The sequence below is a fragment of the Pseudomonas lactucae genome (assembly GCF_036688725.1).
Classification (GTDB): Bacteria; Pseudomonadota; Gammaproteobacteria; order Pseudomonadales; family Pseudomonadaceae; genus Aquipseudomonas; species Aquipseudomonas lactucae.
In genome coordinates this window covers 115,344-172,533 of record NZ_JAQQPT010000008.1, presented here as the reverse complement: position 1 = coordinate 172,533, position 57,190 = coordinate 115,344, and the positions used below count along the sequence as shown (strand labels likewise).

The following is a 57,190-nucleotide window of genomic DNA, read 5'->3' as shown; positions in this document are numbered from 1 at the left end:
CGCGCCGCCGGTGATGGTTTCCAGGCCGGCGATGCAGTTCATCAGCGTGGATTTACCACAGCCCGACGGGCCGACCAGGATCAGGAATTCGCCTTCCTTGATCGACAGTTCGATGTTCTTCAAGGTGTCGGGCAGGCCGGCGCCATAGGTCTTGTTTACATTGCGAAGTTCAAGCGTAGCCATGATTACCCCTTGACCGCGCCGGCCGTGAGGCCGCGCACGAAATACTTGCCTGCGATCACATAGACCAGCAGGGTCGGCAGCCCGGCGATCATCGCCGCCGCCATATCCACGTTATATTCCTTGGCCCCGGTGCTGGTATTGACCAGGTTGTTCAGCGCCACCGTGATGGGCTGGGAGTCGCCGCTGGAGAACACCACGCCGAAGAGGAAGTCGTTCCAGATTTGAGTGAACTGCCAGATCAGGCAGACCATGATGATCGGGGTCGACATCGGCAGAATGATCTGACGGAAGATGGTGAAGAAACCCGCACCGTCCAGGCGTGCCGCCTTGATCAGCGCATCCGGGATGCTCACGTAGTAGTTACGGAAGAACAGCGTGGTAAACGCCAGGCCGTAGACGACGTGCACAAACACCAGGCCCGTGGTGGTGCTGGCCAGGCCCATCTTGCCGAGGGTGAACGACGCCGGCAGCAGTACGGTCTGGAACGGCAGGAAGCAGCCGAACAGCAGCAAGCCGAAGAACAACTGCGAACCGCGGAAGCGCCAGAACGACAGCACGTAGCCATTCAGCGCACCGATGGCGGTGGAGATGAGCACGGCCGGAACGGTGATCTTGATCGAGTTCCAGAAGTAACCATCCACCGTATCCCAGGCCTTGATCCAGCCAATGCCGGTGACTACGGTCGGCCAGCTCAGCAGGTTGCCGGTGGTGATGTCTTCCGGGGTCTTGAAGCTGGTGAGCAACATCACCACCAGCGGCACCAGGTACAGCAGCACCGCGAGAATCAGCACCGCGTAGATCGCGATGCGACTCAGGCTGATGGCGGGTTTGGAGGCGAGACTAGTCATTACGTTTGGTCCTCAGCTCGGAGTAGAGGTAAGGCACGATGATCGCGAGGATCGCACCGAGCATCAGGATTGCACTGGCCGAACCCATGCCCATCTGGCCACGGCTGAAGGTGAACGAGTACATGAACATTGCAGGCAGGTCGGACGAGTAGCCCGGGCCACCGGCGGTCATCGCCGCCACCAGGTCGAAGCTCTTGATCGCAATGTGCGCCAGGATCATCACCGCACTGAAGAACACCGGACGCAGGCTGGGCAGCACCACGCTCCAGTAGATGCGCGGCAGGCTCGCGCCATCGATCTGGGCCGCACGGATGATCGATTGGTCAACACCGCGCAGGCCGGCGAGGAACATCGCCATGATAAAGCCCGAGGCTTGCCAGACAGCAGCGATCACCAGGCAGTAAACGACGCGGTCCGGATCGATCAGCCAGTCCAGGCGGAAACCTTCCCAGCCCCAGTCACGCAGGAGTTTGTCCAGGCCCATGCCCGGGTTGAGCAGCCATTTCCAGGCGGTACCGGTGACGATCATCGAGAGCGCCATCGGGTACAGGTAGATGGTGCGGATAAAGCCTTCGCGACGGATTTTCTGGTCGAGGAAAATCGCCAGCGTCACGCCGATCACCAAGGTGATGCCGATGAACATGCCGCCAAACAGCGCCAGGTTCTTGCTCGCTACCCACCAGCGATCGTTGTCGAACAACCGCTCGTATTGCGCAAGGCCCGCCCATTTGTAACTGGGCAGGAAGGTGGACGTGGTGAACGACAGCACAAACGTCCACAGGATGTAGCCGTAGAAGCCCACCAACACGATGAACATGCTGGGCGCCAGCACCAGTTTGGGTAGCCAGCGCTGCAGTGCATCGAACGGCGAGGCTTTGCTGAACACAGCAACAGAACTCATGGGGAAATCCAATACAAGGAAAAAGGACTACAGCCTGTAGGAACCCGCTTTTTGTGGCGAGGGAGCTTGCTCCCGTTCGGCTGCGCGGCAGCGCCGCCTTTGGGGGCGCTACGCACCCCTGCGGGAGCAAGCTCCCTCGCCACAGCAATCGGGTTCCTACATAGGGTGTTACTTGGCAGACTTGATCGCAGCGCCAAGTTTCTTGGCGGTGTCGGCCGGGTCGGCTTTCGGGTCATTGATGTAGTTGGTCACGACGTCAAAGAACGCACCTTGCACGGCCAGGGTGGTGGCCATGTTGTGCGCCATGCTTGGCTGCAGGCCGCCGGTCTTGGCGTCAGCCAGGAAGTCCTTGGCAGCGGTCTGGGCGCAGGAGTCGAAGCCATACGAGTCCATTTTGTTCAGCATGTCGTTGCGCACAGGGATCGAACCCTTGTTGATGCTGAACACCTTCTGGAAGTTTTCACCCAGGACGACTTTGGCGATGTCCTGCTGACCAGCAGCAGTGCCTTTGTCTTTCTGCTTGAACACCGCCAGGGAGTCGATGTTGTAGGTGAAGGCTTTGTCGGTGCCTGGGAAGGCTACGCACTCGTAGTCCTTGCCGGCGACTTTCTTGGCGGCGGTCCATTCGGACTTGGCCCAGTCACCCATGATCTGCATGCCGGCCTTGCCGTTGATGACCTTGCCCGCTTCCAGGTTCCAGTCCTGACCTTTGCCGTCGACGTCCATGTAGGTCGCGACTTTCTTCAGCTCAGTCAGCGACTTGACCATTTCCGGGCCGGTCAGCGCAGCGTTATCCAGGTCGACCAGGGCTTTCTTGTAGCCATCAGCGCCCATCACCGACAGAACCACCGCTTCGAATACGGTGCTGTCCTGCCAAGGCTGGCCACCATGGGCGAGCGGGATGAAGCCCGCGGCCTTGAGCTTGTCGCCGGCGGCGTAGAATTCTTCGAGAGTGGTGGGGTTCTTGGTGATGCCGGCTTTCTTGAAGACTTGCGGGTTGATCCACAGCCAGTTCACACGGTGAATGTTGACCGGTACGGCGACGTAGTCACCGTCGTACTTCACAGTGTCGGAGACTTTCTTGTCGAGCAGGGAGTCCCACTTTTCTTCTTTGGCCACGTCTTTGAGGACGTCGGTGTCGAGCAGGCCTGTGGACGCCCATTCCTGGATGTCGGGGCCTTTGATCTGGGCAACGCCTGGCGGGTTGCCGGCGACCGCGCGGCTTTTGAGCACGGTCATGGCCGTGGCGCCACCGCCACCGGCGACGGCACCGTCTTTCCAGGTGAAGCCGTCTTTCTCGACTTGGGCCTTCAGGACATCTACAGCCGCTTTTTCGCCGCCCGAGGTCCACCAATGCACAACTTCAACCGTCCCTTTGGAGTCGGCGGCAAATGCACTGAGAGGAAACAACGAGGCAACGGAAATAGCTACGGCGAGGCGATTAATCGCGTTCATCTGAATACCTTTTCTTGTTGTTATGCATGCAAGTCTGGAGCTTGCGCTGCACGGAGTTTAAACATGGTTTTTTTGAGCGCAGGTAACAAAGGGATGCACAAATGTCACCACTTGGTGACATAGCGCCCAGCGCCTAAAGCACTGGCCATGCTCGGCGCCAAGGGCAGTGCAGGCAGCACTACCGCTTGCCAGGCATGGTACAGGTCCGGCTTGCCACCCCAGATGGTGCTGCTGGGCTGGTTGTGCGGGCTGAGTTCGTGGTGCCAGCTGCCGTGGCGGCGGTCGATGAAATGGGTGTCGCAAAATTCCCAGAACCGCCGGTACCAGGTTTCGTAGTGAGCCTCACCGGTACGCTTGAGCAGGGCCTGGGCCGCGGCACTGGCTTCGGCGTGAGTCCAGTGCAGGCGCTCGCGCACCACCGGCTGATGCTGCCAGTCCAGCGTGTAGACGATGCCGGGGGCGCCGTCCACATTCCAGGCGAACTCACAGGCACTGGCGAACAGCCCCTTGGCGTCGCCGACCAACCCATCCGGCGTGACCAGCCCGGCGTGCAGGCGCGCGGCTTCCAGGTGCAAGACCAGCCGCGCCCACTCGAAACCGTGGCCGGGGGTGATGCCGTAGGGGCGGAAACCGTCGGCGGGGTTGTCTTCGTTGTAACCGAGCAGCGGTTGCCATTGGCTGTCGAAATGCTCGATCACCATGAATTGGTTGCCGGCCGCGTGAGTGCGGATCACGCGCTCGACGATGCGCAGTGCGCGGTCCAGCCAGCGCGTATCACCGGTCACATCGGCCAGGGCGAGAAACGCTTCGGTGGCGTGCATGTTGCTGTTGGCGCCGCGATAGGCTTCCAGGCCGCTCCAGTCGCGGGCAAAGGACTCAAGCATGGCGCCCTCCTCCTCGCTCCAGAAAAACTGGTCGATGATGTGAATGGCGTCATTGAGCAGGGTTTGCGCACCCGGCGCACCCGCCACCACCGCAGAGCTGGCGGCCAGGGCGACAAACGCATGCAGATACGCAGCCTTGCCGGTATTGCCATCCACCGCCTGCGGCGCAGCGAACCAGCCGCCATGCTCACTGTCGCGCAAAGGTCCACTGAGGGCCGCCACTCCGTGCTCAACCAGCTCGGCATACCCCGGCAAGCCCATGGCATGCGCCATGGCGAAGCTGTGGGTCATGCGCGCGGTGTTCATGGTTTCTGCGTGGGCAGCGGATGGGAGCTGGCCTTTGTCGTCGAGGTTGCCAAAGCCGTCCGGCAGGCGGGAGGCCTTGGCGAATGACAGCAGGCGCTGGCCTTCGGCGGCGAGCCAGGCGTGATGGGCAGGTGCGTTGAGCCAACTGCTGGCAGGCAGTGGTTGCGTGGTCATGGGCGGCCCTTATTGTTTTTTGTGGGGTGACAGGAGTCTAAACAAGGGCGTGAACGGGGCAAGTAACGAAGGGGATGGGAAATGTCACCGAGTGGTGACAATGCTACCAGCGAGCATTATTTAACTTGGCGCCAATTCAAAAAGTGGGAGGGGACTCGCCCTGCCAGTCAGTTAAGGCTTTGAAGAGGTAAAAAGTGACCTGTGGCGAGGGAGCTTGCTCCCGTTGGACTGCGCAGCAGTCCCATTCTGTGTAAACAAAGAGAGGGGCCGCTTCGCGGCCCAACGGGAGCAAGCTCCCTCGCCACAGATACAGTGCTGTCCCTTAACTGACTGGCATTAGGTTTTAATCATTGACCAAGCGGGGTGATCTTCGCCGGCGTGTTGAGCTGCTGTTGCAGGTTCTGCACCTGGCTCTGCAAGGTGGTGATATTGCGCGTGGTCTGGATGCGGAACACATCGAACTCTTTATTGGTCGGCGCATCGTTATTGGCCGGCTGGGCGTCCTGCGCGCTTTTGAGTACCACCAAGTCCTGTTCAAGACGGGCAATGGCGGCGCTCGGGTTGCCTTGCTTTTTCAGCGCGGCCACGTCGGCGGCCAGTTCCTTGATCTCATTGTCGCGCCTGCCGACGTCCCCTTGAGCCGCCTTGAGGGTGGCTACCGCGTCGGTCAGGGCTTGCACCTGGCCTTGCAGCTTGGCATTGGCACTCGACAGTTCGGTAGTACTGGCGGTCATTTGCGCCAGGCGTTTGTCCAGGTCGGTGGCCTGGCCGGCAACGCCGAGCTGCTGCTTACTCTGTTCCTGCAACTGGCTCTCGAGCTGCTTGATCTGCGCTTTGAGCGCCTCGCTGCCGTTATTCACACTGGCCTGGCTGGCGACCACCCTGCCGGAAATATCCTGCAGGCGCCCCGCCGCTTCTTCGCTGATGCGCGCAAAGCTTTCCTGGGTGGCGACCAACTGCTGGCCCATCAGCGAGATCTGCTGGAAGCTCCACCAGGCCAGGCCGGCAAAGGCGATCAGCAGCGCACCGATCAACGCCCACAGCGGGCCGGTGCTGGCACCCTTGACCTTGACCACGGGCGTGTTTCGCGAACGCACCGAAGTGGCCGGGGAAGGTTCGAAATCATCGTCATCCCCAAGGTCGGCCCGCAGGCTGGGAACGTTGTCGAAATCGTCGTTGGCATCGTTACGCATGTATCAACCCTGAATCGGTGAGGTGGCTGGCGGGAGAGCCGAGCGAGCGGAGTATAAACCGCAGTCGCGTCGCACTGATCGACCCGGAACCCTGAATTCGGTTCCCGATATGTTGCCTGGTGTGACCTTTACTTGAGCCCGGGATCCTGGGCTTTCCACCAGCCGCAGAATTCGTCGAGGGCGGTCCACAGGCTGACTTTGGGCTCGTAGTCCAGATAATGCCTGGCCCGGCTGATGTCGAGGGTGAAATTTTTGTTCATGACCTGCATGCCCAGGCGCGACAACGAAGGCTCCGGGCGCCCGGGCCACATCGCACAGAACGCCTCGTTCAATGCGGCCACGCTGTAGGACAAGCCGTAGGAGCGATAACGAGTGACCTGGGGCAACTCCATTTGGCGCATCACGTAGTTCACCACATCCCACACCGGCACCGGCGCGCCGTTGCTGATGTTGTAGGCCCTGCCCAGTGCCGAGCCGGGGGCCAGCAGGCTGCTGAGCAACGCTTCATTGAGGTTGTGAATACTGGTGAAGTCGACTTTGTTCAGGCCGTCGCCCACGATGGCCAGGCGGTTCTTGCGCTGCATCTTCAGCAGGCGCGCAAAGATGCTCATGTCCCCCGCCCCGGTCACAAAGCGCGGGCGCAGGGCCAATACTTCCAGGCCGAACTCCTGGGCGCCGAAGACTTTCTGCTCCGCCAGGTATTTGGTGGCGGCATAGGGGTGCTTGAAGCGCTTGGGCACTTGCTCCTCGGTCAGGCCCAGATGGTCGCGGCCATCAAAGTAGATCGACGGCGACGACAGGTGCACCAGGCGCCCGACGCGTTGCTTGAGGCAGGCTTCGACGACGTTTTCAGTGACCAGCACATTGCCCTGATGAAAGTCCTGATAACGCCCCCACAGCCCCACGGCACCGGCGCAGTGCACCACCGCTTCGACATCGCGGCACAGGTCGCGCACCAGGTCGGCATCATTCAGGTCACCCTGGATAAACTCGGCACCGCGCCGTACCAGGTGCTCCACACCCTCGGCGCGGCGCCCGTTGACCCGTACATCCAGGCCCTGCTCCAGGGCGAAACGCGCAAAGCGTCCGCCGATGAAGCCGCTTGCGCCGGTGACCAGAATCTTCATGTATTACTCCGTGTTCTTTCGTTTTTTCATCGCTGTTGCCTTGACGCACGCCATCAGTCCAACGGCACCAACCATTGACCACACGCCTGAGCCAGATGGTCGGTCAACACGCCCAACAGTTGCCCGCCACTGCGCCAATGATGCCAGTACAACGGCACGTCGATGGGCTTATCTGGCAGTAACTCCACCAGCGCGCCTCTTTCCAGTTGGTCGCGCACCTGCAATTCAGGCACCAGCCCCCAGCCGAGGCCGGCTTCCGTCAGGCGGATAAAGCCTTCGGAGGATGGGCATAAATGGTGTTCGAAACCACCGTCCACCCCAAGGGAGGCCAGATAGCGATGCTGCAGGAAATCGTCCGGGCCAAACACCAGGGCCGGTGTGCGGGCCAACTGATCGGCGCGCACGCCTTGCGGGAAATGCCGGGCGATAAAGGCCGGGCTGGCCAGCGCCCGGTAGCGCATGGCGCCGAGCAACAGGCTGCGCGCACCGGCAACCGGACGTTCGCTGGCGCAAATGCAAGCCGCCACTTCACCGGCGCGCATGCGCTTGAGGCTTACGGTCTGGTCCTCGACGACCAGGTCGAGGAGCAAATGCTGCTCGGCGCAAAAATCGCTGACCGCCTCGGCCCACCAGGTGGCGAGGCTGTCCGCGTTCAGGGCGATGCGCAGGCGTTCGGGCATGCCCTCCTCGTCCAGTGCTGGCACCTGGCTTTGCAGGTCACGCTCCAGCAAGCGTACCTGTTGCACATGGTTGAGCAGGCGCCGGCCGATATCGGTCGGCGTCGGCGGCGTGGCACGTACCAGCACCGACTGGCCGATGCGCGTTTCGAGCAACTTGATGCGTTGGGAAATTGCCGACTGCGATATGCCCAGCACTTGAGCGCCGCGCTCGAAGCCGGCCTGTTCCACCACGGCCGCCAGGGCGGAGAGCAATTTATACTCGAACATCAGTTTCCCTAATGAGCGATGAGCAAGATTTGTTTTTCTTATACAGCCTGAACCATGAGAATGACCAGCATCGTTGAGAGGATCTTATCTATGTGGCAAAGCTATATGAACGGATTGCTGGTGGCCCTCGGCCTGATCATGGCCATCGGCACGCAAAACGCCTTCGTGCTGGCGCAGAGTCTGCGCCGTGAACATCACCTGCCCGTGGCGGCGCTGTGTGTGATTTGCGACGCGTTGCTGGTCACCGCAGGCGTATTCGGCCTGGCCACGGTGCTGGCTCACAGCCCGATCCTGTTGGGCGTGGCGCGCTGGGGCGGCGCTGCGTTCCTGGTGTGGTATGGCGTGTCGGCATTGCGTCGAGCCTGTTCGACACAGAGCCTGGATCAAGGCGCCAATATCAAGATGCGCTCCCTGCGCGCGGTACTGCTCAGTGCCTTGGCGGTCACCTTGCTCAACCCCCACGTGTACCTGGACACGGTATTGCTGATTGGTTCGCTGGGCGCGCAACAAACCGACCCCGGCGCCTACGTGGCCGGCGCCGCCAGCGCTTCGTTCCTGTGGTTCATGACCCTGGCCGTGGGCGCGGCATGGCTGGCACCGTGGTTGGCACGCCCGGCGACCTGGCGCCTGCTGGACCTGTTGGTGGCGGCGATGATGTTCAGCGTGGCCTACCAATTAATAAGCGCGCCGTGAACTTATTCCAAAAGGCTCTGGAACCTCTATCCCACACAGTTGTTGCGTGGTTTTGCCGCACCCCCGGTGCTATGATCCTGCCCCTGCGCCGCAAAGAGTACAAACTCCCCGGCGCTTGTTTGGCCGCCCGTGATCGGCCTTGCGCTCACCGCAACTGACCTGATTAGGAGAATCATCATGGCTTTCGAATTGCCGCCGCTGCCCTACGCACACGATGCCCTGCAGCCGCACATCTCCAAGGAAACCTTGGAATACCACCACGACAAGCACCACAACACCTATGTCGTGAACCTGAACAACCTGGTGCCTGGCACCGAGTTCGAAGGCAAGACCCTGGAAGAGATCGTCAAATCCTCTTCGGGCGGCATCTTCAACAACGCCGCTCAGGTCTGGAACCACACTTTCTACTGGAACTGCCTGGCGCCAAACGCCGGCGGCCAACCTACCGGCGCACTGGCTGAAGCCATCAACGCGGCGTTCGGTTCGTTCGACAAGTTCAAGGAAGAGTTCACCAAGACGTCCGTCGGCACCTTCGGTTCCGGTTGGGGCTGGCTGGTGAAAAAGGCTGACGGTTCCCTGGCCCTGGCCAGCACCATCGGCGCCGGCAACCCGCTGACCAACGGCGACACTCCGCTGCTGACCTGCGACGTGTGGGAACACGCCTACTACATCGACTACCGCAACGTGCGTCCAAAGTATGTGGAAGCGTTCTGGAACCTGGTCAACTGGAAGTTCGTGGCTGAGCAGTTCGAAGGCAAGACCTTCACTGCCTAAGCAACGCTTGCAGTAAAAAGAGCCCGGCGATTGCCGGGCTTTTTTGTGCTGTCATAAATTGTCATGCCTGCGCAGGAACCCCGTCATTGTGTATTGCCACGTAGTCATCGAGACGAAATGATCTCTCTAACCTGTCGGAGAAATAACAATGGCAATCGGCGCAATGGCAGCACTTCCCGTAGTAGGCGACCTGTTAAAAACGGCACTCCCGGTGGTTGGCGATATTGTCAAAGCGGTGACGCCGCTGATCCAACCGTTCGCGGATGCCGTCGCAAAGAAGATAGGCACTGAAGAAGAGACGCAGCCAAGCAAATCCATTGAATTTGCCAAAGACGCAAAAATTGAAAAGCTGATGATCACGTTCAAACAGTAGAACAAAGGGTGGCAGAGAGCGCTCTCTTTGCCACCCTTGGCTATCAGAAGCGAATTTGCTTCTGCTGGCTCATGTTGCTATCGGCAAAATTCACCGCGCGGTCCAGCACTTGCTTTGCAGTATCCGCCGCCATCCCCGCTACTTGAGCCGCCAACGGCAATACGATGGGGGCCAGCGCTGCGATGCCGGCTGTTGCTGCTCCTGCTGCGATCATAAATACAAACTCCGAAATTGACCGAAAGGCTTATTCCTCTCGTGGCCTATGTGGCAATTTCCCAAGACTTGGTTCCTGGTTTCACACCATTTCACGCGTCTTCCAATGTCCCTTTGACGGCCCTTACCAGATTGCCAATACTCATGGCATATTGAAGGCCACCCGCGTGAGACAAGGAATGCCCCTTTGAAGCTGGAACTCAAACACAGCTTGTCGGTGAAGTTGCTACGGGTGGTGCTGCTGTCGGCATTGATCGTGGGCGTGGCGCTGAGCGTGGCCCAGATCGTGTTTGATGCCTATAAGACGCGCCAGACCGTGGCCGGTGATGCCCAGCGCATCCTCGACATGTTTCGCGACCCTTCGACCCAGGCCGTCTACAGCCTGGACCGCGAGATGGGCATGCAGGTGATCGAAGGGCTGTTCCAGGACGATGCCGTGCGCATGGCCTCCATCGGCCACCCCAACGAAACCATGCTGGCGGAAAAAAGCCGGGCGCTGCAGCAATCCTCCAGCCGCTGGCTGACCGACCTGATTCTTGGCCAGGAACGCACGTTTACCACCAGCCTGGTCGGCAAAGGCCCCTACAGCGAATATTACGGTGACCTGAGCATTACCCTCGACACCGCCACCTATGGCCAGGGATTTATTGTCAATTCGGTGATCATCTTCATTTCCGGGGTGCTGCGCGCGCTCGCCTTGGGCCTGGTGCTGTACCTGGTCTACCACTGGCTGCTGACCAAACCGCTGTCGCGAATCATCGAACACCTGACCTCAATCAATCCGGACCGCCCCAGCGAACACAAGATTCCGCAGCTCAAGGGTCATGAGCGCAACGAACTGGGGCTGTGGATCAACACCGCCAACCAATTGCTCGAATCCATCGAGCGCAACACTCACTTACGTCACGAAGCGGAAAGCAGCCTGTTGCGCATGGCCCAGTACGACTTCCTGACCGGCCTGCCGAACCGCCAGAAACTGCAGGAGCAACTGGACAAGATCCTGATCGACGCCGGCCGCCGGCAGCGCCGTGTGGCCGTGTTGTGCGTGGGGCTGGATGACTTCAAAAGCGTCAACGAGCAATTCACCTACCAGGCCGGCGACAAGTTGCTGCTGGCCCTGGCCGACCGCCTGCGCGCCCACAGCGGCCGCCTCGGCGCCCTGGCACGCCTGGGCGGCGATCAGTTTGCCCTGGTCCAGGCCAATATCGACCAACCCTACGAAGCCGCCGAACTCGCGCAAAGTATCCTCGACGACCTGGAAGCGGAGTTCGCCCTCGATCAGGAACCGATCCGCCTGCGTGCCACCATCGGCATCACCCTGTTCCCCGAAGATGGCGACAGCACCGAGAAGCTGCTGCAAAAAGCCGAGCAGACCATGACCCTGGCCAAGAGCCGCTCGCGCAACCGCTATCAGTTCTATATCGCCAGCGTCGACAGCGAAATGCGCCGGCGCCGCGAATTGGAAAAAGACCTGCGCGAGGCGTTGAGCCGCGATCAGTTTCACCTGGTGTACCAACCGCAGATCAGTTACCGCGACCAGCATGTGGTGGGCGTGGAAGCGCTGATTCGCTGGCAACATCCGGAACACGGGCTGGTGCCGCCGGACCTGTTTATTCCCTTGGCCGAACAGAACGGCACCATCATTCCCATCGGTGAGTGGGTGCTGGACCAGGCCTGCCGCCAGCTGCGCGAATGGCACGACCAGGGGTTCACCGGCCTGCGCATGGCGGTCAACCTGTCTACCGTGCAGTTGCACCACACCGAGCTGCCCCGCGTGGTGAACAACCTGATGCAGATCTACCGCCTGCCGCCGCGCAGCCTGGAGCTGGAAGTCACCGAGACCGGCCTGATGGAAGACATCAGCACCGCCGCCCAGCACCTGCTGAGCCTGCGCCGTTCCGGGGCGTTGATCGCCATCGATGACTTCGGCACCGGTTACTCGTCGCTGAGCTATCTGAAAAGCCTGCCGCTGGACAAGATCAAGATCGATAAGAGCTTCGTCCAGGACCTGCTGGACGATGACGACGATGCAACCATCGTGCGAGCGATTATCCAACTGGGCAAAAGCCTGGGCATGCAGGTGATCGCCGAAGGCGTGGAAACCGCGGAACAGGAGGCTTACATCATCTCCGAAGGCTGCCACGAAGGTCAGGGTTACTACTACAGCAAACCCTTGCAGGCTCGGGAGCTGGCGGCTTTTTTGAAGCAGGCCGAGCGGGACAACGCGATGATTCTGTAACAGGGCGAAACGATAGTTAATATTTCCCGCGTATAACCCTTTACACAAAATGCAAATCTTTCGCATTATGTCGCAGTTTTTGCGCCCCCCCGCGCGTCCTATCAACAACCGAAGCAGGATGTTCGCCATGATTCGTATGCCCCTGGCCACCGCCAGTCTGCTGGCTATTGCCATTTCTCTCGCCGGTTGCGGCGAAGGTAAAGACAAGCCCGCAGCCAACCAGGCGCCGACCCCGGCTGCCAGCACTACCGCTCCAGCGGCTGCCACCCCTGCCGGCCAGGTCGACGAAACCGCCGCCAAAGCCGTGGTCGCGCATTACGCCGACATGGTCTTCGCGGTGTACAGCGACGCCGAATCCACCGCGAAAACCCTGCAGACCGCGATCGACGCGTTCCTCGCCAAGCCGAACGACGAAACCCTGAAAGCCGCCCGCGCCGCCTGGGTTGCCGCCCGCGTGCCGTACCTGCAGAGCGAAGTATTCCGCTTCGGCAACACCATCATCGACGACTGGGAAGGCCAGGTGAACGCATGGCCGCTGGACGAAGGCCTGATCGACTACACCGACAAATCCTACGAGCATGCCCTGGGCAACCCGGGCGCTACCGCCAACATCATCGCCAACACCCAGATCCAGATCGGCGAAGACAAGATCGACGTGAAAGTCATCACCCCGGAAAAACTCGCCAGCCTCAATGAGCTGGGCGGTTCCGAAGCCAACGTCGCCACCGGCTACCACGCCATTGAATTCCTGCTGTGGGGCCAGGACCTCAACGGCACCGGCCCCGGCGCAGGCAAGCGTCCCGCATCGGACTACCTGACCGGTAGCGGTGCCACCGGCGGCCACAACGAGCGTCGTCGCGCCTACCTGAGCGCCGTGACCCAACTGCTGGTCAGCGACCTGGAAGAAATGGTCGGCAACTGGAAACCCAACGTCGAAGACAACTATCGCGCCACCCTCGAGGCAGAACCTGCCACCGACGGCCTGCGCAAAATGTTGTTCGGCATGGGCAGCCTCTCCCTCGGCGAACTGGCCGGTGAGCGTATGAAAGTGTCCCTGGAAGCCAACTCGCCGGAAGACGAGCAGGACTGCTTCAGCGACAACACTCACAATTCGCACTTCTACGACGCCAAGGGCATCCGCAACGTCTACCTGGGCGAGTACACCCGCGTCGACGGCACCAAAATGACCGGCGCCAGCCTGTCGTCCCTGGTGGCCAAGGCCGACCCGGCTGCTGATACCGCGTTGAAGGCCGACCTGGCCGCCACCGAGGCGAAGATCCAGGTCATGGTTGATCACGCCAACAAGGGTGAGCACTACGACCAATTGATCGCCGCCGGTAACGAGGCAGGCAACCAGATCGTGCGCGACGCCATCGCGGCGCTGGTCAAGCAGACCGGCTCGATCGAAGCCGCGGCCGGCAAGCTGGGCATCAGCGACCTGAACCCGGACAGCGCTGATCACGAGTTCTGAGTGGTGCTGTGTTGAATGAGGCGACCTTCGGGTCGCCTTTTTCATGCCTGCCTTTCACGGCCCAATAACCACCACAAAACGCTGTGGGAGGGTTCATACCCCCATAGCGGTGTGTCAGTGAAGGAAGTATCTGCTGAACCACCTATATCGGGAGCAAGTCGAATCGTCGCACCGACCCCTCATTTGCTCCAGATCGTCCCAAGTACGCCGGTTTACATGCCCTGCACCCCAGGTAGAATGGCGCCTCTGCCCTCTATCGAGCGAACTTCATGGCGTTGCCGACCCTACGTATCATCGGTTTCATCATCGGCATCTTCCTGATCACCCTCGCGATCGCCATGGTTGTGCCCATGGCCACCCTGGTGATTTTCGAACGCACCAGCGACCTGCCCTCGTTCCTGTGGGCCAGCATGATCACCTTTGTCGCCGGCCTGGCCCTGGTCATCCCCGGTCGCCCCGAGCATGTGCACCTGCGTCCGCGCGACATGTACCTGCTCACCGTCACCAGCTGGCTGGTGGTGTGCGTGTTCGCCGCGCTGCCGTTCCTGCTGACCCAGCACATCAGCTACACCGACTCGTTCTTCGAAAGCATGTCCGGCATCACCGCCACCGGCTCCACGGTATTGAGTGGGCTGGACAGCATGTCGCCGGGCATCCTGATGTGGCGCTCGCTGCTGCACTGGCTGGGCGGTATCGGCTTTATCGGCATGGCGGTGGCGATCCTGCCGCTGCTGCGTATCGGTGGCATGCGCCTGTTCCAGACCGAGTCCTCGGACCGCTCGGAAAAGGTCATGCCGCGCTCGCACATGGTGGCGCGCTTGATCGTGGCGGCGTATGTGGGGATTACCATCCTCGGCAGCCTGGCGTTCTGGTGGGCCGGCATGGGCCTGTTCGACGCGATCAACCACGCGATGTCGGCGATTTCCACCGGTGGGTTCTCCACCTCCGACGAATCCCTGGCCCACTGGAAACAACCGGCGGTGCACTGGGTGGCGGTGGTGGTGATGATCCTCGGCAGCCTGCCGTTCACCCTGTACGTCGCCACCTTGCGCGGCAACCGCAAGGCACTGATCAAGGACCAACAAGTGCAGGGCCTGCTCGGGCTGCTGGTGGTGACCTGGCTGGTGCTCGGCACCTGGTACTGGTGGACCACCAACCTGCATTGGCTGGAGGCCCTGCGCCACGTGGCGCTGAACGTGACCTCGGTGGTCACCACCACCGGTTTTGCGCTGGGGGACTACAGCCTCTGGGGCAACTTCTCGCTGATGCTGTTCTTCTACCTGGGCTTTATCGGTGGCTGTTCCGGCTCCACCGCGGGGGGCATCAAGATTTTCCGCTTCCAGGTCGCCTATATCCTGCTCAAGGCCAACTTGAACCAGTTGATTCACCCCCGCGCGGTGATCAAGCAGAAGTACAACGGTCATCGTCTCGACGAAGAGATCGTGCGTTCGATCCTGACCTTTTCGTTTTTCTTTGCCATCACCATCTGCGCCATCGCCCTGGCCTTGTCGCTGCTGGGTCTGGACTGGATGACCGCACTCACCGGCGCCGCCAGTACCGTGTCCGGCGTCGGCCCGGGCCTGGGCGAAACCATCGGCCCGGCCGGCAACTTCGCCAGCCTGCCGGATGCGGCCAAGTGGATTCTGTCGCTGGGCATGTTGCTGGGCCGGCTGGAAATCATCACAGTCTTTGTTCTGTGCATCCCGGCGTTCTGGCGTCACTGACCGTCGATGTCTCCTGCAACCGCGCCCGGTATTCGCCGGGCGTGGCATCGAACCAGCGGCGAAACGCGCGGAAGAAGTTACTGGGGTCGGCAAACCCCAACAGATAGGCAATTTCCAGCAGGGTCATGCTCGGCTGCGCCAGGTATTGCTCGGCCAGTTCGCGGCGGGTGTCGTCGAGCAGGGTCTGAAAACTGGTGCCCTCCTCCTGCAAACGCCGCTGCAAGGTACGCTGGGACAGGTGCAGGGTCTGGGCCACCACTTCGCGCTTGGGTTCGCCCTGGGGCAACAGGCGGCACAACACCTGGCGAGCCCTGTGGGTCACACGACTTTCGGAGAAACGCGCCAGGTATTCACCGGCAAACCGATCATGCAGCAGCGCCATGGCTTCATTGGCCGTGGGCAGCGGTGCGTCCATGTCGGCACGTTCGAAGATCAGCGCGTCGTACACCGCATTGAACTCCAGCGGGGCATGGAACGCCTGTTTGTAAGGGGCCAGGTCCACCCGAGGCTCACCCTGCAACATGACTTTGCGCGGTTGCAGGGTGCGCCCGGTCAGCCAGCCGCACAGCGCCAGAGCACAAGCCAGCGAGGCTTCGGCGCTTTGCCGGGTGGGCGGCAGATGATCGCCATGCACCGTCAGAATCAGCGCATAGCCTTCGGGCAACAGGCGAAAGCTCAAGTCGGCGCTTTCGGCGATGATCCGCTGGTAGCGCACCAGACGCATAAAGCCTTCGGCCAGTGTGTTGCTGGACATCAAAGCGTAACCGGCGACGTGAAACGACGCCGGGCGCACCACCTTGCCCATGTTCAGGCCGATCGCCGGGTTGCCCGACAGCTCGACCGCGCGCTGCCACAGGCGCGTCATGGAATCCTGCGCAAAACGGGCGTCGGGGTCGTTGAGGGCGGCGTAATCCAGGCCCAGTTGCTTGAACAGACTGCGGCAATCAAGGCCGTCCATTTCCAGTGCCTTGACTATCCCCATCGCCCAGCTTGCAGAAGTTGTTCGTTCGCTCATGGCGTCTTCTTAATAAAGCAGGCTGAAAACGGCAGCCAGGAAGCCAAGGATACTAAAGTGGCATCCAATGTCACTGGCCGTTACCACTGATCACTCTAGACTTAAATAAGCTCCCCGCCGAACATCCGTTGAGCGGTATAACAATCAAAGGGCCGGTCACTGTGGAAAACGTCAATCGATTCAACAGCTTTGCCGAGTTTTACCCGTATTACCTACGCGAACACGGCAACAGCACCTGCCGGCGCCTGCATTTTATCGGCACCACATTAGTGATCGGTATTCTGGCCTACGCCATCGGCAAAGGGTCACTGGGCTTGTTGCTGGCCGTGCCGATTGCCGGCTACGGCTTTGCCTGGATCGGGCATTTCTTCTTCGAAAGGAACCGCCCGGCGACCTTCAAGCACCCGTTCTACAGCTTGCTGGGGGATTTTGTGATGTACCGCGACATGATTCTGGGCAAGGTGCCGTTCTAGCTCCTCGTCGAGATAAAAGTCTTTTTGTCATTTACAGTGTTGTATCCTGCGAAGGCTTTTTGAGAGCGCGGACTCACCTGCGATTGAAAAAACAGACTTTGCGAGGAGCGACGACGATGCACGAGATACCTAATCTCCCCTTCCCAAGCCTGCACGAAACTGAGCAGCCAACACCGCAACAGGCCAGCCCCAAGCAGCCTGAGGCCAAAGAAGCCAAACCAGTCGACAGCGAACGCCAGGACTGACGCCGTACCAGACCGTGTGGAAAGCGCAGCTTTGAGCGCTTTCCACACTGCCTGAATCACCCGAGGTACCCGCCATGACCGATATCCTCCCCGACACCCGGGACACCGCCGTCCTCGATGCAGCCTTGCAGATGGTCGAGGTGTGGAACCGCCTCAGCGCCGACAAGCAAGCGGTGCTGCTCAAGCGCTTCGGCACCCAGGAAAACGCGTTGGCCGCATTGGTCACCACTCAACTGCTGGCCCCCGCCAAGCCCTGACCTCTGACGTTTTTGCGTTTTACCGCCCTGCTCGGGTCAAAGCACCGCTATCATTAGCAGCCTATCTTTACCTGCTGCGACAGTGGACCTCTCCCCATGCCAGATACCCAGCGCCCCATGGCGGTCACGCTGCAAGTTGTTTCCATCGTGTTGTTCACCTTTATCGGCTACCTGAATATCGGCATCCCTCTGGCCGTGTTGCCGGGCTATGTCCACAGCGAACTGGGCTATGGCGCGGTGATTGCCGGGTTGGTGATCAGCGTGCAATACCTGGCCACCCTGCTGAGCCGACCGTATGCGGGCAAACTCATCGACAACCTGGGCAGCAAGCGAGCGGTGCTGATCGGCCTGGCGGGATGCGGCCTGAGCGGTGTGTTCATGTTGATCGCGGCATGGTCCTCAAGCCTGCCGGCCTTGAGCCTGGGCAGCCTGTTGATTGGCCGCTTGGTGCTGGGCAGCGCGGAAAGCCTGGTGGGTTCGGGCGCCATCGGCTGGGGCATCGGCCGGGTGGGCGCGGCCAACACCGCCAAGGTCATCTCGTGGAATGGCATCGCCAGTTATGGCGCGCTGGCGGTCGGTGCGCCGCTGGGAGTGTTGCTGGTCAGGCAATTCGGGCTGTGGAGCATGGGCGTCAGCATTATCCTGCTGGCGGCGGTGGGCTTGCTGCTGGGGTGGAACAAGGTCGCCGCGCCGATTGTCGCCGGCGTGCGCCTGCCGTTCATGAATGTCCTCGGTCGGGTACTCCCGCACGGCTGCGCGCTGGCCTTGGGCTCGATCGGCTTTGGCACCATCGCCACCTTCATCACCCTGTATTACACCACCCAGCACTGGGATAACGCGGTGTGGGCACTGAGCCTGTTCGGCGCCAGTTTTATCGGCGCACGCCTGTTGTTCGGCAATTTTATCAACCGTATCGGCGGTTTTCGCGTGGCAATCGCCTGCCTGTCGGTGGAGATCCTCGGCCTGCTGTTGCTATGGCTGGCGCCGGATGCCAATTTGGCCCTGGCCGGCGCGGCGTTGAGCGGCTTTGGGTTTTCCCTGGTGTTTCCGGCCCTGGGGGTAGAGGCGGTCAACCTGGTGCCTGCGTCCAGCCGGGGTTCGGCGGTCGGCGCCTATTCATTGTTTATCGACCTGTCCCTGGGCATCACCGGCCCGTTGGCCGGGGCGGTAGCGGCAGGCTTCGGCTTTGCGTCGATCTTCCTGTTCGCCGCCCTCGCCGCCCTGGGTGGCCTGTTGCTGAGTGTGTACCTGTACCGGCAGGCGCCCAAGGCGCGCGAGGCACGCGACGCTTAGAAATCGACCTTGCCGCGCCCGGCCTTGATGCTCCCGCGTTTGGTCTTGGATTCGAGGCGACGCTTTTTCGAGCCCAGGGTGGGCTTGGTCGGGCGACGCTTCTTCTCCACCTTGGTGGCGCTAAGTATCAGTTCCACCAGGCGCTCCAACGCATCGGCGCGGTTCTGTTCCTGGGTCCGGTATTGCTGGGCCTTGAGGATCAACACGCCGTCGCTGGTGATGCGACTGTCACGCAGCGCCAGCAGCCGCTCTTTATAGAAATCCGGCAGCGACGACGCCGGAATATCAAAACGCAGGTGCACCGCGCTCGACACCTTGTTGACGTTCTGCCCACCGGCGCCCTGGGCACGGATGGCAGTCAGCTCGATTTCGGCATCGGGCAGGTGCACGTTGTTGGAAATGACCAGCATCACTCAAAAACCTTAGGCAACGGATAAGCCAATCGTGGATAACAACATAGGCAACAAGGTCACCCGTGGAATGAAAATACCCTTGATCGCTTTGCTCGGCACTTTAGCACTCATTCAAACTTCGCATTCCTTCGCCGATAGTGCCAACGGCAAGACTCTGTATTCACAGCGATGCGCCATGTGCCATGGAGCGGATCTCAAGGCAACGGGACCACTGGCCAGGAAAAGCAGCCCGCCTACCCCTGACCTCACAACCCCCGCGTTCAAAAAACGCCTGGCTGAGTATCCGGGCGTTATTGTGTCTTCGGTCATCCTTCGTCCCAATGGGAACCTGATTCCAAAAACATTGCAGGAGAACGGTGTGCGCGTACCGCCGCATGCGTGGAGCGTTGAGGATTTTCGCGATTTGAATCAATACATGAGTGGTGTGATTTTAAAAAGCCGGTGAATGGCTCTTAAAAAATGTATTCGAAACACCCTGAATTTTCCGTCTACTTTTCCCACGTTTCCCATCGAATATTGCCGATTCCAGCTCCTTGACCCTCCCTCGTAGGCTCACTCCCCCACACAAGGAAGTGAGCCCGTCATGTCTGAACGCTCCTATCCGAAAAACGGCAGAGCGCACAAAGGACGCCGAGCCAGGCCGAACCACGCCAAAATAATTTTGATAGGAGCCTCAGACATGCAGCATGAAATTCTTGCATTTGATAAAAAAACCGAGGAGTTGGCTTTCAGTATTGAAATTCCTGCCGACCAGTACGACAAATTATCGGAGCTAATGTCCTGGAGCGAGCCTGAAGATGCGATCTATGAGTACGACCTATCACCAGAGCAAGTCGGCCTTCTTGAAAGCATGACCGGCAAGACCTTCAATAGCCCGGACTACACTTTTCAGTTGTCTTGTAGTGAATGACGCTATATGGCCGCGCTGTGTAGACGTGAAATGTATGGCAGCAGATGAAATAAGTGGAGTGAGTGCAACTGTGCGGCTCATGGCGCCCTGCCATGGTGGAAAAAGTAGTCGTTTAAACATCAACGTCTTTGAAACAAGTGAGCACTGGAAATACCAGACGTCCAGATCTGTTTTTTTCATCCCTGAAAAGCAAATGCCCCGACAACTCAGGGCATTTGCTCAGCCGGTGCAGGCAGCGTTTTCACATAGCCTGCATATTTCGCTTACTTCAACACCGCACTCGCCGTCGCCAACGCCGCTTCGGCACTGCGCTTGTTCTTGAACCAGTAACACACCGCCATAAACGCCACCCACACCGGGATCGCGTACACCGACACCTGGATCCCCGGAATCATCAGCATGATCACCAGGATAAACACCACGAACGCCAGACAGAGGTAGTTGCCGTACGGATACCACAGCGCCTTGAACAACGGCACCTGGCCGGTGCGGTTCATGTGCTGGCGGAACTTGAAGTGCGAGAAGCTGATCATCGCCCAGTTGATCACCAACGTGGCCACCACCAGCGACATCAGCAACTCCAACGCGTGTTGTGGGACGAAGTAGTTCATCAGCACCGCCACTAGGGTCACCGCCGCCGAGGCGAGGATCGCACGCACGGGCACGCCGCGCTTGTCGATCCGGGACAGGGCCTTGGGCGCATCGCCCTGCTCGGCCATGCCCAGCAGCATGCGGCTGTTGCAGTAGGTGCCGCTGTTGTACACCGACAAGGCCGCCGTCAGGACCACGAAGTTGAGGATGTGCGCAGCCGTGTTGCTACCCAGCATCGAGAACACCTGCACGAACGGGCTGCCGCTGTAGGCATCGCCGGACGCATTGAGGGTGGCCAGCAGGCTGTCCCACGGCGTCAGCGACAACAGCACCACCAAGGCGCCGATGTAGAAGATCAGGATGCGGTAGATCACCTGGTTGATCGCCTTGGGGATCACGGTGCGCGGCTGGTCGGCTTCGGCAGCGGTAAAGCCGAGCATTTCCAGGCCGCCGAAGGAGAACATGATGATCGCCATGGCCATTACCAGGCCGCCGACGCCATGGGGGAAGAAACCGCCGTGTTCCCACAGGTTGCTCACCGAGGCTTGCGGGCCGCCGCTGCCGCTGACCAGCAGGTAGCTGCCCAGAGCGATCATGCCGACGATGGCCACCACCTTGATGATCGCGAACCAAAACTCGGCCTCGCCGAACACTTTGACGTTGGCCAGGTTGATCAGGTTGATCAGCACGAAGAACGCCGCCGCCGAGACCCAGGTCGGGATCTCCGGCCACCAATAGTGCACGTACTTGCCGACGGCCGTCAGCTCCGACATGCCCACCAGGATGTACAGGATCCAGCAGTTCCAGCCCGACAGGAACCCGGCGAAACCGCCCCAGTACTTGTGGGCAAAGTGGCTGAAGGAGCCGGCAACCGGCTCTTCGACGATCATTTCGCCGAGCTGGCGCATGATCATGAAGGCAATGAAGCCACAGATCGCATAGCCCAGGATCATCGACGGACCGGCGGATTTGAGCACCCCGGCCGAGCCCAGGAACAGGCCGGTACCGATGGCGCCACCGAGGGCGATCAACTGGATATGACGGTTTTTCAGGCCGCGTTTCAGCTCGCCTGAAGAAGAATGGGGTCCACTCATGAAAAGGGTCTCACGCAAGGTTTGATGATGTGAATGCACGTTGCTGCGTTGAATCTCGACTCAAGCAGCGCCGCTCAAACCCCAGCGCAGGCACCAGGAGTACAGCGTTTTTCCAACGTTCATGCGTCACCTGTTTGTTTTTATCTGTGACGAAATCGAACCCGCCGGGCTCGTGGCCGGGCGGAGTGATCAGGGTGGGTAAACCCTGAGGTCTTGGCCTTTTGCGTGGTTACGCAAGGGGTCACAGTAAAACGCGGCGCATTGTACACCGCTCGACCGCTTGCGAACGCCCTGCAACAGTGCACGCGACAATCTGTCAGGCATTCGTTACGACGAAAGGCGGCCCAATAATGCCGAGCGCTTCTCGTAAATTTATCGTTACACCGTGGAAAATAAGCGTTACAGCCAAGCTGTCGACCTTCGGCAAACGGAAAAATGTCGGTAAGAAATTTCCGAAACATTACCCGCGCCAGCTCATTGTTTTTACTGAATAAAAAACTCACGGTGAAAAAACAGAAGAAAAAATCCAAATGAGACCGTGTCAATAAATTTTTTGCATTAACCAACAAGCTCTCCTAGGTTCATTCCACTTGTCCAGCGAAGCCCGCTGGCAAGCCGTTCTCAAACACCGTCCTCTAGGAGATACACCATGCAAGCACTGGAAAACGACCTGGAAACCGAACTGCAACTCGACGATTGGCTTGAAGCGCCGACCCATGAGGCCGCCGTTGAAATGATGCAGGCCGACGCCGTCGTGCCGTTCGGCACCGCGATGTGGCCTTTCTAAGACGCGACAGGCATTCGGCAGGTGCTGTGCACGGCACCTGCCCCCCTTACCCAAGGCACACAAGGACACCCGTCATGGACAAGGCCCGCGCCGTCGAACACTTTCTTTACTACCTCGCCCATCACCCAGCGCTCAACGGCCTGAGTTGCCCCACTGTGCTGCTGGGCCATACCGAGCGTTACGACGCCATTGCTCACGCCATCACCCACAGCAGCGCCGCCCGCTTCAATTTCCAGGTACAGCGCCTGGACCTGGCCGCCAGCGATACCCTGGCCAAGGCCATCGAAGCCTGCGACCTGTACCTGTTTCTCTACGACGCCTCGACACTGCCCAACCCACGCGCCGAAGGCCCGGACTTTATCCGCGCCCTGCAGGGGGTGATGGCCGAACACTGGAAGAAATCCCTGCTGTTCAAGGACTACGGCGACTACTTCTACGACACCTTCAGCGTCGAGCCGCAGCGCATCGCCGACCTCAACGCCACGTTGATCCGGCGCATGGGCCAGGCCAACGTGCTGAGCTTTACCGACAAACACGGCTCACGTCTTGAAGCGCCGATGAGCAGCATCAAAAAGTGGACCAATATCAACGGCGTCGGCAACCACGACCTGGCACCCGGCGAAATCGCCACCCACAGTGAGGCCATCAATGGCCAGGTGAGATTTGTCGGCACCTTTCTCAGCACTATCCCGTTTGCACGCAAATACGGCGTGCTGGAGTCGCCGCTGGAGTTGTGGATCGAGAACTCGACCGTCTGCAGCGTGGCCAGCGAGGTGCCGGGGCTGGTGGATGACTTCAACAAATACCTGAATGCCAACCCGTCCAACCGTCGGGTGGAGGAACTGGGCATTGGCACCAATGAAGGGGTCAAGGATTTATATGCGCGCAATGCCGGGTTTGAGGAGCGCCATTGCGGCTTGCACCTGGGGCTGGGCGGCGGGCAGAAAGGCAGTCATCACCTGGATCTGATCTTTGCCAGCGGGGTGTTGGCGTTGGATGACAAGCCGGTATTCGATGGCGCCTTTGCGTTCTGAGCACCCATTTCGAATCAAATGAAGATCCAAAAAAAAACGCCAACCCTAAGGTTGGCGTTTTTGTGCAGCGTTTACATCACTGCGGTTTCTTGCGACCAAAACCCGGACGTTGACCCGAACCGGCCGGTGCGCCACGGCGCTTGCCAGACGGCTCGTCGGCGACCAGTTTCGGACCGGGGCGCTTATTCGCCGCCGGCTTGGCTGGACGTTTGGTGCTGGCGTTGTCGGCCGGGCGATCCGCTTCACCACGGTTGCTGCGACCACCGGCCGGCGCAGGGCGCGGCGTACGTGGAGCACGCTCGCCTTCCTGACGCGATGGCGCCGTTGGACGACGTTCACCCTCGATCTGCGGCTGACGCGAGATACGCCCGCCGGTGGCCGGTGCATCCAGCGCCGGGCGCAGGGTGCGGGCCACACGTTCGGTACGCGCGACAGGACGCGACGACTTACGCTGCATACGCTCAAGCTTGTCTTTGCTCTTGGCGTTCATCTGCGGCATTGCGACCGGCGTCAGGCCGACTTCGGCGCTGAGGATGTCGACTTCGTACTGGCTCATTTCGCGCCAGCGGCCCATCGGCAGGTCGGAGTTCAAGAACACCGGGCCGAAACGCACGCGTTTCAGGCGGCTGACCACCAGGCCCTGGGATTCCCACAGGCGACGTACTTCGCGGTTACGACCTTCCATCACCACGCAGTGGTACCAGTGGTTGAAACCCTCGCCACCGGGCGCCTGCTTGATGTCGGTGAACTTGGCCGGGCCGTCTTCCAGCACCACGCCGGCCTTGAGGCGTTCGATCATCTCGTCGTCGACTTCACCGCGTACACGTACGGCGTACTCACGGTCCATCTCGTAGGACGGGTGCATCAGGCGGTTGGCCAGTTCACCGTCGGTGGTGAACATCAGCAAGCCGGTGGTGTTGATGTCCAGGCGACCGATGTTGATCCAGCGGCCTTCTTTGGGCTTGGGCATCTTGTCGAATACGGTCGGACGGCCTTCGGGATCGTCACGGGTGCAGATCTCGCCATCGGGCTTGTTGTACATGATCACGCGGCGCACCGATTCGGCGGCCTCTTCACGCTTGATCACCTTGCCATCGATGGTGATCGCGTCGTGCAGGTCGACGCGCTGGCCGAGGGTGGCCTCGACGCCGTTGACCTTGATGCGCTTCTGGGTGATCCAGGCTTCGACGTCGCGGCGCGAGCCCACGCCGATACGCGCCAGCACCTTTTGCAGCTTTTCGCCTGCTGGGCCGATTTCCTGGTCTTTATGGTCTTGGTCATTCATCTTAAGCACCTCCCGGTGGGTCGATTCAGGCGTGGCCTGAAGAGTGTTGAAAGCGGGGCTTTGGCCGAATACGGCGGCAAAGGGTCGCGAATCATACGCGCATGACGCGCATTGCGCATCACAGAGTAGTCGATACAGCCCAAGTCATTTGCTTTTCCGCCGACCGGTGGCGCCCAAGGCCAGCAGGCGCAGCTCGGCTTCGGCCAGCACCGCGCGCTTGTCTACCTTGTCGAGTTTCTTCCAGGCGCGGATTTCGCGCTTGCTGCGCCCGCAGCCGACGCAGATATCGTCGCTGAACTTGCAGAGGCTGATGCAGGGGTCTTTGGTTGAACTCATGCTTTCTCCCAAACAATGGAGATCAAATGTGGGAGGGGGCTTGCTCCCGTTGGGCCGCGAAGCGGCCCCTCTCTTTGTTTACACAGAATGGGACTGCTGCGCAGTCCAACGGGAGCAAGCTCCCTCGCCACAGGTCACTTTTTACCCCTTCAAAGCCTTAACCCCTCCCACATGGGACCGCGTCAGTCTTCGAACTGGCGGCGTTCGTTTTCGATGGCCTCGGCCAGTGCCCGGGCCTCGTCTTCCTCATCGCTCAGCGGCGGTTGTTCGAGGGCGGCGACGGCGGCCAGGAGTTTCTCGCGGGCATCGGCCACGCCGAGGATGTCTTCTTCGGGCTCGACCTCAGGCTCAACTTCAACGTTCACCTCGGTTTCCGGCTCGGCCGCCCCATCACGCAGCAAATCATCAAAGTCGGTCTTGATGCCCTGCTCCATGTCATCCAGCTCCAGCAGCAAGGTATGGAAACTGGTTTCGTCCTTCGGTTCCTCCGGCTCGGCGCTGGCATCGGCCAATTCCTGCAAGCCCTGCGGCACCGGCGCGTCGTCGAAGTCGAGCACCGGCTCGGCTTCCATCTCGCGCAATTCAGCGAGCGGAGGCAGGTCGTCGAGGTTTTTCAGGTTGAAGTGGTCGAGGAACACCTTGGTGGTGGCGAACATCGCCGGCTTGCCCGGCACGTCGCGGTAACCGACGATGCGGATCCACTCGCGTTCCAGCAGCGTCTTGACGATGTGGCTGTTGACCGCCACGCCCCGCACATCCTCGATCTCGCCCCGAGTGATCGGCTGGCGATAGGCGATCAGCGCCATGGTCTCGAGCATCGCCCGTGAATAGCGTTGCGGGCGCTCTTCCCACAGGCGGCCGACCCATGGGGAAAATTTCTCACGGATCTGCAGGCGATAACCCGACGCCACTTCGCGCAGTTCAAACGCGCGGCCGTCGCAGGACTTGCGCAGGATCTCCAGCGCCTTCTTGAACACCGGCGGCTCGGGGCGTTCAGCCTCTTCAAACAGTTCGAACAGGCGCTCCAGGGATTGCGGCTTACCCGAGGCCAGGAGAAAGGCTTCCAGCAAGGGCGCCAGTTCGCGGGGTTCAGTCAGGTTCATGGTTTCAGCTCTTTATTCGGCTCGCGCCCGCACGTGGATAGCCGCAAAAGGCTCATTCTGGACCAGCTCGACCAAGGACTCCTTGACCAATTCGAGGACCGCCATAAAGGTTACCACCACCCCCAGGCGCCCTTCTTCAGCGGTGAACAGCTCGACAAACGGCACAAACCCGCCACCCTTGAGACGCTCCAGCACATCGCTCATGCGTTCGCGGGTCGACAACGCCTCGCGGCTGACCTGGTGGCTTTCGAACATGTCGCCACGGCGCAGCACCTCGGCCATGGACATCAGCAACTCTTCCAGGCTCACGTCCGGCAACAATTTGCGCGCACGGGCCTCCGGCGCGTCGAGCTTGGGCACCACCACGTCACGGCCCACCCGGCTCAAGCCGTCGATGCCTTCAGCGGCAGCCTTGAAACGCTCGTACTCCTGCAGACGGCGGATCAATTCGGCGCGCGGGTCGTCTTCCTCGGCTTCGACCGTCTCCGAGCGCGGCAGCAGCATGCGCGACTTGATCTCGGCGAGCATGGCAGCCATCACCAGGTACTCGGCGGCCAGTTCCAGGCGCACCGACTGCATCAATTCGACATAGCCCATGTACTGGCGGGTGATTTCCGCCACCGGGATGTCGAGGATGTTGATGTTCTGCTTGCGGATCAGGTACAGCAGCAAGTCGAGCGGGCCTTCGAAAGCGTCGAGGAACACCTCCAGGGCATCCGGCGGGATGTACAGGTCCAGCGGCATTTCCATGACCGCCTGGCCATATACCATGGCGAACGGCAACTCCTGCTGGGCGCCTGCCTGGGGGTCGACGGTTTCCACTGACGACATTCAGGCCTCGACCATAAACGGTGCGGGATCGCCGCAGCCGACACGCACCACTTCGGGCTCACCGTCGGCCAGGTTGATCACGGTGGACGCCTTGCCGCCACCGAAGCCGCCATCGATGATCAGGTCCACCTGCTTTTCCAGCAGTTGGCGCATTTCGTACGGGTCTTCCAGCGGCTCGGTGTCGCCGGGCATGATCAAGGACACGCTCATCAATGGCTCACCCAGTTCGGCCAGCAGCGCCAGGGCAATCGGATGCTCCGGCACGCGCAGGCCGATGGTGCGCTTCTTCGGGTGCAGCAACAGGCGCGGCACTTCGCGGGTGGCGTTGAGGATGAAGGTGTAAGGCCCCGGTGTGTGAGCCTTGAGCAGGCGGAACGTACCGGTGTCGACCTTGGCGAACAGGCCGAGTTGGGACAAATCGCTGCAGATCAGCGCAAAGTTGTGCTTGTCATCCAGTTGACGCAGGCGTCTGACCCGCTCGACCGCGCCCTTGTCGCCGATCTGGCAGCCGATGGCGTAGGACGAGTCGGTAGGGTAGATCACCACGCCGCCGGCGCGAATAATCTCCACGGCCTGTTTTATCAGGCGCGCCTGGGGGTTTTCCGGATGAATCTGGAAGAATTGACTCACGTGTTCTACCTGTTCAGACGGTGGCAATAATGGGGTCATGCTTGAATCGCCCCCACAACAGCGGCAGGTCGTCCGGGACGGCGCGATATTCGCCGATCTCGGACCAGCCGCCTGGGCCATGAAAGTCACTGCCGGCGCTGACCAGCAGACCAAATTCGCGGGCAAGAATCGCCAGGCTGCCCACCTGTTCGGCAGGTTGATGCCCGTTGACCACTTCGATAGCGTGGCCGCCGGCTCCAATATAGTCGCCTATCAGCTTGCGACGCTTGCTGCGGGTGAAATCGTAGTGCCAGGGATGCGCCAGGCTGACCCAGGCCCCGGAGGCACGCAAGGTCTCGACGGTGTCTTCGAGGGTCGGCCAATGCTGCTTCACATCGCCTAACTTGCCAGCGCCCAGCCATTTGCGAAAGGCTTCGGCGCGGTCTTTGACAAAGCCTTCACGCACCATCCAGTCGGCAAAGTGCGGCCGGGCCGGCGCGTTGCCGCTATCGCCCAGTTCCTGCTGGATGGCGCGGGCGCCGTCGAGGGCGTTGGGCATGCCTTTAAGGCTGAGCTTGCGGCTTATTTCTTCGGACCGCAGCCAGCGGCCATCGTGCAAATCGGCGATGGCCTGCACCAGCGCCGGGGCCGTTTGATCGAAACCGTAGCCAAGTATATGAATGGTGGCACCGCCCCAGGTGCAGGACAATTCCACGCCGTTGACCAACTGCATGCCCAGGGCATGGGCCGCCGTGCGGGCTTCATCGAGGCCTTCGAGGGTGTCGTGGTCGGTCAACGCCAGGACTCGCACGCCTTTTTCAAACGCACGCGCAACCAGTACCGCGGGCGCCAGGGCGCCGTCGGAGGCCGTGCTGTGGCAGTGCAAATCAACATTCACGGGGGTCTGTAACCTCAAGTCAGCTGGCGCTATCGCAACCAAGGATGTTTGTTATTATGCCGCCACATCCAGCTTCTGGCTCTTACTGTGAAACAATTCATCGACTTCATCCCGCTGTTGCTGTTTTTCATCGTTTACAAACTTGACCCTCGGGTCGTCGACGTGGCCGGCCATGAGCTCACCGTAGGCGGCATCTACAGCGCCACCGCCGTGCTGATCATCAGCTCCATCGTGGTCTATGGCGCCCTGTTCATTTCCCAGCGCAAACTGGAAAAAAGCCAATGGCTGACCCTGGTCGCGTGCCTGGTCTTCGGCAGCCTGACCCTGGCCTTCCACAGCGAGACCTTCCTTAAATGGAAAGCCCCGGTGGTGAACTGGCTGTTCGCACTGGCGTTCATCGGCAGCCACTTCATCGGCGACCGCCTGCTGATCAAGCGGATCATGGGCCACGCGCTGACCCTGCCGGAACCGGTCTGGGTACGCCTGAACGTGGCCTGGATCGTGTTTTTCATCTTCTGTGGCGCCGCCAACCTGTTCGTGGCGTTTACCTTCCAGGACTACTGGGTCGACTTCAAGGTGTTCGGCAGCCTGGGCATGACCGTGCTGTTCCTGGTCGGCCAGGGCATCTACCTGTCGCGCCACCTGCATGACACCGACCCTTCCACGCCGAAAACCGAGGACTGACATGCTCTACGCCATCATTGCCACCGACGTTGAAAACTCGCTGGAAAAACGCCTGTCCGTACGCCCGGCCCACGTCGAGCGCCTCAAGCAGCTGCAAGCCGAAGGCCGCATCGTCCTGGCCGGCCCGCACCCGGCCGTGGACAGCAACGACCCGGGCGACGCCGGTTTTACCGGCAGCCTGATCGTTGCCGAGTTCGCCTCACTGGCCGATGCCCAGGCTTGGGCCAAGGCTGATCCCTATGTCGCGGCAGGTGTCTATGCCGACGTGGTGATCAAACCCTTCAAGCAAGTCCTGCCTTGATCCGGGTTGCGTCGAACCTATTGAGTTCGGCGCACGCCAAATGGCTCATTATTCTCGGTAACCTGCCGACAACGTACTGAATATTCGTGTGGAATCAGGAGTTCCGATGCGCTTACGTCAGTTGTGTCTGTTGGCAGTGTTAATGATCGGGGCTACGGCCCACGCTGAAGAAACCTCGAACACCGGTAGCTCCACGCCCCTGTCCTTGAGCGCCGGCGCCCAGATCACCGAGTTGCAGCAACGCTTGAAAGACAGCGAGCGGCAACGTGAAGAGCTGAGCAAGCAACTGCAAAGCGCGGATGCTACTCGCGAAAGCGCTCAATTGAGTCGCCTTCGCCAAGAGAACCAACGGCTGACCCAGCAACTCAAAGATTCACAAAGCGGCGTCTTGACCCGATGGCTGACCGAGCAACAGCAATGGTTTGTCACTGGCGGGGCGGTCGCACTGATCGCCTTGCTGTGCGGGATCTTCGCCAGCGGGGGGCACCGTCGCCGTCGACAATGGCTAAATTGAGTGAGTCATGAGCGAGCTGTTACTGATAGATGATGACCAGGAGCTCTGTGAGCTGCTGACCAGTTGGTTGGGCCAGGAAGGTTTCCAGGTGCGCGCCTGCCACGATGGCCTGAGCGCGCGCAAAGCCTTGGCCGATAGCGCGCCCGCCGCGGTGGTGCTGGACGTGATGCTGCCCGACGGCAGTGGCCTGGAGTTGCTCAAGCAATTGCGCAACGACCACCCGGAGCTGCCGGTGCTGATGCTGTCGGCCCGCGGCGAACCCCTGGACCGTATCCTCGGCCTGGAACTGGGTGCCGACGACTACCTGGCCAAACCCTGCGACCCCCGCGAACTCACCGCGCGCCTGCGTGCCGTGTTGCGCCGCAGCCACCCGGCCGCCGTGTCGACCCAGCTGGAACTGGGCGACCTGTGCTTCAGCCCGGTGCGTGGCGTAGTCAGCATCGACGAACAGGAGTTCGCCCTCACCGTCTCCGAAAGCCGCCTGCTCGAAGCCTTGCTGCGCCAGCCCGGCGAGCCGCTGGATAAACAGGAACTGGCGCAGATCGCCCTGGGCCGCAAGTTGACCCTGTACGATCGCAGCCTGGACATGCACGTGAGCAACCTGCGCAAAAAGATCGGCCCTCACCCGGATGGCCGGCCGCGCATCGTGGCGTTGCGCAGCCGCGGCTATTACTACAGCCTTTGAGGCAGCTGCAAGTTTCAAGCGGCAAGCTGCAAGCTCTTCACTTGCAGCTTGCCGCTGAAAACTTGCCGCTGCCCCCCTCCCCCTTACCAAACCTTTACCCTCCCCTGACGGCGGCTGACCTTGCTCTGGGTAACCTACTCACATCCGGACTCACCGGAATAGAGACAGGAGATTCACCATGCGCAAGACCCTTATCGCTTTGATGTTCGCCGCTGCCCTGCCGACCGTTGCCATGGCCGCCATGCCCGAAGGCCCAGGCCCGATGGGCGAGCCTTCCGGCCACATGATGGGTGGCCCGGGCCACGGCGGTGAACACGGTCCGCGTGGCAAAGGCGGCCCCTTCAGCCAGCTGGACCTGAGCCGCGAACAGCGCGAGCAGATCGGCAAGCTGATGGGCGACCAATGGCACGCTCGCAAAGACCTGACCAGGAAGTACCTGGACAAACTCCCGGCCGCTGACCAGAAAGCCATGCAGGATGAAATCGCCGCCGGCCGTCAGAAAACCCAGGCCGATATCCGCGCCGTGCTCAAGCCGGACCAGCAGAAGAAGTTCGACGAGATCGTCAAGAAGCAAGAACAGCGGCGTGCCGAGTGGAAGGAATTCCAAGCCTGGAAAGCGCAACAGCCGCAAAAAGCGCAATAATGCCCTCGCGTTAATGCTCGCAGCCCAGTGGCCCCCGCCACTGGGCTTTTCCAGTTTGAGGGTTTCCTGTGCGTTCATTGTTCTGGCGCATCCTGGCCAGTTTCTGGCTGGCCATCGCCTTGGTTGCCGGGCTGTCGATCCTGCTTGGGCACATGCTCAATCAAGATGCCTGGATTCTCAGCCGTCACCCTGGTCTCAATAACCTGGCCCAGGAGTGGACCCAACTCTACGAAGCCCAGGGTGAGGACGCCGCCCAGGACTTACTGCAACAGCGCAAGCGCCAGTACCACATCGACGTGCAAGTGCTGAACGAAAGCGGTGAGCCGGTGGTGCGCGGCACCTTCCCGCGCCGCGCCGCCGCCTTCGAAGCGCGGCAGAACGACGACAAAGATGGTCACCTGCCCTGGCGGCGCCTGACCGCCGAGTACACCAGCGAGAAAACCGGCGACACCTACCTGTTGATCTACCGTATCCCGCACCCGGAACTCGACCAGTGGCACCGCAGCAGCCTGACCTGGCCCTTGAGCGCCCTGGCCATTGCGCTGGTGGTGCTGACCCTGTTCAGCCTGTTCGTCACGTTATCCATCACCCGTCCGCTTAGCCGCCTGCGCGGCGCGGTGCATGACCTCGGCCAGGCCACCTATCAACAGAACAGCCTGGCGCGCCTGGCCAACCGTCGCGATGAGTTCGGCGTACTGGCCACCGACTTCAACCGCATGGGCGCACGCCTGCAAAGCCTGATCGCCAGTCAGCGCCAGTTGCTGCGCGACGTGTCCCACGAGCTGCGCTCGCCCCTGGCGCGTCTGCGCATCGCCCTGGCGTTGGCCGAACGCGCCGGCCCCGAAGAACGCGAAAAACTCTGGCCGCGCCTGACCCGCGAGTGCGACCGCCTCGAAGCATTGATCAGCGAAATCCTGGTGCTGGCCCGCGTGGATGCCGACAACGCCAGCGCCGAAGAGGTCGACCTCATCGCGCTGCTCAAGACCCTTCAGAAGGACGCCCAACTCAGCGCGCCGGACCAGGTGGTGCAACTGAGCACCGACAGCGACCTGCACCTGAAGGGCTGGCCGACCATGATTGAGCGCGCGGTGGATAACCTGCTGCGCAATGCCCAACGCTTCAACCCGCCCGACCAATCGATCCAATTGCAGGCACAGCGCCAGGGCGACCGCATCCTGATCAGCGTGCGCGACCATGGCCCCGGCGTCGACGCCGAACACCTGAGCCAACTGGGCGAACCGTTCTACCGCGCCCCCGGCCAGACCGCCCAGGGCCACGGCCTCGGGCTGGCGATTGCGCGGCGCGCCGCCGAACGCCATGGCGGCAGCCTGATCCTGGCCAACCACCCCGACGGCGGGTTTATCGCCAGCATCGACCTGCCGTTGGAACCGGGGGTTGCCACTGCGGTGTGATGATCTCTTATAGTGGCCCTTCTCTTACGGAGGGCCTTTGATGACTGACTTGCTGACTCCCATCCAAGCCGCACTCGATCTACCGCCAACGCCCCTGACCCTTACCGAAACCGGCGCTCTGCCTTCGACCTTCGCGGTGACCGAACTGGCCGGCGCCAGCATCGGCGTCGCCGGCCAGGCCGTGGCCGAACTGATCCGGCAACAGACCGGGCGCCTGCCCAGCGTGAGTGTCGACCGGCGCCTCGCCTCGTTCTGGTTCTCCTCATCGATTCGCCCGGTGGGCTGGCAAGTACCGCCCCTGTGGGACCCGGTGGCCGGTGACTACGCCAGCGCCGATGGCTGGATTCGCCTGCACACCAACGCGCCCCATCACCGTGCCGCCGCTGAACGGGTACTCGGCAAGGTCGCGGACCGCGCCGCAATGGCCGCAAACGTCGCCGGCTGGCAGGCCGCCGAACTGGAGCAGGCGATTGTCGAGGCCGGCGGCTGCGCGGCGCAGATGCGCACGTGGCGGGCCTGGCAAACCCATCCGCAGGGGTTGGCGGTGAACGCCGAGGACTTGATCCAGCGCCAGACGTTCGAGACGACCCGCGACACACCCTGGCTCGGCTCGGTGACCCGCCCGCTGGCGGGTATCAAGGTCCTGGACCTGACGCGCGTATTGGCCGGGCCCGTGGCCAGTCGTTTTCTCTCCGGCCTGGGCGCGGATGTGCTGCGTATCGACTCACCCACCTGGAACGAACCCGGCGTGGTGCCGGAAATGACATTGGGTAAACGTTGCGCCCGGTTGGACCTCAAGCAGACCGCAGACCGCCAGGTGTTTGAAAGCCTGCTCAAGGGCGCCGACATCCTGTTCCACGGTTACCGCGCCGACGCCCTGGAGCAACTCGGCTACACCACCGGCCAACTGCAAGCCCTCGCCCCCGGCCTGATCGACGTCAGCCTCAACGCCTACGGCTGGAGCGGCCCGTGGCGCAATCGCCGGGGTTTCGACAGCCTGGTGCAGATGAGCAGCGGGATTGCCGACGCGGGCATGGCCTGGAAACAATCGGATAAACCGGTGCCGCTGCCGTTGCAGGCGCTGGATCACGCGACCGGGTATTTGATGGCGGCCAGTGCGATTCGGGCATTGAGCGAACGGCTGAAAACCGGGCGTGGCGGTTCGGCGCGCTTGTCGTTGGCGCGTACGGCGAAGTTGTTAGTGGAGGCAGGACAGGTGCCAGAGCAACCGGCGTTGCGGGCTGAAGCGCCGGGGGATCAGGGGTTGGTGGTGGAACAAACAGCCTGGGGCCAGGCCCATCGGTTGTTGGCGCCGTTGACCATCAGCGGCACGCCGTTGCAGTGGGATTTGCCGGCTGGGGAATTGGGGGCACATCGGGCTCAGTGGTGACTCGACCACCGCTATCGGGGGCAAGTCGAACCGGCGCACCGCCCCTCCCACATTTGACTGTGTTCACAAATCAAAATGTGGGAGGGGGCTTCCGATGGGGCCAGTACAACCCACCCATTCACAGCGATAAAACCCCACTGTACAACCCATACGCCGCCAACCCCGCGCCCACAATCACACAGCTGAAGATCCCTTTCTCCAGATGGGTAAACAACGGCTGCCCCTGTTCGCGCTTGGCCTGGGCAAACAGGATCACGCCCGGCGCGTACAACAGCGCCGACAACAACAAATACTTCAAGCCTCCGGCGTAGAGCAGCCAGACCGCATACCCCAAGGCAATCAACCCCACCAGCAAGTCCTTCAGGCGCTGGCCCTGGGCGCCTTCATAGGTTTCACCGCGCCCGCTCAACAACACCGCATAGGCCGCCGACCACAGGTACGGCACCAGGATCATCGACGAGGCCAAATAAATCAGCGTGGTGTAGGTGCTCTGGGAGAACAGCGTAATCACCAGAAAAGCCTGGATCATCAGATTGGTCAGCCACAGCGCGTTGACCGGCACCTGGTTGGCGTTTTCCTTTTTCAGGAAAGCCGGCATGGTCTTGTCATGGGCCGTGGCGTAGAGGATTTCCGCGCAGAGCAGCGCCCACGACAGCAATGCACCCAGCAGCGACACCGCCAGGCCGAGGCTGATGAGCAGGGCGCCCCAGGGCCCGACGATGTGCTCGAGCACGCCCGCCAACGACGGGTTTTGCAGACCGGCCAATTCCGGCTGGCTCATGACGCCCAGGGACAGCACATTGACCATCACCAGCAGCGCCAGCACGCCGAGAAAACCAATCACCGTGGCCCGGCCGACGTCCGCGCGTTTCTCGGCCCGCGCTGAATACACACTGGCGCCTTCGATGCCGATAAACACAAACACCGTGACCAGCATCATGTTGCGCACCTGATCCACCACGCTGCCGAATTGCGGGTTGCCCAGGCCCCAGATATCGCGGGTGAAGACATCGGCCTTGAACGCCACGGCGGCGATCACGATAAACATCAGCAGCGGCACGATCTTCGCCACCGTGGTGACCTGGTTGATGAACGCCGCCTCCTTGATCCCGCGCAGCACCAGAAAGTGCACAGCCCACAGCAGCAACGACGCACACCCGATGGCCACCGGCGTATTGCCTTGGCCAAACACCGGGAAAAAGTAGCCAAGGGTGCTGAACAGCAACACAAAATAACCGACGTTGCCCATCCACGCACTGATCCAATAACCCCAGGCCGACGAAAATCCCATGTAGTCGCCAAACCCGGCCTTGGCGTAGGCATACACCCCGGAGTCCAGTTCGGGCTTGCGGTTGGCCAGGGTCTGGAACACGAACGCGAGGGTCAACATGCCCACGGCGGTGATCGCCCAGCCAATCAGCACAGCGCCCACCTCGGCCCGCGCCGCCATGTTTTGCGGCAGGGAAAAAATCCCCCCGCCAATCATCGACCCCACCACCAGGGCGATCAGGGCGCTGAGTCGAAGTTTCTGGGCCGGTTGAGACATGCACACTCCTGAAATACTTAATTGCGGACAATCGTGCACTCAACTTAATTAATTCAGCGAGTGCGGCGTTTATTAGTAATGGCGATAAAAGCCCCGCGTTCATAACCCAGCGGCATGACAGTTTATAACGCTCAGACGTATTTATAATTTAAATACGTCGAATACTTCAGCCTTTTCAAGCGACTTGCCGGTTTGCTCTCTAAACGTTTTGCACATTCAACAAAACGGTCTAGCGTCAAACGTCCATACGTAGCACTCAATAAGTGACCAACACGCAGGCACCGCTCTGGAAAGCGGCTTTGCGCGCACAAGTATTGCTCAGGGATTTGCAGCCTAAGTCATTAATCCACAATGGAATGTGCCAATGAAGTGATCTGAGTCAGCTGTTTGATTAGCGCACGGAATTATTCTGTGGTCTCTCTTCTCCTGCATTGGAGTTATGCGATGTCTGAATCTTGCGGAAAACTTCGCTTAGGCGCACTGGTTGCGCTGGTCGTTGGCTCAATGATTGGTGGCGGTATTTTCTCCCTGCCGCAAAACATGGCGGCCAGCGCCGATGTAGGCGCCGTGCTGATCGGTTGGGTGATTACCGCCGTGGGCATGTTGACCCTCGCGTTCGTGTTCCAGACCCTGGCCAACCGCAAGCCCGACCTCGACGGCGGCGTGTACGCCTACGCCAAGGCCGGGTTTGGCGACTACATGGGTTTCTCGTCGGCCTGGGGCTACTGGATCAGTGCCTGGCTGGGCAACGTCGGTTACTTCGTGCTGCTGTTCAGCACCCTCGGTTATTTTTTCCCGATCTTCGGCGAAGGCAACACGCCGGCTGCCGTGATTGGCGCTTCCGTGTTGCTGTGGGCCGTGCACTTCCTGGTGCTGCGCGGGATCAAGGAAGCGGCGTTCATCAACCTGGTGACCACGGTGGCCAAGGTTGTGCCGCTGGTGCTGTTCGTGTTGATCGCAGTGTTCGCGTTCAAGCTGGAGATCTTCACCGCTGACATCTGGGGCGTGAAAAACCCCGATCTGGGCAGCGTGATGAACCAGGTGCGCAACATGATGCTGGTCACCGTGTGGGTGTTCATCGGCATCGAAGGCGCGAGCATCTTCTCGGCACGCGCCGAAAAGCGCAGCGACGTGGGCAAGGCCACCGTGATCGGTTTTATCACCGTGCTGCTGTTCCTGATGCTGGTGAACGTACTGTCCCTGGGCATCATGACCCAGCCGGAATTGGCCAAGTTGCAGAACCCGTCGATGGCCGCCGTGCTGGAACATGTGGTGGGCCACTGGGGCGCGGTGTTGATCAGCGTCGGCTTGATCGTCTCGTTGCTGGGTGCGCTGCTGTCGTGGGTGCTGCTGTGCGCGGAGATCATGTTCGCCGCGGCCAAGGACCACACCATGCCCGAGTTCCTGCGCAAGGAAAACGCCAACCATGTGCCGGCCAACGCCCTGTGGCTGACCAACGCCATGGTCCAGGTGTTCCTGGTGATCACGCTGTTTTCCGCCAGCACTTACCTGTCGCTGATCTATCTCGCCACCTCGATGATCCTGGTGCCCTACCTGTGGTCGGCGGCCTATGCCCTGCTGTTGGCGGTACGCGGCGAGACCTACGAAAACGCCCTCAAGGAGCGCCGCAAAGACCTTTTCATCGGTGCCGTCGCGCTGATCTACGCGGTGTGGCTGCTCTACGCCGGCGGCACCAAGTACCTGCTGCTCTCCGCCCTGCTCTATGCGCCCGGCGCGATCCTGTTCGCCAAGGCCAAGCATGAACTGGGCAAACCGATTTTCACCAACGTCGAGAAGCTGATTTTCGCCGCAGTGGTCATTGGCGCCCTGGTGGCGGCCTATGGGCTCTATGACGGTTTCTTAACGTTGTAACTGTTGTTCATTGGAGGATCTGTAATGACCACGGAAAAAGTGAAGTACGGCGTACATTCCGAAGCCGGCAAACTGCGCAAAGTCATGGTGTGCTCCCCAGGCTTGGCCCACCAGCGGCTGACCCCCAACAACTGCGATGAACTGCTGTTCGATGACGTGCTGTGGGTGGCCCAGGCCAAGCGCGACCATTTCGACTTCGTGACCAAGATGCGCGAGCGGGACATCGATGTGCTGGAAATGCACAACCTGCTGACCGACATCGTCGCCAACCCTGAAGCCCTGGACTGGATCCTGGCGCGCAAGATCACCGCCAACACCGTGGGCCTGGGCCTGGTCGAGGAAGTCGGCTCGTGGCTGCGCAGCCTGGAACCGCGCAAGATCGCCGAGTACCTGATCGGCGGCGTATCGGCCGACGACCTGCCCGGCAGCTTCGGTGGCAAGACCATCGAGATGTTCCGCGACTTCCTCGGCCATTCCAGTTTCATTCTGCCGCCGCTGCCCAACACCCAGTTCACCCGCGACACCACCTGCTGGATCTACGGCGGCGTGACGCTCAACCCGATGTACTGGCCGGCGCGACGCCAGGAAACCCTGCTGGCCAGCGCCATCTACAAATTCCACCCCGAGTTCACTAACGCCGACTTCCAGATCTGGTACGGCGACCCCGACCAGGAACACGCTGCCGCCACACTGGAAGGCGGTGACGTGATGCCGATTGGCAACGGCGTGGTGTTGATCGGCATGGGCGAGCGCTCGTCCCACCAGGCCATCGGCCAACTGGCGCGCAACCTGTTCAAGAACAACGCCGTGGAACGCGTGATCGTGGCCGGCCTGCCCAAGTCCCGCGCGGCGATGCACCTGGACACCGTGTTCAGCTTCTGCGACCGCGACCTGGTCACCGTCTTCCCCGAAGTGGTCAACCAGATCGTGCCGTTCACCCTGCGCCCTGACGACAGCAAGCCGCACGGCATCGATATCCAGCGCGAGAAAACCAACTTCCTCGAAACCGTGGCCGCCGCCCTCAACCTCAAGGCGCTGCGCGTGGTCGAGACCGGCGGCAACAGCTTCGCCGCCGAACGCGAGCAATGGGATGACGGCAACAACGTGGTGGCCGTTGAGCCAGGCGTGGTGATCGGCTACGACCGCAACACCTACACCAACACCCTGCTGCGCAAGGCCGGCGTGGAAGTCATCACCATCAGCGCCGGTGAGCTCGGCCGTGGCCGTGGCGGCGGCCACTGCATGACCTGCCCGATCATCCGCGACCCAATCGACTATTAAGGAGATTCCATCATGGCTTTCAATATGCGCAACCGCAGCCTGCTGTCGCTGATGCACCACACCACCCGCGAGCTGAACTACCTGCTGGACCTGTCCCGCGACCTCAAACGCGCCAAATACACCGGCACCGAGCGTCCGCACCTGCAGGGCAAGAATATCGCGCTGATCTTCGAAAAAACTTCGACGCGCACCCGTTGCGCCTTCGAAGTGGCGGCCCATGACCAAGGTGCCCACGTCACCTACATCGACCCGGTGTCGTCGCAGATCGGCCACAAAGAAAGCATGAAAGACACCGCCCGCGTATTGGGCCGAATGTTCGACGCCATTGAATACCGTGGTTTCGAACAGGACATCGTCGAAGAACTGGCCAAGTTCGCCGGCGTGCCGGTGTTCAACGGCCTCACCGCCGAATTCCACCCGACCCAAATGATCGCCGACACCCTGACCATGCGCGAACACAGCGACAAGCCGCTGCATGACATCAGCTACGCCTACCTGGGCGACGCCCGCTACAACATGGGCAACTCGCTGCTGATGATCGGCGCCAAGCTCGGCATGGACGTGCGCATCGGCGCGCCGAAAGCCCTGTGGCCACATGACGACTTCATCAAGCAATGCCAGGCGTTCGCCGAAGAGAGCGGCGCGCGCATCACCATCACCGAAGACCCTGCCGAGGCGGTGAAGGGCGTGGACTTCATCCACACCGATATCTGGGTGTCCATGGGCGAGCCGGTGGAAGCCTGGGACGAGCGCATCGAGCAATTGCTGCCGTACCAGGTCAACGCCAGGATGATGAAAGCCTCGGGCAACCCACGGGTGAAATTCATGCACTGCCTGCCGGCGTTCCACAACAGCGAAACCAAGGTCGGCAAGGACATCGCCGCACGGTATCCGAACCTGGCCAATGGCGTGGAAGTGACCGAAGAAGTGTTCGAGTCGCCGGCCAACATTGCCTTTGAGCAGGCGGAAAACCGCATGCATACCATCAAGGCGATCCTGGTGTCGGCGTTGGCGGATATCTAAAGGCTACACGGGTTAAGTGCGGGAGGGGGGCAAGCTCCCCTCCCACATTTGGTCCTGTGTTCGCAACATCGAACTCTAGAAGGACATTCCTTATGCGCATCGTCGTAGCCCTGGGCGGCAACGCCCTCCTGCGCCGTGGTGAACCCATGACCGCGGACAACCAACGCGCCAATATCCGTATCGCCACCGAACAGATCGCCAAGATCCACCCCGGCAACGAACTGGTGATCGCCCACGGCAATGGTCCGCAGGTCGGCCTGTTGTCGTTGCAGGCGGCGGCCTACACCAGCGTGTCGCCCTACCCGCTGGACGTGCTGGGCGCCGAAACCGAAGGCATGATCGGCTACATCATCGAACAGGAACTGGGCAATCTGCTGGACGTTGAAGTGCCCTTCGCCACCTTGCTCACCCAAGTGGAAGTCGACGCCAAGGACCCCGCCTTCCAGAACCCCACCAAGCCGATCGGCCCGGTGTACACCAAGGCCGAAGCGGAAAAACTCGCCGCCGAAAAAGGCTGGGCGATCGCGCCGGATGGCGACAAATACCGCCGTGTGGTCGCCAGCCCGCGCCCGAAACGCATCTTCGAAATTCGTCCGATCAAATGGCTGCTGGAGAAACAAGCCATCGTGATCTGCGCCGGCGGCGGCGGTATCCCGACGATGTATGACGAAGACGGCAAGCTCACAGGCATTGAAGCGGTGATCGACAAGGACCTGTGCTCATCCTTGCTGGCCGCGCAACTGGACGCCGATCTGCTGGTGATCGCCACCGACGTCAACGCAGCGTTTATCGACTACGGCAAGCCGACCCAGAAAGCCATCGCCCAGGCCCACCCCGACGCCATGCAAGACCTCGGCTTCGCCGCCGGCTCCATGGGCCCCAAGGTCCAAGCCGCCTGCGAGTTCGCCCGCCAGACTGGCAAAACTGCGGTGATCGGTTCACTCTCGGACATCGAAGCCATCGTCCAGGGCAACGCCGGTACACGCATCAGCACGGCAACACCTGGCATCACCTATCTGTGAAGTAGAGGAGATACGCCTATGGCTACCTTTGAACCCGGTCATCTGCATGTCGAACGCCATGCGCTGAACAAGGACGACGTCAGCTACGACCTGTGCCTGGACTACGAAGTCGTCACGGATAAAAGCGAGGGCAAAGGCATGCAGTTCACCCTGCATGGCAGCGTCCAGGGCAAGGACATGAAGGAAACGTTCTTTCTGCCCAAGGATCAGGCCTACAACTTCGCCAGCAACGTGACCCGGATTGTCGAGAAATACGGCATCCCCAAAAACCACAGCAGCGTGGGATCGGACCACAAGCACTACGATCTGATGTTTGAAGATGTGCGGCATCAGTTGGACATGAAATCCGGCGACCCGGTCAAGCCCGAACACCTGGCGTGATGCGTTTGCACTGACACAACACTGTTCAGATGTGGGAGGGGCGGTGCGACGATTCGACTTGCTCCCGATGGCTGTGTATCAGCAAAGGATTCATCAGCTGATCCACCTATATCGGGAGCAAGTCGAATCGTCGCACCGCCCCTCCCACATTTTGATCTCCAGCGTCTCCAAGGCATACTTGCCACCCTTCGCACTCCAGAATCAAGATCCGCCCCATGCGTATCCACGTCAGCTTCATCGACCGCGTCGGCATCACCCAGGAAGTCCTGGCCTTGCTCGGTGGGCGCAATCTCAACCTGGATGCGGTGGAAATGGTGCCGCCCAACGTCTACATCGACGCGCCGACCCTCAGCGCCAAGGTGCTGGAAGAGCTGCGCGATGCGCTGTTCAGCGTGCACGGCGTGCAAGCGGTGACGGTGGTGGACATTCTTCCCGGCCAACGCCGCCACCTGCAACTCGACGCCCTGCTGGCCGCCATGACCGACCCGGTGCTGGCCCTGGACAGCGCGGGCAAGATCCTGCTGGCCAACCCGGCGCTGATCGCCCTCTACGGGCGCGAACCGGCCGGTGAGAGTATCGCCGAACTGTTCAGCGACCCCGCGCTGCTGGAGACCTTGCTGGAAAACGGCTTTCGTTTGCCCCTGCGCGAGATCAGTGTCAACGGCCAGACCCTGCTGCTGGACGCGACGCCGATCACCGACGCCGGCGCCCTGCTGACCCTGTACCAACCCAACCGTATCGGCGAACAACTCTCGGCGCTGCACCATGACCATGCCGAAGGCTTTGATGCACTGCTCGGTGAGTCGCCGGTCATCCGCACCCTCAAGGCGCGTGCGCAGCGAGTGGCGGCCCTGGATGCACCGCTGTTGATCCAGGGCGAAACCGGCACCGGCAAGGAACTCGTGGCCCGCGCCTGCCATGCCACCAGCGCGCGCCAGAGTGCGCCGTTTCTGGCGTTGAACTGCGCGGCGCTGCCGGAGAACCTCGCCGAGAGCGAGCTGTTCGGTTATGCACCGGGCGCCTTCACCGGCGCCCAGCGCGGCGGCAAGCCAGGGCTGATGGAACTGGCCAACCAGGGCACGGTGTTCCTTGATGAGATCGGCGAGATGTCGCCGTACCTACAGGCCAAACTGCTGCGGTTTCTCAACGACGGCAGTTTTCGCCGGGTAGGGGGCGATCGTGAAGTGAAGGTCAATGTGCGCATCCTCAGCGCCACCCACCGCGACCTGGAAAAAATGGTCAGCGAAGGCACCTTCCGCGAAGACCTGTTCTATCGCCTCAACGTCCTCAACGTCGAAGTACCGCCCCTGCGTGCACGCGGCCAGGACATCCTGCTGCTGGCCCGCTACTTCATGCAGCAGGCGTGTGCGCAGATCCAGCGTCCGGTGTGCCGCCTGGCACCCGGCACCTACCCGGCGCTGCTGGGCAACCGCTGGCCGGGCAACGTACGCCAGTTGCAGAACGTCATCTTCCGCGCCGCCGCCATCTGCGAAAGCAGCCTGGTGGACATCGGCGATCTGGACATCGCCGGCACCTCGGTTGCACGCCAGAACGACGGCGAAATCGACAGCCTGGAACAGGCCATGGAAGACTTCGAGCGCGACCTGCTGGAGAAGCTCTACACCAGCTACCCCTCGACCCGCCAACTGGCCAGCCGGTTGCAGACTTCGCACACCGCAATCGCCCATCGCCTGCGCAAGTACGGCATCCCCAACAAGCCCTGATTTCAAAGGAAATGGAATCTGAATGTGAAATACAAACCAGTGTGGAGGGGGCTTGCTCCCGATAGCAGTGTGTCAGTCAATTCATATGTCACTGATACACCGCAATCGGGAGCAAGTCGAATCGTCGCACCGCCCCCCCACATTGACCGCATTTTTGGTCCAAGAACGACATCCCGTGTACTGAAAGCGCTACAGCGTAACGATATCGCTACAACCCTGCTTTTTACGCGCCATGCAAGGCTTTGATCCACATAGGCTTTTTTTCCAAGGCTCAACTGTAGCGAAATCGCTACAGACAAATGGCATAACCTCATAACCAATTTTATTAACTCATTGAAATATAAAGAATTAATAACGTTGGCCGCGTTCTTGCTAAGCAACTCCCCATTATCCCAATCCCGTCCACCAGACGATTCTGGCCCCGAGGAGTTTCCATGAGCGAGTTGCGTTTCACTGAAGATCACGAATGGCTGCGCGCCGAAGCCGATGGCAGCGTTACCGTGGGCATTACCGCTTTTGCGCAGAACGCGCTGGGCGATGTGGTTTTCGTGCAACTGCCTGAGCTGCAGGCCTACGACAAGGGCGCTGAAGCGTCCACCGTGGAATCGGTAAAAGCCGCCAGCGGCGTGTACATGCCTTTGGACGGTGAAGTGCTGGAAGTGAACCACACACTCGACGCCAGCCCGGAGCTGGTCAATGAAGACCCGATGGGCGAAGGCTGGTTCTTCCGCTTTAAACCAGCCGATGCCAGTGCAGTGGCTAAGCTGTTGGATCAGGATGCGTACGACCGCCTGATCAAAGCCAATGCCCAAGCCTGAGGAGCGCGCCATGAGTATTAATTTGAGCACCGCCAACGAATTCATCGCCCGCCACATCGGCCCGCGCCAGGCAGACGAGCAACAAATGCTCGCAAGCCTGGGCTTTGATTCCCTCGAAGCCCTGAGCGCCAGCGTGATCCCCGAAAGCATCAAGGGCACCAGCGTGCTCGGCCTGGAAGACGGCCTGAGCGAAGCCGAGGCCCTGGCCAAGATCAAAGCCATCGCCAGCCAGAACCAACTGTTCAAGACCTACATCGGCCAGGGCTACTACAACTGTCACACACCGTCGCCGATCCTGCGCAACCTGCTGGAAAACCCGGCCTGGTACACCGCCTACACCCCGTACCAGCCAGAGATATCCCAAGGCCGCCTGGAAGCGCTGCTGAACTTCCAGACCCTGATCAGCGACCTCACCGGCCTGCCGATCGCCAACGCATCCCTGCTCGACGAAGCCACCGCCGCCGCCGAAGCCATGACCTTCTGCAAGCGCCTGAGCAAGAACAAGGGCAGCAACGCCTTCTTCGCCTCCGTGCACAGCCACCCGCAGACCCTTGACGTGCTGCGCACCCGCGCCGAGCCGCTGGGCATCGACGTGGTGGTGGGCGATGAGCGCGAGCTGACCGACGTGAGCGCTTTCTTCGGCGCCCTGCTGCAATACCCGGCGAGCAACGGTGATGTGTTCGACTACCGTGCGCTGACCGAACGCTTCCACGCCGCCAACGCCCTGGTCGCCGTGGCCGCCGACCTGCTGGCCCTGACCCTGCTGACCCCGCCGGGTGAGTTCGGCGCCGACGTGGCCATCGGCAGCGCGCAACGCTTCGGCGTGCCGCTGGGCTTCGGGGGCCCGCACGCGGCGTACTTCTCCACCAAGGATGCGTTCAAGCGCGACATGCCGGGCCGTCTGGTCGGTGTGTCCGTCGACCGTTTCGGCAAGCCGGCCCTGCGCCTGGCCATGCAGACCCGCGAGCAACATATCCGCCGCGAAAAAGCCACCAGCAACATCTGCACCGCCCAAGTGCTGCTCGCCAACATCGCCAGCATGTACGCCGTGTACCACGGGCCTGAAGGCCTGACCCAGATCGCCCAGCGCATTCACCAACTGACCGCGATCCTGGCCAAGGGCCTGACCGCCCTGGGCCTCAAGGTCGAACAAGAAAACTTCTTCGACACCCTCACGCTCAACACCGGCGCCAACACTGCCGCCCTGCACGACAAGGCCCGCGCCCAGCGCATCAACCTGCGTGTGGTGGATGCCGAGCGTGTCGGCCTGTCGGTCGACGAAACCACCACCCAGGCCGATATCGAAACCCTGTGGGCGATCTTCGCCGACGGCAAGGCCCTGCCGGCTTTCGCCCAGGCAGAAAGCGCCCTGCCGGCCGCGCTGCTGCGCCAGTCGCCGATCCTCGGCCACCCGGTGTTCAACCGCTACCATTCGGAAACCGAGCTGATGCGCTACCTGCGCAAGCTGGCGGACAAAGACCTGGCGCTGGACCGCACCATGATCCCGCTGGGCTCGTGCACCATGAAGCTCAACGCCGCCAGCGAAATGATCCCGGTGACCTGGGCCGAATTCGGTGCCCTGCACCCGTTCGCCCCGGCCGAACAAAGCGCCGGCTACCTGCAACTGACCGCCGACCTGGAAGCCATGCTCTGTGCGGCCACCGGTTACGACGCGATCTCCCTGCAACCGAACGCCGGTTCCCAGGGTGAGTACGCAGGCCTGTTGGCCATTCGTGCCTATCACCAGAGCCGTGGCGAAGCCCGTCGCGATATCTGCCTGATCCCGTCGTCCGCCCACGGCACCAACCCCGCCACCGCCAACATGGCCGGCATGCGCGTGGTCGTGACCGCCTGCGACGCGCGCGGCAACGTCGACATCGAAGACCTGCGCGCCAAGGCCATCGAGCACCGCGAACACCTCGCCGCGCTGATGATCACCTACCCGTCCACCCATGGCGTGTTCGAGGAAGGCATCCGCGAAATCTGCGCGATCATCCACGACAACGGCGGCCAGGTGTACATCGATGGCGCCAACATGAACGCGATGGTCGGCCTCTGCGCACCGGGCAAGTTCGGCGGCGATGTGTCCCACCTGAACCTGCACAAGACCTTCTGCATTCCCCACGGCGGTGGCGGCCCGGGCGTCGGCCCGATCGGCGTCAAGTCGCACCTCACGCCGTTCCTGCCCGGTCACGCGGCCATGGAACGCAAGGAAGGCGCGGTCTGCGCCGCACCGTTCGGCAGCGCGAGCATTTTGCCGATCACCTGGATGTACATCAGCATGATGGGCGGCGCGGGCCTCAAGCGCGCTTCGCAGTTGGCGATCCTGAATGCCAACTACATTTCGCGTCGCCTCGAAGAGCATTACCCGGTGCTCTACACCGGCAGCAACGGCCTGGTGGCGCATGAATGCATCCTCGACCTGCGCCCGCTCAAGGACAGCAGCGGCATCAGCGTGGATGACGTAGCCAAGCGCCTGATCGATTTTGGCTTCCATGCACCAACCATGTCGTTCCCGGTGGCCGGCACCTTGATGATCGAACCGACCGAAAGTGAATCCAGGGAAGAACTGGACCGCTTCTGTGACGCGATGATCGCCATCCGCGAAGAGATCCGCGCGGTGGAAAACGGCACCCTGGACAAGGAAGACAACCCGCTCAAGAACGCGCCGCATACCGCCGCTGAAATCGTCGGTGAATGGAGCCACCCGTACAGCCGCGAGCAGGCGGTGTACCCGGTTGCGTCGCTGGTCGAAGGCAAGTACTGGCCGCCGGTGGGCCGGGTCGACAACGTGTTCGGCGATCGTAACCTCGTCTGCGCATGCCCATCGATCGAGAGTTACGCGTAACTTAAGGGTCAACTCGATCAAATGTGGGAGCAAGTCGAATCGTCGCACCGCCCCTCCCACACTTGACCGAGTACGATCTCAAGAATAATAAGAAACCGGAGAACAACCATGTCCCTTAGCGTGTTCGACCTGTTCAAGATTGGCATCGGCCCCTCCAGCTCCCACACCGTCGGCCCGATGCGCGCCGCCGCTCGATTCGTCGAGGGCCTCAAGCGCGACAACCTGTTGAGCACCACCACCGGCATCAAGGTGGAACTCTACGGGTCGCTGGGCGCCACCGGCAAAGGCCACGGCAGTGACAAGGCCGTGCTGCTTGGCCTCGAAGGCGAACACCCGGACACCGTGAACACCGAAACCGTGGCCGCGCGCCTGGCGCAGATGCGCGGCAACGGCCGCTTGAACCTGCTCGGCGAACACAGCATTGCGTTCAACGAAAAGGAACACCTGGCGATGATTCGCAAACCCCTCGCCTATCACCCCAACGGCATGATCTTTCGCGCCTTCGATGCGGCCGGCATCCAGATCCGCAGCCGCGAGTACTACTCGGTCGGCGGCGGTTTTGTGGTGGATGAAGACGCCGCCGGCGCCGACCGGATTGTCGAGGACACCACCCCCCTGACTTTCCCGTTCAAGCACGCCAAGGACCTGCTCGGTCATTGCACCACCTATGGCCTGTCGATCAGCCAAGTGATGCTGACCAATGAAAGTGCCTGGCGCCCGGAAGCGCAAACCCGCGCCGGCCTGTTGAACATCTGGCAAGTGATGCAGGACTGCGTGGACGCGGGCTGTCGCAATGAAGGGATTCTGCCGGGGGGCTTGAAGGTCAAGCGGCGCGCGGCGGCCCTGCATCGCCAGTTATGCAAGCACCCGGAGTCGGCGCTGCGCGACCCGTTGTCGGTGCTCGATTGGGTGAACCTGTATGCGCTGGCGGTCAACGAAGAGAACGCCAACGGCGGGCGCGTGGTCACCGCGCCCACTAACGGTGCCGCCGGGATCGTGCCGGCGGTATTGCATTACTACATGCGTTTTATCCCCGGCGCGAACGAAGACGGCGTGGTGCGTTTTCTGCTCACCGCCGCCGCCATCGGCATTTTGTACAAGGAAAACGCCTCGATCTCCGGTGCCGAAGTCGGCTGCCAGGGCGAAGTCGGCGTGGCCTGTTCCATGGCCGCGGGTGCCTTGTGCGAAGTGTTGGGCGGCAGCGTGTCACAGGTGGAAAACGCCGCCGAGATCGGCATGGAACACAACCTCGGCCTGACCTGCGACCCGATTGGCGGGCTGGTGCAGGTGCCCTGTATCGAGCGCAACGCCATGGGCTCGGTCAAGGCGATCAATGCGGTGCGCATGGCTTTGCGCGGTGACGGACAGCACTTCGTGTCCCTCGACAAGGTGATCCGCACCATGCGCCAGACCGGCGCCGATATGAAAAGCAAATACAAGGAAACCGCCCGTGGCGGTTTGGCGGTCAACATTATCGAGTGCTGACGCCTCAAGGCGCGCCGGCACGTTTTTCAGGAGCTGAACATGTCCACCGAAACCCTGTTGAAAACCCCCTTGCACGCGCTGCACCTGGAACTGGGTGCGCGCATGGTGCCCTTCGCCGGCTACGACATGCCGGTGCAGTACCCGCTGGGCGTGATGAAGGAACACTTGCACACCCGTGATCAGGCCGGGTTGTTCGACGTCTCCCACATGGGCCAGATCCGCCTCACCGGTGCCAACGCGGCCAAGGCCCTGGAAACCCTGGTGCCCGTCGACATCATCGACCTACCGGTGGGCATGCAGCGCTACGCCATGTTCACCAACGAACAAGGCGGCATCCTCGACGACCTGATGGTCGCCAACCTGGGCAACGACGAGCTGTTCCTGGTGGTCAACGCCGCCTGCAAGGACCAGGACCTGGCGCACCTGCGCGCGCACATCGGCGACCAGTGCACCGTCGAGCCACTGTTCGAAGCCCGCGCGTTGCTGGCCCTGCAAGGTCCGGCCGCGGTGAAAGTGCTGGCGCGCCTGGCACCGGAAGTCAGCAAGATGACCTTCATGCAGTTCGCCGCGCTGCGCCTGCTGGGCGTGGACTGCTACGTCAGCCGTTCGGGTTACACCGGCGAAGACGGTTTTGAAATCTCGGTACCGGCAGCCAGCGCCGAAAGCCTGGCGCGCAGCCTGCTGGCCGAGACCGAAGTCGAGGCCATTGGCCTGGGCGCCCGTGACTCCCTGCGCCTGGAAGCCGGCCTGTGCCTGTATGGCCACGACATGAACGCCGAGACCACGCCGATCGAGGCCAGCCTGCTGTGGGCGATGTCCAAGGCCCGTCGTGCCGACGGCGTACGTGCCGGCGGCTTCCCCGGCGCCGACCGCATCTTCACCCAGCAACAAACCGGCGTCAGCCGCAAACGCGTGGGCCTGCTGCCGCAGGAACGCACGCCAGTACGTGAAGGCGCGGAAATCGTCGACGCAGAGGGCACCGTGATCGGCAGCGTGTGCAGCGGCGGTTTTGGCCCATCCCTGGGCGGCCCTCTGGCCATGGGTTACCTGGACAGCGCATTCACCGCACTGGATACCGAAGTGTCCGCGTTGGTGCGTGGGAAAAGGGTGCCACTTCGTGTAAGTAAAATGCCATTTGTGCCGCAGCGTTACTATCGCGGCTGAGTAACTGTTCCCATAAGTAACGCGGTTGCGCCAGCGTGCACTAAGCTGTAACGCAACCGCCATAAAACAGTGCACTCACGATAGTCATTGTTATAGGTATCCACCTATAACAAGTGACCAACTCTATCGAATAAGTCGGTTCCGGATTATTCAACGAAGCGTCATGAAACCGAGCAAAGCCTGGGGTTTGCCAGGGGTTGTTTTTTTCATATTAGTTGGCGTAGAGTTTGCCCACTGTGTTTGCATGGGTCGCTTGGAACCTGGACCTGGGCAGTAGCTGAAGTCGTTATGCTACAACCCGTTCGACGTCTCTTACTTTCCTGCAACCCAGCCCAGTACTCTTTCATGTGAAAGGGGCTGTCATTAATTTTAGCGTCAAAGGAAAGAAGAAAATGTCCCAACGTCAGAGCGGTACCGTCAAGTGGTTCAACGACGAGAAAGGGTTTGGTTTTATCACGCCGGAGAGCGGTCCGGATCTGTTCGTGCATTTCCGCGCCATTCAGGGCAACGGCTTCAAGAGCCTCAAGGAAGGCCAGAAAGTGACCTTCGTAGCTGTGCAAGGCCAAAAAGGCATGCAGGCTGACGAAGTACAAGCAGAAGCCTGATCCTTCCTGCGACAAAAAGCCCCTGATATGACATCAGGGGCTTTTTTATGGGCGCGATTCCGTAAACTGCGTTTTTTCTTCCGAGAGCCCTGCCATGCCCAACCCCCTGCTAAGCCCCCAGGGCGAATTTCCCGCTGTTGGCCTGGGCCGTCGTCTGGCAGCGATGTTCTATGACTTTTTGCTGTGCACCGCCCTGCTGATCGTCACCGCGTTTATCTACAAGCTGGTGTGGATCGCCTTCGTCGGCGAAGCCAAAATGCGCACCCTCACCGAATCCGGCGCACTGGACGGTGACCCGTTGCTGTCGACAATCCTGTTGTTTGTGCTGTTTGGCTTCTTTGCCAAGTTCTGGACCCATTCGGGGCAGACCCTGGGCATGCAGGTGTGGGGCGTGCGCGTGCAGAACGCCGACGGCTCACGCATCAGCCTGTGGCAGGCGTTGTTGCGCTTTGTGGTGTCGATTGCGTCGTGGTTGTGCGTGGGGCTGGGGTTTATCTGGTCGTTGTTCGATAAGAACAAACGCAGCTGGCATGACATCTATTCGGACACGCAACTGGTGCGGATCCCGAAGCAAAAGAAGTAACCCCAGCCAAGTGACGATCTAAATGTGGGAGGGGGCAAGTCGAATCGTCGCACCGCCCCTCCCACATTGTTGACCGAGCCAGTCTCAGGTCACGCGTTGCCGGCCAGTTTCAGGCGTGCCGCGTGGGTGAAATCCAACATGCGCTTGAGCGGGCGCACCGCCTGCGGAATCACCGACGGCTCGACGAAGATCTCGTTGCTGCCCTCGCGCAGGCACTGCAGCGTGCGCTCCAGCGTGTTCATCGCCATCCACGGGCAATGTGCGCAGCTGCGGCACGCGGCGCCGTTGCCGGCCGTCGGCGCTTCGATAAACACCTTGTCCGGGCACAGCTGCTGCATCTTGTAGAAGATGCCGCGATCGGTCGCCACGATAAAGGTCGTGTTCGGCAAACGCTGCGCCGCCGCGATCAACTGGCTGGTTGAGCCTACCGCGTCCGCCAGTTCGATCACCGATGTCGGGGATTCGGGGTGCACCAGGATCGCCGCGTCCGGGTACAACGCCTTCATGTCTTCCAACTGCTTGGACTTGAACTCTTCGTGGACGATGCACGCACCGTCCCACAGCAGCATGTCGGCACCGGTCTGGCGCTGGATGTAAGTGCCCAGGTGCTTGTCCGGGCCCCAGATAATGGTCTCGCCGTTATCCATCAGGCTTTCGACGATTTCCAGCGCGCAGCTGGACGTCACCACCCAATCGGCCCGCGCCTTGACCGCCGCCGAGGTGTTGGCATACACCACCACGGTACGCTCCGGGTGCTGGTCGCAGAACGCCGAAAACTCATCCACCGGACAGCCAAGATCCAGGGAGCATGTGGCTTCCAGGGTCGGCATGAGGATGCGTTTTTCAGGGGTGAGGATCTTGGCGGTCTCGCCCATGAAACGCACGCCGGCGACCAGTACGGTCTTGGCCGGGTGGGCGGCGCCGAAGCGCGCCATTTCCAGGGAGTCGGAGACACAGCCGCCGGTTTCTTCGGCGAGGGCCTGGATCACCGGGTCACAGTAGAAGTGCGCCACCAGCACCGCGTCCTGAGCCTTGAGCTCGGCGGCGATGGCGGCGCGCAGGCTTGCCTCTTCGTCGGCGCTGAGGGCCTTGGGCTGCTTGGCGTCGAGGTGGGCTTGAACCAGTAGGCGTTCGGAAATATGCGTCATGTTCGCAAGACCTGCAGGCGCAGTTGCGCGAAAGTCGAGTGTACCACCGGCTCAGGAGCCCTACGGGCGCCGCCGGACGAAGTGAGTGTGTTCATCAAGCACGGTTGAAGCTGCGCAAGGCTACAGAATATCCAATGGTTTCAAAAGCCTAATCTAAGGTCGCCAGCTTCGACACGCTGGCCCGGCACTTTGACCGCGCTGTATTCACCGCCGGCAATCGATCGTATTGACCGATGCGTGCCTTATAAAACTTACAACTATCCAACATTCAAGAATTGTCTCAAAAACAACTTCGCGTATTGCCAACCCCTAGCCAGTGATTAAGAATTACCGCTATCACACCTTAACGACGACATCATGAACAACAAAGTTATTATCATTGACAGACACCCAGCCATACGGCTGGGCCTAAATGCTCTGCTCAGCGGCGAGAACTCTAACGTTGTAGGTGAAGCCGATAATTACCTGGACGCGTTGAAACTCTACGAGGAACTTCGCCCCGGCACGGTTGTGCTCGATGCCGGACAAACCGGCATGAATGGTTTGCTGTTGATCGGCCAACTGAGGAAAAAATCACCGACACTGAAAGTTATTGTATTTACCGCTCAAGTGTCGAACCACCTGGCCCTGCGTTACATGAGCACAGGGGCTGACGGCCTTGTGTACAAGCATGACAACCCGTGCATGTTGGTGAATGCCTTGCGCACGATCAAGAGCGGTTACGTTTACTTCCCGGGGCAAAAGATGCTCACCGGCACTGATGACGATCAAGACGAACAGCTGCTACGCAGCTTGTCTCAACGTGAACTGATCGTGTGTCAGAAACTGGTTCAAGGGCTGAACAACAAAGCCATTTCAGAACTTATGGCTTTGAGTCAGAAAACCATAAATACGTATAAAACCCGGATTTTCGAAAAGCTCAACATCAACACACTGGTCGACCTTTATCGGCTGGCAACCCGTAACGGGTTAGTTGAAGCCTGAGCCATTTTTATCACCCTGACACTTCTGCACAAGGAACCTGTCGCGCTAACAAGTGCCTCGCGCACTGTTATTTCAAATACTGTAAAGGTCAATACCCATGGCAATGCAAAACGCCCTCTTATGCTTGGCATTGAATATCTATCATGAAGCCCGGGGCGAACCCGAAGAAGGCCAGATAGCGGTTGCCCTGGTGACCATGAATCGTGCCGAGTGGCGCGTGGAAAACGTATGCCAGACAGTGTACAAGCCCTGGCAATTTTCCTGGACACGCTCAGCCTCCACCTTGCCCAGGCATGAAAAACACGCCTGGATCAAAGCCAAAACCATGGCGCAAGAGATAATCGAGGGTTACCACCCGGACATTACCCAGGGATCCACTCATTTTCACGCTCAGCATATCCGCCCGGCGTGGCATCGCTCTTTTGTAAAAACGGTGCACATCGGTAACCACATTTTTTATACGCAGAGCGCAAACACACGGGTTGCGCCCAAGTAATCGGCTCAACTGTCCTGGATGTGCCGATGCAGCTTGAACAACTCAGCGTCGCTCGTGACGTTCAACTTACGCATCGCTGCCTGCTTCTGACCACTGATGGTCTTGCGGCTGCGCAGGAACTTGATGGCGATCTGAGAAACCGACATACCTTCCAGACAGCAGCGCAACACCTCGCGCTCTTTAGGCGACAGCGCCGGATAATCGATCAGCGGGTCTATTGCCGGCGGCGCCTCGCCTTCGGCCGGTGCGGTCGAGGGTGAAGGGGCTTTAGGTGTCGAGTCCAGCGCAGCGGCCATGGCGGGCGAAAGGTAAAGGCGGTCCATGGCCACGGCACGAATGGCACGGACCAGTTGTTCGGTGTCCTGGGATTTGCCGAAAAAACCATTGGCGCCGGCGCGAATGGCCATATTGACGGTGGCGGGACGCTCTATCGACGAGACAATCAGAATGCGCAGCGACGAATAAAGGCTGCGCAACATTTGAATAAGGCGCAAACCATCCAGTTCTTCATCGCCCAATTGATAGTCGAGCATCAGCAGATCAATCGGCTGTTCACGCAAGGCCTGCAGCAGTTGACTGCCCTGGGAATAAATACCCACCACGTTGAAATCCGACTCGGCATTGAGTCTTACGCCCAGTGCCTCACGGATCAACGCATGGTCATCCAGTAGAGCAATTTTAAGGGGAGAAACGACCGACCACCTCATCATCAAAACTCCACAAAATGACATCATGGCAAGGGAAAAGCCTTACAGGCGATTCTGAGAGTAATTATTACAGTATCCTAAGTACAGGATAAAAAAAATCCCCCCTCGTGCTTTCTTCCCAGGCCGTTCCAAAACATCAATAAACATCTTAAGCCGTTGTTTATTATTATTTTTATACGCCGAATGGAAAACCCGCATGCACGGTTCATCCGCTGTTTCCTGACCCCTGTCAGCGCACCTTTATCCGCGACGAAGGCCTTCACCAAAAAATACCGACTCGGCTGGCCCGTCCTTCATTTTGGACAACTGCCCACCGTGCTCCGATCACTTACGCCGCGCGCTATTTCCATTTGTAACGAAATCGTACAATATCCTTCCAGACAGGCGCGAAAGCGGCTGCATGGTGCGGGGCTCATCATTTTTATACGGGCTGATCAATGCCGCCCAATGGAACCAAACATGTTGAAAACGCGTGTTTTTTCAATCGCTTGGGCTTTTGGGTTATTGATCGCGCTGAGCACCGTGCTCACGCACGCACAAGCCTCACAGGCCGTCAACTTGCTGGTGAACGCGCCGATCACCGCCCCCTCCGTAGCGTTCAACGCACAAACCCGCGCCTGGCTGGCCACCCGCCCACAGGTCAGCGTGGCCATCTGGGCCGGCGCCCTACCGCCATTACACATGGGTTTTCAGCAGGACCAGTTCGAAGGGGTCGCCGCCGATTACCTGGGCGTGATCGGCGCCACCACCGGCGTGCACATGGACATTCAGCTGTTCCCTTCACGCGCCAAAGCGACGGAGGCCCTGCGCCAGGGCAAGGTCGACATGCTGGCCCTACACGATGTGAGCGAAGGCCAGGACGGCCCTATCACCCAATCCAGGCCCTACGTGCTCAATCGCAAGGTGATTGTCCGGCGTATCGGTGAAACCGTGCAGCCTTCGCCGACGCTGTACGGCCAGCGCCTGGCGTATGTGGGTGACGACGCCGTTGGCGCCACGCTACGCAAGCAATACCCGGACGCTCAACTGGTCCAGTTTTCCAATCACCTGGTCAGCTTGACCTCCCTGGTCTATGACCAGGTCGATGCGTTCTGGACGGACTCCATCACCGCCGAGTTCCTGATCCGCTTGTTGTACAGCAACGACGTGTATATCTGGGGCGACGCCCGTCCGGGGGGCTCGGCCGATATCAACTTCACGGTCAGTGACCGCAAGCCCGAATTGCTCGCCGCCATAAACGCCACCCTGGACGCCATTCCGCCCGTGGACATGATGCGTATCACCACACGCTGGGGCTTGAGCAACACCTTTATCGTGGACCAACCGCCCCTGAATCTGGATGAGACCGAGACGGCCTGGCTGGCGGCGCATAAAAAGATCAGGGTGCTGGTAGACGGTTCCTACGCCCCGCTGACGTTTTTCGATGAGCATGACCAATTCCAGGGGCTGAGCGCCGACCTGCTGAAAATCGTCCGGCAACGCACGGGCCTTGAGACGGAGATCGTTCGCAGCAGCAACCTGGCGAGCATGCTCAAGCACCTGCACGATAAACAGGCCGACCTGATCGCCGCCTCGAACGTGGGTGACGAACGCCTGAGCCCCGACCAGTACACGCGCCCCTACGCCATCAGCCCGTTTGTACTGGTGACCCAGCGCTCCGCCACCGCCCCTCGCACGCTGCAGGCATTCAACGGCAAACACCTCGGTATTCCCTCCGGCAGCCCGCTGTCGCCGTGGCTCGCGCAGCAGTATCCGCAGATCATCCAAGAGCCGGTCAGCACCTCGGTGCGTGGTGTCGAACGGGTTGCCAAAGGTGAACTGGAAGGCTCGATCCACACCCAGTTCGGGGCCGACTATTTCATCAAGCATCACTTCCAACGGGATCTGCAGGTTGCCGCCGTGGTCGGCGAGTACCCCGCCCGTATCGCCATGGCCGTGAGCACCGACGATTTACCGCTTAAAAGCATTGTCAACAAGGTGCTGCTGGCCATCCCCCCCGAGGAACTCAAGACCCTCAGCGACCGCTGGCGCAACCATGCCGCCCCGGCGGTCTCCAGCTCCTGGAACACCTATAAGGACGATCTGTACCCCATCATCGCTGCCGCTGTGGCGTTTATCCTGGCGTTTCTGATCTGGAACCACTACCTGCGTATCCAGATCAAGAAGCGTCGCAGCGCCGAGCTGGCCCTGAGCGACCAGTTGGCGTTCAGCAAGACCCTCATAGATGGCTCGCCCATTGCGTTGTATGTCCGCGACAAGTCCGGCCGCCTGGCGCATTGCAACCGGGCGTACCTGGAGTTTCTACACACCCGTCAGGAAGACGTGATGGGGACGCCGTTTTCCGATACCGAGATCATTTCGCCCACGCTGAGCCTGCAATACCAGCAGGTCTACAAGGACAACGATCCCAACGTAGAGCCGACCTTCGCCGACCTGGACATCGAGGTCAACGGCCAACTGCACCAGATTTACCACTGGACCCTGCCCTTCCAGAACAGCGCCGGGGAGTTCGCCGGGATCATTGGCGGCTGGCTCGACATCAGCGAACGCGGGCAACTGATCGAACAGCTGCTCCAGGCCAAGGAAGCCGCCGACGACGCCAACGAATCAAAGTCGATTTTCCTGGCCAGCATGAGCCACGAAATCCGCACGCCCATCAGTGCCCTGATCGGGCTGATCGAAATGCTCCGCGTGCGCGGCGGCAGCCCGGAACAGATCGATGAAAACCTGAGGGTTGCGCACCTGTCCGCCCAGTCATTGCTGTCGTTGATCGGCGACATTCTGGACCTGTCGAAAATCGAGGCCGGCGCCATGGTGCCGTCACCCCGGCCGACCGACCTCGCGCAGTTGCTGGAGTCGGTCCACAAGCTGTTTGAGGTGAACGCACAGAACAAAGGGCTCACATTCGACCTGCAAATCGACGCCATGGCGTCCCTGGTGCTCATTGACTCGCTGATGCTCAACCAGATCATCGCCAACCTGATCAGCAATGCGATCAAGTTTACCCAGCAAGGGTTCGTCAAGCTGTCCCTGAAACAACTGCCGGATGATCACGAATCAGGGTTCGGGCGCTATTTGATCGAGGTCCAGGACTCGGGCCTGGGCTTGAATGAGCAGCAGAAGAAGGCCATTTTCGAACCCTTCGTCCAGGTATCGCCCAACACCACCGGCGAACGCAGCACGGGCTTGGGCTTG

Annotated in this window: 57 protein-coding genes (2 of these 57 only partly in view); 36 read left to right on the top strand and 21 right to left on the bottom strand. The window is 60.7% G+C overall.

Annotated features, from left to right (window positions below):
• The 8 genes from V6M90_RS11450 to V6M90_RS11415 all read right to left on the bottom strand — a co-directional run.
• Positions 1–183, bottom strand: the start of a protein-coding gene (locus tag V6M90_RS11450) for an ABC transporter ATP-binding protein (protein WP_003175730.1). The gene continues 978 nt to the left of window position 1, outside the view; only the first 183 of its 1,161 coding nucleotides appear in the window; the start codon lies at positions 181–183; its stop codon lies off the left edge, out of view.
• A 2-nt stretch (positions 184–185) separates the two neighbouring features.
• The gene (locus V6M90_RS11445) at positions 186–1,031 is read right to left on the bottom strand and encodes a carbohydrate ABC transporter permease (protein WP_003175731.1); all 846 of its coding nucleotides are present in this window, start codon (positions 1,029–1,031) and stop codon (positions 186–188) included.
• The gene (locus tag V6M90_RS11440; protein WP_003175732.1) at positions 1,024–1,932 is read right to left on the bottom strand and encodes a carbohydrate ABC transporter permease; all 909 of its coding nucleotides are present in this window, start codon (positions 1,930–1,932) and stop codon (positions 1,024–1,026) included. The genes V6M90_RS11445 and V6M90_RS11440 overlap by 8 nt, the downstream gene beginning before the upstream one ends.
• Positions 1,933–2,100: 168 nt before the next feature.
• Positions 2,101–3,387, bottom strand: a complete 1,287-nt coding sequence (locus tag V6M90_RS11435; protein ID WP_003175733.1) for an ABC transporter substrate-binding protein — start codon at positions 3,385–3,387, stop codon at positions 2,101–2,103.
• A 104-nt stretch (positions 3,388–3,491) separates the two neighbouring features.
• Positions 3,492–4,751 (bottom strand): D-mannose isomerase, encoded by a 1,260-nt coding sequence (locus V6M90_RS11430; protein WP_332846488.1) that lies wholly within the window; start codon positions 4,749–4,751, stop codon positions 3,492–3,494.
• A gap of 347 nt (positions 4,752–5,098) precedes the next feature.
• Positions 5,099–5,944, bottom strand: coding sequence for a hypothetical protein (locus V6M90_RS11425; RefSeq protein ID WP_003175735.1), 846 nt, complete (start codon positions 5,942–5,944; stop codon positions 5,099–5,101).
• A gap of 128 nt (positions 5,945–6,072) precedes the next feature.
• Complete coding sequence (locus tag V6M90_RS11420; protein WP_003175736.1) at positions 6,073–7,071, bottom strand: NAD-dependent epimerase/dehydratase family protein; 999 nt, start codon at positions 7,069–7,071, stop codon at positions 6,073–6,075.
• Between the two features lie 53 nt (positions 7,072–7,124).
• Positions 7,125–8,018, bottom strand: a complete 894-nt coding sequence (locus V6M90_RS11415; protein ID WP_003175737.1) for a LysR family transcriptional regulator ArgP — start codon at positions 8,016–8,018, stop codon at positions 7,125–7,127.
• Between the two features lie 90 nt (positions 8,019–8,108).
• Between V6M90_RS11415 and V6M90_RS11410 the strand changes: the two genes are divergently transcribed.
• The 3 genes from V6M90_RS11410 to V6M90_RS11400 all read left to right on the top strand — a co-directional run bounded on the left by V6M90_RS11410 (position 8,109) and on the right by V6M90_RS11400 (position 9,858).
• Positions 8,109–8,711: a LysE/ArgO family amino acid transporter gene (locus V6M90_RS11410; RefSeq protein ID WP_305427705.1), complete on the top strand. Its 603-nt coding sequence runs from the start codon at positions 8,109–8,111 to the stop codon at positions 8,709–8,711.
• Positions 8,712–8,888: 177 nt separating this feature from the next.
• A complete protein-coding gene (locus V6M90_RS11405) occupies positions 8,889–9,485 on the top strand; it encodes a superoxide dismutase (protein WP_003175739.1) in 597 nt (198 codons plus the stop codon).
• Between the two features lie 148 nt (positions 9,486–9,633).
• Complete coding sequence (locus V6M90_RS11400; protein ID WP_003175740.1) at positions 9,634–9,858, top strand: hypothetical protein; 225 nt, start codon at positions 9,634–9,636, stop codon at positions 9,856–9,858.
• A gap of 43 nt (positions 9,859–9,901) precedes the next feature.
• On the opposite strand, the gene V6M90_RS11395 is transcribed toward V6M90_RS11400, so the two are convergent.
• The gene (locus V6M90_RS11395; protein WP_003175741.1) at positions 9,902–10,072 is read right to left on the bottom strand and encodes a hypothetical protein; all 171 of its coding nucleotides are present in this window, start codon (positions 10,070–10,072) and stop codon (positions 9,902–9,904) included.
• A 186-nt stretch (positions 10,073–10,258) separates the two neighbouring features.
• Between V6M90_RS11395 and V6M90_RS11390 the strand changes: the two genes are divergently transcribed.
• The 3 genes from V6M90_RS11390 (at position 10,259) to V6M90_RS11380 (ending at position 15,505) form a co-directional block, all read left to right on the top strand.
• The gene (locus V6M90_RS11390) at positions 10,259–12,310 is read left to right on the top strand and encodes a putative bifunctional diguanylate cyclase/phosphodiesterase (RefSeq protein ID WP_141063317.1); all 2,052 of its coding nucleotides are present in this window, start codon (positions 10,259–10,261) and stop codon (positions 12,308–12,310) included.
• A 127-nt stretch (positions 12,311–12,437) separates the two neighbouring features.
• Positions 12,438–13,781, top strand: a complete 1,344-nt coding sequence (locus V6M90_RS11385; protein ID WP_003175744.1) for an imelysin family protein — start codon at positions 12,438–12,440, stop codon at positions 13,779–13,781.
• A 269-nt stretch (positions 13,782–14,050) separates the two neighbouring features.
• Positions 14,051–15,505, top strand: a complete 1,455-nt coding sequence (locus V6M90_RS11380) for a TrkH family potassium uptake protein (protein WP_003175745.1) — start codon at positions 14,051–14,053, stop codon at positions 15,503–15,505.
• Here the strand turns inward: V6M90_RS11380 and V6M90_RS11375 are convergent.
• Positions 15,462–16,520, bottom strand: a complete 1,059-nt coding sequence (locus V6M90_RS11375; protein ID WP_332846487.1) for an AraC family transcriptional regulator — start codon at positions 16,518–16,520, stop codon at positions 15,462–15,464. The two genes, V6M90_RS11380 and V6M90_RS11375, sit on opposite strands and share 44 nt — an antisense overlap.
• A 161-nt stretch (positions 16,521–16,681) precedes the next feature.
• Here V6M90_RS11375 and V6M90_RS11370 point away from each other — a divergent pair, with 161 nt between their 5' ends.
• From V6M90_RS11370 to V6M90_RS11355, 4 genes are all read left to right on the top strand, one after another.
• Positions 16,682–16,993, top strand: a complete 312-nt coding sequence (locus V6M90_RS11370; protein WP_003175748.1) for a DUF962 domain-containing protein — start codon at positions 16,682–16,684, stop codon at positions 16,991–16,993.
• Positions 16,994–17,109: 116 nt separating this feature from the next.
• Positions 17,110–17,238, top strand: a complete 129-nt coding sequence (locus tag V6M90_RS11365; protein WP_003175749.1) for a hypothetical protein — start codon at positions 17,110–17,112, stop codon at positions 17,236–17,238.
• Between the two features lie 74 nt (positions 17,239–17,312).
• Entirely contained in the window at positions 17,313–17,495 is a 183-nt protein-coding gene (locus V6M90_RS11360) for a hypothetical protein (RefSeq protein ID WP_332846486.1), read from the top strand.
• Positions 17,496–17,591: 96 nt separating this feature from the next.
• Complete coding sequence (locus tag V6M90_RS11355) at positions 17,592–18,788, top strand: MFS transporter (RefSeq protein ID WP_003175751.1); 1,197 nt, start codon at positions 17,592–17,594, stop codon at positions 18,786–18,788.
• Here the strand turns inward: V6M90_RS11355 and arfB are convergent.
• Positions 18,785–19,198: an alternative ribosome rescue aminoacyl-tRNA hydrolase ArfB gene (gene arfB / locus V6M90_RS11350; protein WP_042945196.1), complete on the bottom strand. Its 414-nt coding sequence runs from the start codon at positions 19,196–19,198 to the stop codon at positions 18,785–18,787. The two genes, V6M90_RS11355 and arfB, sit on opposite strands and share 4 nt — an antisense overlap.
• Positions 19,199–19,268: 70 nt before the next feature.
• On the opposite strand from arfB, the gene V6M90_RS11345 reads away from it, so the two are divergent.
• The gene (locus V6M90_RS11345) at positions 19,269–19,646 is read left to right on the top strand and encodes a c-type cytochrome (protein ID WP_332846509.1); all 378 of its coding nucleotides are present in this window, start codon (positions 19,269–19,271) and stop codon (positions 19,644–19,646) included.
• A gap of 138 nt (positions 19,647–19,784) precedes the next feature.
• A complete protein-coding gene (locus V6M90_RS11340) occupies positions 19,785–20,111 on the top strand; it encodes a DUF7683 domain-containing protein (protein WP_258317780.1) in 327 nt (108 codons plus the stop codon).
• Between the two features lie 263 nt (positions 20,112–20,374).
• On the opposite strand, the gene V6M90_RS11335 is transcribed toward V6M90_RS11340, so the two are convergent.
• Positions 20,375–21,796, bottom strand: a complete 1,422-nt coding sequence (locus tag V6M90_RS11335) for an amino acid permease (RefSeq protein ID WP_305427706.1) — start codon at positions 21,794–21,796, stop codon at positions 20,375–20,377.
• 649 nt (positions 21,797–22,445) lie between these two features.
• Here V6M90_RS11335 and V6M90_RS11330 point away from each other — a divergent pair.
• Together V6M90_RS11330 and V6M90_RS11325 are read left to right on the top strand one after the other, a co-directional pair.
• Positions 22,446–22,583, top strand: coding sequence for a hypothetical protein (locus V6M90_RS11330; RefSeq protein WP_332846485.1), 138 nt, complete (start codon positions 22,446–22,448; stop codon positions 22,581–22,583).
• A 74-nt stretch (positions 22,584–22,657) separates the two neighbouring features.
• Positions 22,658–23,617, top strand: coding sequence for a M29 family metallopeptidase (locus tag V6M90_RS11325; RefSeq protein WP_003175757.1), 960 nt, complete (start codon positions 22,658–22,660; stop codon positions 23,615–23,617).
• 76 nt (positions 23,618–23,693) lie between these two features.
• On the opposite strand, the gene rluB is transcribed toward V6M90_RS11325, so the two are convergent.
• From rluB to V6M90_RS11295, 6 genes are all read right to left on the bottom strand, one after another.
• Positions 23,694–24,902 carry a 23S rRNA pseudouridine(2605) synthase RluB gene (rluB, locus tag V6M90_RS11320; RefSeq protein ID WP_003175758.1) on the bottom strand — a complete coding sequence of 403 codons (1,209 nt, stop codon included), beginning with the start codon at positions 24,900–24,902 and terminating at the stop codon, positions 23,694–23,696.
• Between the two features lie 144 nt (positions 24,903–25,046).
• Positions 25,047–25,238, bottom strand: coding sequence for a DUF1289 domain-containing protein (locus tag V6M90_RS11315; protein WP_205479574.1), 192 nt, complete (start codon positions 25,236–25,238; stop codon positions 25,047–25,049).
• 182 nt (positions 25,239–25,420) lie between these two features.
• Positions 25,421–26,341, bottom strand: coding sequence for an SMC-Scp complex subunit ScpB (gene scpB, locus V6M90_RS11310; protein ID WP_003175761.1), 921 nt, complete (start codon positions 26,339–26,341; stop codon positions 25,421–25,423).
• 12 nt (positions 26,342–26,353) lie between these two features.
• The gene (locus V6M90_RS11305; protein WP_176156672.1) at positions 26,354–27,052 is read right to left on the bottom strand and encodes a segregation and condensation protein A; all 699 of its coding nucleotides are present in this window, start codon (positions 27,050–27,052) and stop codon (positions 26,354–26,356) included.
• 120 nt (positions 27,053–27,172) lie between these two features.
• Positions 27,173–27,802 carry an L-threonylcarbamoyladenylate synthase gene (locus V6M90_RS11300; RefSeq protein WP_017529178.1) on the bottom strand — a complete coding sequence of 210 codons (630 nt, stop codon included), beginning with the start codon at positions 27,800–27,802 and terminating at the stop codon, positions 27,173–27,175.
• A gap of 13 nt (positions 27,803–27,815) precedes the next feature.
• Positions 27,816–28,679, bottom strand: coding sequence for a PHP domain-containing protein (locus V6M90_RS11295; RefSeq protein ID WP_003175764.1), 864 nt, complete (start codon positions 28,677–28,679; stop codon positions 27,816–27,818).
• An 87-nt stretch (positions 28,680–28,766) separates the two neighbouring features.
• Here V6M90_RS11295 and V6M90_RS11290 point away from each other — a divergent pair, with 87 nt between their 5' ends.
• From V6M90_RS11290 to V6M90_RS11260, 7 genes are all read left to right on the top strand, one after another.
• Positions 28,767–29,363, top strand: coding sequence for a septation protein A (locus V6M90_RS11290; RefSeq protein ID WP_141063324.1), 597 nt, complete (start codon positions 28,767–28,769; stop codon positions 29,361–29,363).
• Between the two features lies 1 nt (position 29,364).
• Entirely contained in the window at positions 29,365–29,664 is a 300-nt protein-coding gene (locus V6M90_RS11285; RefSeq protein WP_003175766.1) for a YciI family protein, read from the top strand.
• Between the two features lie 106 nt (positions 29,665–29,770).
• Positions 29,771–30,178, top strand: a complete 408-nt coding sequence (locus V6M90_RS11280; RefSeq protein WP_003175767.1) for a hypothetical protein — start codon at positions 29,771–29,773, stop codon at positions 30,176–30,178.
• A 7-nt stretch (positions 30,179–30,185) separates the two neighbouring features.
• The gene (locus V6M90_RS11275) at positions 30,186–30,863 is read left to right on the top strand and encodes a response regulator transcription factor (protein ID WP_003175768.1); all 678 of its coding nucleotides are present in this window, start codon (positions 30,186–30,188) and stop codon (positions 30,861–30,863) included.
• Between the two features lie 178 nt (positions 30,864–31,041).
• The gene (locus tag V6M90_RS11270; protein ID WP_003175769.1) at positions 31,042–31,506 is read left to right on the top strand and encodes a hypothetical protein; all 465 of its coding nucleotides are present in this window, start codon (positions 31,042–31,044) and stop codon (positions 31,504–31,506) included.
• Positions 31,507–31,574: 68 nt separating this feature from the next.
• Complete coding sequence (locus V6M90_RS11265; protein WP_141063326.1) at positions 31,575–32,918, top strand: sensor histidine kinase; 1,344 nt, start codon at positions 31,575–31,577, stop codon at positions 32,916–32,918.
• 40 nt (positions 32,919–32,958) lie between these two features.
• Positions 32,959–34,308, top strand: a complete 1,350-nt coding sequence (locus tag V6M90_RS11260; protein ID WP_332846484.1) for a CoA transferase — start codon at positions 32,959–32,961, stop codon at positions 34,306–34,308.
• 118 nt (positions 34,309–34,426) lie between these two features.
• Here the strand turns inward: V6M90_RS11260 and arcD (V6M90_RS11255) are convergent, their stop codons facing one another.
• A complete protein-coding gene (arcD, locus tag V6M90_RS11255; RefSeq protein ID WP_332846483.1) occupies positions 34,427–35,854 on the bottom strand; it encodes an arginine-ornithine antiporter in 1,428 nt (475 codons plus the stop codon).
• 444 nt (positions 35,855–36,298) lie between these two features.
• Between arcD (V6M90_RS11255) and arcD (V6M90_RS11250) the strand changes: the two genes are divergently transcribed.
• The 12 genes from arcD (V6M90_RS11250) to V6M90_RS11195 all read left to right on the top strand — a co-directional run bounded on the left by arcD (V6M90_RS11250) (position 36,299) and on the right by V6M90_RS11195 (position 50,660).
• Complete coding sequence (gene arcD / locus V6M90_RS11250) at positions 36,299–37,726, top strand: arginine-ornithine antiporter (RefSeq protein ID WP_003175774.1); 1,428 nt, start codon at positions 36,299–36,301, stop codon at positions 37,724–37,726.
• A gap of 24 nt (positions 37,727–37,750) precedes the next feature.
• Entirely contained in the window at positions 37,751–39,007 is a 1,257-nt protein-coding gene (arcA, locus tag V6M90_RS11245; protein WP_332846482.1) for an arginine deiminase, read from the top strand.
• A 12-nt stretch (positions 39,008–39,019) separates the two neighbouring features.
• Positions 39,020–40,030: an ornithine carbamoyltransferase gene (locus V6M90_RS11240; protein ID WP_003175776.1), complete on the top strand. Its 1,011-nt coding sequence runs from the start codon at positions 39,020–39,022 to the stop codon at positions 40,028–40,030.
• A gap of 92 nt (positions 40,031–40,122) precedes the next feature.
• Complete coding sequence (gene arcC, locus V6M90_RS11235) at positions 40,123–41,052, top strand: carbamate kinase (RefSeq protein ID WP_003175777.1); 930 nt, start codon at positions 40,123–40,125, stop codon at positions 41,050–41,052.
• A gap of 18 nt (positions 41,053–41,070) precedes the next feature.
• The gene (locus V6M90_RS11230; protein WP_141063330.1) at positions 41,071–41,433 is read left to right on the top strand and encodes a DUF5064 family protein; all 363 of its coding nucleotides are present in this window, start codon (positions 41,071–41,073) and stop codon (positions 41,431–41,433) included.
• A gap of 215 nt (positions 41,434–41,648) precedes the next feature.
• Positions 41,649–43,157, top strand: a complete 1,509-nt coding sequence (locus V6M90_RS11225; RefSeq protein WP_003175779.1) for a sigma-54-dependent transcriptional regulator — start codon at positions 41,649–41,651, stop codon at positions 43,155–43,157.
• Between the two features lie 434 nt (positions 43,158–43,591).
• Positions 43,592–43,975 (top strand): glycine cleavage system protein GcvH, encoded by a 384-nt coding sequence (gene gcvH, locus V6M90_RS11220; protein WP_332846481.1) that lies wholly within the window; start codon positions 43,592–43,594, stop codon positions 43,973–43,975.
• A 10-nt stretch (positions 43,976–43,985) separates the two neighbouring features.
• Entirely contained in the window at positions 43,986–46,823 is a 2,838-nt protein-coding gene (gene gcvP, locus V6M90_RS11215) for an aminomethyl-transferring glycine dehydrogenase (RefSeq protein WP_332846480.1), read from the top strand.
• A gap of 108 nt (positions 46,824–46,931) precedes the next feature.
• Positions 46,932–48,308, top strand: a complete 1,377-nt coding sequence (locus tag V6M90_RS11210) for an L-serine ammonia-lyase (protein ID WP_332846479.1) — start codon at positions 46,932–46,934, stop codon at positions 48,306–48,308.
• Positions 48,309–48,347: 39 nt separating this feature from the next.
• Positions 48,348–49,472 carry a glycine cleavage system aminomethyltransferase GcvT gene (gene gcvT, locus V6M90_RS11205; RefSeq protein ID WP_332846478.1) on the top strand — a complete coding sequence of 375 codons (1,125 nt, stop codon included), beginning with the start codon at positions 48,348–48,350 and terminating at the stop codon, positions 49,470–49,472.
• Positions 49,473–49,864: 392 nt separating this feature from the next.
• Positions 49,865–50,077 (top strand): cold-shock protein, encoded by a 213-nt coding sequence (locus tag V6M90_RS11200; protein WP_003175786.1) that lies wholly within the window; start codon positions 49,865–49,867, stop codon positions 50,075–50,077.
• A 94-nt stretch (positions 50,078–50,171) separates the two neighbouring features.
• On the top strand, positions 50,172–50,660 hold the full coding sequence (locus tag V6M90_RS11195) for an RDD family protein (protein ID WP_003175787.1): 489 nt from the start codon (positions 50,172–50,174) through the stop codon (positions 50,658–50,660).
• Positions 50,661–50,749: 89 nt separating this feature from the next.
• On the opposite strand, the gene nadA is transcribed toward V6M90_RS11195, so the two are convergent.
• Positions 50,750–51,808 (bottom strand): quinolinate synthase NadA, encoded by a 1,059-nt coding sequence (gene nadA / locus V6M90_RS11190; protein WP_003175788.1) that lies wholly within the window; start codon positions 51,806–51,808, stop codon positions 50,750–50,752.
• A gap of 357 nt (positions 51,809–52,165) precedes the next feature.
• On the opposite strand from nadA, the gene V6M90_RS11185 reads away from it, so the two are divergent.
• On the top strand, positions 52,166–52,792 hold the full coding sequence (locus tag V6M90_RS11185) for a response regulator transcription factor (RefSeq protein ID WP_332846477.1): 627 nt from the start codon (positions 52,166–52,168) through the stop codon (positions 52,790–52,792).
• Between the two features lie 97 nt (positions 52,793–52,889).
• Positions 52,890–53,288 (top strand): cell wall hydrolase, encoded by a 399-nt coding sequence (locus V6M90_RS11180; RefSeq protein ID WP_332846476.1) that lies wholly within the window; start codon positions 52,890–52,892, stop codon positions 53,286–53,288.
• 5 nt (positions 53,289–53,293) lie between these two features.
• Here V6M90_RS11180 and V6M90_RS11175 read toward each other — a convergent pair whose 3' ends face one another.
• Positions 53,294–53,995: a response regulator gene (locus V6M90_RS11175; RefSeq protein ID WP_408637297.1), complete on the bottom strand. Its 702-nt coding sequence runs from the start codon at positions 53,993–53,995 to the stop codon at positions 53,294–53,296.
• 459 nt (positions 53,996–54,454) lie between these two features.
• Between V6M90_RS11175 and V6M90_RS11170 the strand changes: the two genes are divergently transcribed.
• Positions 54,455–57,190, top strand: partial view of a transporter substrate-binding domain-containing protein gene (locus V6M90_RS11170; protein WP_332846474.1) — the 5' portion only. Its footprint extends 885 nt past the window's final position; 2,736 of the gene's 3,621 nt are visible here — the first part of the coding sequence; the start codon lies at positions 54,455–54,457; its stop codon lies beyond the right edge, outside the window.

Coding starts and splice junctions, on each gene's coding strand:
- V6M90_RS11445 (WP_003175731.1), bottom strand. CDS start 1,031: ATGACTAGTCTCGCCTCCAAACCCGCCATCAGCCTGAGTCGCATCGCG.
- V6M90_RS11440 (WP_003175732.1), bottom strand. CDS start 1,932: ATGAGTTCTGTTGCTGTGTTCAGCAAAGCCTCGCCGTTCGATGCACTG.
- V6M90_RS11435 (WP_003175733.1), bottom strand. CDS start 3,387: ATGAACGCGATTAATCGCCTCGCCGTAGCTATTTCCGTTGCCTCGTTG.
- V6M90_RS11430 (WP_332846488.1), bottom strand. CDS start 4,751: ATGACCACGCAACCACTGCCTGCCAGCAGTTGGCTCAACGCACCTGCC.
- V6M90_RS11425 (WP_003175735.1), bottom strand. CDS start 5,944: ATGCGTAACGATGCCAACGACGATTTCGACAACGTTCCCAGCCTGCGG.
- V6M90_RS11420 (WP_003175736.1), bottom strand. CDS start 7,071: ATGAAGATTCTGGTCACCGGCGCAAGCGGCTTCATCGGCGGACGCTTT.
- V6M90_RS11415 (WP_003175737.1), bottom strand. CDS start 8,018: ATGTTCGAGTATAAATTGCTCTCCGCCCTGGCGGCCGTGGTGGAACAG.
- V6M90_RS11410 (WP_305427705.1), top strand. CDS start 8,109: ATGTGGCAAAGCTATATGAACGGATTGCTGGTGGCCCTCGGCCTGATC.
- V6M90_RS11405 (WP_003175739.1), top strand. CDS start 8,889: ATGGCTTTCGAATTGCCGCCGCTGCCCTACGCACACGATGCCCTGCAG.
- V6M90_RS11400 (WP_003175740.1), top strand. CDS start 9,634: ATGGCAATCGGCGCAATGGCAGCACTTCCCGTAGTAGGCGACCTGTTA.
- V6M90_RS11395 (WP_003175741.1), bottom strand. CDS start 10,072: ATGATCGCAGCAGGAGCAGCAACAGCCGGCATCGCAGCGCTGGCCCCC.
- V6M90_RS11385 (WP_003175744.1), top strand. CDS start 12,438: ATGATTCGTATGCCCCTGGCCACCGCCAGTCTGCTGGCTATTGCCATT.
- V6M90_RS11380 (WP_003175745.1), top strand. CDS start 14,051: ATGGCGTTGCCGACCCTACGTATCATCGGTTTCATCATCGGCATCTTC.
- V6M90_RS11375 (WP_332846487.1), bottom strand. CDS start 16,520: ATGAGCGAACGAACAACTTCTGCAAGCTGGGCGATGGGGATAGTCAAG.
- V6M90_RS11365 (WP_003175749.1), top strand. CDS start 17,110: ATGCACGAGATACCTAATCTCCCCTTCCCAAGCCTGCACGAAACTGAG.
- V6M90_RS11360 (WP_332846486.1), top strand. CDS start 17,313: ATGACCGATATCCTCCCCGACACCCGGGACACCGCCGTCCTCGATGCA.
- V6M90_RS11355 (WP_003175751.1), top strand. CDS start 17,592: ATGCCAGATACCCAGCGCCCCATGGCGGTCACGCTGCAAGTTGTTTCC.
- arfB (WP_042945196.1), bottom strand. CDS start 19,198: ATGCTGGTCATTTCCAACAACGTGCACCTGCCCGATGCCGAAATCGAG.
- V6M90_RS11345 (WP_332846509.1), top strand. CDS start 19,269: ATGAAAATACCCTTGATCGCTTTGCTCGGCACTTTAGCACTCATTCAA.
- V6M90_RS11340 (WP_258317780.1), top strand. CDS start 19,785: ATGTCTGAACGCTCCTATCCGAAAAACGGCAGAGCGCACAAAGGACGC.
- V6M90_RS11335 (WP_305427706.1), bottom strand. CDS start 21,796: ATGAGTGGACCCCATTCTTCTTCAGGCGAGCTGAAACGCGGCCTGAAA.
- V6M90_RS11330 (WP_332846485.1), top strand. CDS start 22,446: ATGCAAGCACTGGAAAACGACCTGGAAACCGAACTGCAACTCGACGAT.
- V6M90_RS11325 (WP_003175757.1), top strand. CDS start 22,658: ATGGACAAGGCCCGCGCCGTCGAACACTTTCTTTACTACCTCGCCCAT.
- rluB (WP_003175758.1), bottom strand. CDS start 24,902: ATGAATGACCAAGACCATAAAGACCAGGAAATCGGCCCAGCAGGCGAA.
- V6M90_RS11315 (WP_205479574.1), bottom strand. CDS start 25,238: ATGAGTTCAACCAAAGACCCCTGCATCAGCCTCTGCAAGTTCAGCGAC.
- scpB (WP_003175761.1), bottom strand. CDS start 26,341: ATGAACCTGACTGAACCCCGCGAACTGGCGCCCTTGCTGGAAGCCTTT.
- V6M90_RS11285 (WP_003175766.1), top strand. CDS start 29,365: ATGCTCTACGCCATCATTGCCACCGACGTTGAAAACTCGCTGGAAAAA.
- V6M90_RS11280 (WP_003175767.1), top strand. CDS start 29,771: ATGCGCTTACGTCAGTTGTGTCTGTTGGCAGTGTTAATGATCGGGGCT.
- V6M90_RS11275 (WP_003175768.1), top strand. CDS start 30,186: ATGAGCGAGCTGTTACTGATAGATGATGACCAGGAGCTCTGTGAGCTG.
- V6M90_RS11270 (WP_003175769.1), top strand. CDS start 31,042: ATGCGCAAGACCCTTATCGCTTTGATGTTCGCCGCTGCCCTGCCGACC.
- V6M90_RS11260 (WP_332846484.1), top strand. CDS start 32,959: ATGACTGACTTGCTGACTCCCATCCAAGCCGCACTCGATCTACCGCCA.
- arcD (WP_332846483.1), bottom strand. CDS start 35,854: ATGTCTCAACCGGCCCAGAAACTTCGACTCAGCGCCCTGATCGCCCTG.
- arcD (WP_003175774.1), top strand. CDS start 36,299: ATGTCTGAATCTTGCGGAAAACTTCGCTTAGGCGCACTGGTTGCGCTG.
- arcA (WP_332846482.1), top strand. CDS start 37,751: ATGACCACGGAAAAAGTGAAGTACGGCGTACATTCCGAAGCCGGCAAA.
- V6M90_RS11240 (WP_003175776.1), top strand. CDS start 39,020: ATGGCTTTCAATATGCGCAACCGCAGCCTGCTGTCGCTGATGCACCAC.
- arcC (WP_003175777.1), top strand. CDS start 40,123: ATGCGCATCGTCGTAGCCCTGGGCGGCAACGCCCTCCTGCGCCGTGGT.
- V6M90_RS11230 (WP_141063330.1), top strand. CDS start 41,071: ATGGCTACCTTTGAACCCGGTCATCTGCATGTCGAACGCCATGCGCTG.
- V6M90_RS11225 (WP_003175779.1), top strand. CDS start 41,649: ATGCGTATCCACGTCAGCTTCATCGACCGCGTCGGCATCACCCAGGAA.
- gcvH (WP_332846481.1), top strand. CDS start 43,592: ATGAGCGAGTTGCGTTTCACTGAAGATCACGAATGGCTGCGCGCCGAA.
- gcvP (WP_332846480.1), top strand. CDS start 43,986: ATGAGTATTAATTTGAGCACCGCCAACGAATTCATCGCCCGCCACATC.
- V6M90_RS11210 (WP_332846479.1), top strand. CDS start 46,932: ATGTCCCTTAGCGTGTTCGACCTGTTCAAGATTGGCATCGGCCCCTCC.
- gcvT (WP_332846478.1), top strand. CDS start 48,348: ATGTCCACCGAAACCCTGTTGAAAACCCCCTTGCACGCGCTGCACCTG.
- V6M90_RS11200 (WP_003175786.1), top strand. CDS start 49,865: ATGTCCCAACGTCAGAGCGGTACCGTCAAGTGGTTCAACGACGAGAAA.
- V6M90_RS11195 (WP_003175787.1), top strand. CDS start 50,172: ATGCCCAACCCCCTGCTAAGCCCCCAGGGCGAATTTCCCGCTGTTGGC.
- nadA (WP_003175788.1), bottom strand. CDS start 51,808: ATGACGCATATTTCCGAACGCCTACTGGTTCAAGCCCACCTCGACGCC.
- V6M90_RS11185 (WP_332846477.1), top strand. CDS start 52,166: ATGAACAACAAAGTTATTATCATTGACAGACACCCAGCCATACGGCTG.
- V6M90_RS11180 (WP_332846476.1), top strand. CDS start 52,890: ATGGCAATGCAAAACGCCCTCTTATGCTTGGCATTGAATATCTATCAT.
- V6M90_RS11175 (WP_408637297.1), bottom strand. CDS start 53,995: ATGAGGTGGTCGGTCGTTTCTCCCCTTAAAATTGCTCTACTGGATGAC.